Genomic DNA, 56867 nt, shown 5'->3' with positions numbered 1-56867 from the left:
GTCGCGCCTCGCCCCTTTGGCGAACCAAGTCCTCAAATGGCACTGGGCCTATTGTCTATTTTTTCTGCGGATCAACAATCCATCCGACGCCTCTCATCAGTGTGCCAGGGAGGCGATTGCAGAATGTTCCGGCAGCATCAATCTCAAGAGTGTTCTCATACTCACCAAAAAGGCTTGCGGTGAATGCGATCCCTGATCCGATGTCGGTGAGGCAGAATGCGTGAAGGTTCGGGCTTGGGAGGATTAGGTGCGATGTCTTGTATTTGTCTTGCGCCAGGATGCCAGCGCTACCGTGCAGCAGGGATTCGCTGCGCTTGTCGGGATCGTTCTCCCAGAGAAATGAGCGGAGCCTGTCTGCCTGTGGAGATTGTGCGTACTCTTCTTTAAGGACTAGACATGCGAGCCCGAGCCCCATTTTTACAATTGCGCGATCCCATGCGGTGATGTCAATGCTTGCCCTTATTCTACTCTCTTGGCCTAGTGTCTGGATGGCGAGGAACAATGCGCGTTCTTCATCGGACTCTGCTCGTTTGAGGCTGGTTCTTCTGTGGCCAGAGAATCGTTCCTTTAGAGACTTCTGAATGACTTCTTCTGCTTCTGGTGTTGCGACCTGACCGATGCTCCCAAACATGACGCATGATTCATTGGTCTGTGTTCTGAATCTGTACGCAATGATCCTGTGTTCGAGATAGTAGAGTTCTACGCGCTCTGGTCGAGTCCATTCGATGCGTCCAACCATGAAGACTGGGCGTCTTCCTCTGTTCGTGATGCCATGGAAGAATCGCTTTGATTCGATAAATCGATCTCGACAGAAAGGCAAATCCACTTCTTCGCCTGCTCTTGTGTTGCAGTCTTTGCAGATGTGAGGTGTTCCCGTCTTGCTTAGAGTCGCGCCCAGGCAGGCGGGTATGATATGCTCTTTCGAGCGGGCCGAGTTTGGTCGCATCTTCCCACAGTAGAAGCAACAGAAATTCCCGCTCACAGCTCTCCTCCGGAAGAGGTCGTATATCCTGACGAGACGGTGCATTCTAGCATAGACGCTTCCGGGGCAATGCTCTCCCCATTCGCACTTGCGAAGCACTGCTTTTGCGGTGTGTCCTCCACAGTGGAGGCTTGAGCCTAATTTTTTCGGTGAAGCAAGTTGTGACGCGGCTTCGCTCGATTCATAGGGTCAATGGCTCCTCCACGTTGAAGAACTCACTCGGCCCCAGGGCACTCCCGTCGCGGAGCGTGCTGAATCCACTGAAGAAGATCCCTGATCCATCGAAGGTGTTAAGCTGGCCTGCTGTGCGAAGCCCCGTACGCGCCATCTGAACGACCTGTCGAAAGATTGTTTCTTCTACGCCGAAGAATGTTGCCGCACCGGTGTCAAGCTGAAACGGCGGGGGCCACCTCGTCACTAACCCTTCCTGGGTCTCAATGATTCTTGGCCCACTTCCGGGGGAACTGAAGAAGCCGCCGATAAATCGCCGTCCCGCGAGTGGCCCCGCAACAACCCGCCATGGGAAGACTCGAATGGAGAGTTCGCTGGGCAGTGCCAGCCCGGTTGCGAGTGAGGCAGCCAACACCGGCTGTCGTAGCTTCGCGGCGATGCCACTGTAATGCGAGGCGATCACTGCTGCGCCCAGCTCACCAGCACTGTCTCCGTCGAGAGGCCGCTCTCCTGGTGAATCCGGATCCTCCGCAAAGATCGAGGAGTTGATTCGGGGGCCGTCCTCTTCTGTGGCGTAGCGAACTGCCACGATATGTCCTTTAATTCTCCGTGCCCATCCCTGCGCATCCTTGAAGGTTACTCGTGTGAACTGACTCCTCCATTCTGCGAACTTCTTCGACTTGAACGAAATCGACTCGTAACGGCCCTTTGCCTCAGCCAAGAACACGAGGTTGGCACTTTCTGCACAGAAGTAATCTGGCGTGTCACCGCTACGTGCCCGCTCGATTCGGCACCCGCCGAAGGCTCGGTGAAGCTGGCGGTCGAGGACGTGCTCCATATGCGCAAAATACGTAATATTGAAATGGTCGTGGAGAAATAAACGACAGAATGCTTGACCGAGTTCCGTGGATCTATGTCTCTTGAATCCAGATGCTGTTCCAATCCCGGAGCCCAGGATGCGGAAGTCCCGCGTGGGCATCAAAAAACGCACGTGCTCAAACTGTGTGGGATCAGGATTGGGCGGAGTCGTTCCATGGGAGTCGAGATAGTAATGGTGGAATAGATTGGCGAGATTGACAGGCAGCGAATCTATTGCTTGATTGTTTTTCGGGTTTGTCCGCAGCGTGTGTGGCACGGTTGGGTACTTGTTTAGGGCCAGCTTCAAAATTCTGTCCACGACATCTTCGCTCTGTGTTCCTCGGTTCTCTATATCTTATAGGACTGAGGACTGAGGGCCCAGAGGAGATGACGTGGCCAAGGCGGAGCGCCGTTCTGCGGTGCGTCAGAGATTGATTCGGTCCGGATTGCGTCGACGCTCCGGCTAGTCGTAATTCGCGAAGTTCAGCCTCTGTTGCGTGCCCTCCGTCTGTTCGATGAACCGGGCGAAGTCGCGGGCCTTCTGGAAGGCCCCGGCAAGCTCGTCGGTGTGCTGGTACAGTTCTGTCTCGACTGGCCGAAGCGCAGATAGCACCCGCACACCGAAGCCTGCAGGGGTTCCAAGTTGGGCTTTATGTAGATTCCAGGGCTCGTTAAGGGAGGTCGCAATCGATGGGTGAAACGAAATTCTGGCACGAGCGATTGGAAGAGATGCTTTCTTCAACGCGCTTCCGCAAGTTGCCGAAGGATTCGAAGTTTTTTCTTAGGTCTTTTGAGTCAGAGCTAAGGAGGAGGCTGGGCAACGATGCGAACTCTGGAGATCGCAGTGGGGTGGCAAGCCCATTTCAGACTGCTCTGATCGAGACGCTGAGAAGCAGGAATATAACTCCCGATACTCATGCGGCAACTGTCAAGACTCCGATAGGGAATAAGCATTCCGATGTCAGCTTTGTTTATCGGAAGAAGTTATGGATCATGGAGCTCAAAACGGGGCTTAGTTTTAATTCTCTCGGGGCGGCCGTTTGGGAGGCATTGTTGTTTCGGAGTAGATATCCAGACTCGAGGTTTACGATCTTGGCACTGTATGATCTGTTTCCGAAAATAGAAGATCCGTATGCAATCAAAAAAGACATCGCCAAGATCTTGAGGCGAGCTGGGACTCCCTTGACAGAAGACCTCCGGTTGTTCGTGCTCTCCCGGCCTCCTCGATTTGTGGGTCATGATATGGAGCAGTGGATTGATTTCTTTGCTGATGGAGTTGAGAGTTTTGTGGAAGGGTTGCCGAACCCCAAAAGCAGGAGTGTTTAGAGCGTGCTTTGGTAGGGGGTATTTCTGGAGTGTCCACGCTTGGTCCGGTTGAGATCGAGGGCTCGCCGGACAAGTTGGACCCTGTCGAAAACGGTGAGCAAGTGACGGTTGACCGTTTGGTGAAGGAACTGAAAGAGCGGCTTTGGGGCTAGAACGAGGCGGGCTGGGTTTGGGCCTTTAAGAGGCAGCGAAGTGATAGTCCGCGAAATTCAGTTTCTGCGGTGTGCCTTCCGTCTGTTCGATGAATCGGGCGAAGTCGCGGGCCTTCTGGAAGGCCCCGACTAGCTCGGCGGTGTGCTGGTACAGCTCGACCTCGACCTCGTCGGCGAGCTGTCCCTGACGGTGGCACCGGCCGATAGCCTGTTCCCACGCAGCGCCGTCGGCCGGTGGGTTCACGAACAGCATCCGCGAGAACATCGTCAGGTTCTTCCCGGTTCCGTGGGCACGAAGCGAAGCGACGATGGACCGCTTTCCACTCTCCCGGATGATGGTCGCCGACGCTTCTGGGCCGCCGCCGTAAAAGGGCGAACCTGTCGCCTTCGCGATGCGCTGGCCAAGCTCCGGGAACTCAACCCAGACGATTCCCGGCTGCCCCTTGCGCAGTGCCCAATTCGCCGCGTCACGCACAATGAAGTCGGAGAGCCACACGGCTTCCGTAACGTGGACGACGCGCTTGTGAATCTCCGCCCACGAGGGCCACGACATCGCGCGCCAGGTCGGCAGTTCCCCTTCGTAGGGCGGGGACTGGTGGGCGCGAATCGCGGCGCGCATCAGCAGCCCGGGTGAGTCGAGATGCTCGGCGGGGCGCTTGAGGCGCTCGCGCAGCTCCCGGTTGAACTCCTGCCGACGCGCGAACCACCGAACGATCAGCTCGGGGGCCTGCGGAACGCCCTGGACGTCGGGGTAGCGCCAGCGGTGGAAGAAGCCGCTCGCGAGCTGCCGCGCACAGACGACGCGTTGCAGCTCGTCGACGAACTCTTCGCCGTCGGGGCGCTGTCCGCCGAGTGCCGTCTGAATGTGGGCGAGCAACTCGTCGGGGACCTGCCCAGGGTCGCGCGTGCGGATGACGAGCGACATGCCGACGGCGCTTTCGTCCGTGGCCACGACACCCGGCGTTGCGTTGCGCCACCGACGATAGGCGTCACGCACGCGTCGGCGCTCACGGTCGGCTTCGTTCTCCCCTTCAAGTGGAGCAAGTGAGTGCGTCGGGTCAACGAGCTGAAGAAGTGCTCCCGGAGGGGCGACGGTAGTTCCGGGGTCCAGCGCCGACGCCCACTCTTCGACGACGTGCTGCTTCAACGGGAGCGGGCTGCCGTCACGCAGCGCGTACTCCGCGAGGTGGGCGTAGTCCTTGACCGTTCTCGTCGCCAGCGTGCCCGACTGGGCCACGAGACGCGTTTCGGGGTTCAGCTCCAGGTAGCGAAGGAACCGGCCAGTGCGGGCGCTCTTCCGGTCCTTCAGCTTGTGAGCTTCGTCGCAGATGATGAGGTCGGGCCGGATGCGCGTCAGGAGGTCGGTGCCTTCCTGAGTCGAAAACTTCTCGTAGGTGATGACGTGGAGGACGGGCAGGCCGGGGCGGAACCACCTGCCTCCCGCGAGGTTGGGCAAACGCCAGTGCCCGCCGTAGAAGTGCCAGTCGACCTCGATGAGCTGGGCGCGGAGGTTGGACGGCAGGAGTAGGACGGCGACCTTGCACCCGGGCACGACGAGCGGCAACAGGAGGTCGACCAGCGTCTTCCCGTGCCCCACGCCGATGGGGAAGAGCCCGCCACCCGTGCGCGCCGCTTCCAGCAGGGCGAGGCGCTGGATGGGGAGCAACGCGGACGGGCACCGTTTCCCGAGCGCCCCGCAAGAGCAACGCGTGTCGGCAGGGGCGCGCAGCGCGGCTTCCAGCGCGGCGAAGTCGGCAGCGCCGTATGTGCTCGCGAGGTCGCGGCGCGGAAGGCTGAGCACCCGTGCGAGGTCTGGCGACCAGCCCACGGGCTGCCCCTTCGCGATAGTCGAACGGTCGCCAGCGAGCTTCGCGAGAGCTGTGGGCGCAGAGAAGGGACGACACTCGGCAACACTTGTCCCACCTTGGGATAGACGGCTGAGGAGTTTCATTCTCGACAAGGGCTTGCTAGGCTTGCCTGATGCTTGGGAGGATGGAATGTCTTACCTGGAACTTGTGAAGGTGCGGCTCCAGATCGCTCTTGATGAGCAGGAACGAGAAGCATTCACGGCGATTGAGGAGATCCAAAAGAGCCTTGGAGGGAGTGGGGTGACAAGTGTTGAGCGTCAACTGGCGGCGGCAGTTGACATCTTTGCTTCGAGCCTTGAGGACACGGTCAGGACAGTCATTAATGGGCTCCGTAGTGATTCTCTACAGCTCGGGCAGGCAGATTTTGCGGACCTGTGGGGTGCCGCTAAATCGTGCTTTCCGGAGGAGCTTAATGTCCGTGCTCGACGGTTTTTGTCTGTATTTATTGCAAGGGAAGGGGGAGTGCGCGACAGCGAAAGGCTAGCTCATCAAATGAGTCATCGCCTCGGGCAACGCACGTCACGTCTTGTTGTTGATATTCATAATAGGGCCAAGGAGTGCGATTACTCACGTAAGCTGCTTGTGCCACCGAGTAGGCAGGTGACACGAGAAGTGATTATGTTTGTTGAGGAGGTTAGTGCGCTTGTGAGGTCGCAAGGTGATGTGGCTGGGTTCATTGAAAAAAGCACATCGCAGCTTGAGCGGATAGAGACAGAGGTCAGGCGGCAAGGGATGGATATCTCGTTTGCCGCAGATGCCCTCGCCGAGAGCATGGTTAAGAAGCTTACGACGCGAGACGGATTGTCCCAGTTTATCGGCGGTGTTTCGACGAATGCTGCATATGACGCCATCAAGAATGTTGCTGCCGCACTGATCGGCCTTGCGGGGTCTTAGCTCAACGCTCTGATGTCCATGCTTTGCAGAAATCCGCACGGCACTTGCTGGGGGCAACGGTCTATTTTTGTCACGATCGGACGCCGCGAACGACCACATCGAACGCCGGTTCGAGCGCCTCGACGATGACCTGCATCAGCTCCGACTGGGCGACCCCGAGCGCGACGTAGCTGCCGGGTGCGGGCAGCTCGGCGCGCGCCGCCATGGCCAGCGCCCCGCGCCACTTGCCGAACCCGAGCGCCGAATCGGAGTCCGCGAAGCGCACATCGTCGACGCCGCCCGCTTCGGCCACCTTGCGATGCATGGTGTCGACGTAGCTCGTAAGCGACTCGGGCGTCGGTCCGTCGAAGGCCGTCGGGATGCAGTCGACGAAGAGAACCCGAAGCGCGCTCACGGGCGACGGGGCCGCGTCGGTGGGCTGCTCGGGCTCGGCCGTCTTGCGAGGGCGACCGCGACGCTTCGGCGCGGGCTGCTCAGTGGCCTGGGCGACCTCTGGAGCCGTCTGTACGGGCGTAGGGGTGGGGGCGTCCGGGGGAAGAACGGCGGGCAACTCCGGGGCATCGCGCTCGACCGCGGCGACGGTAAGTGGGGCGGACTCGGAAGCCTTGTTGAGCAGCTTGTCACGCAGCGACATCGTCTTGTTCTCTCCTGTGAGGCACTTCGCCATGAACGGACATCCGCCGTACTTGCCGCAGGCGGGGCCGTAGTTCGCGGGCACGTCGGAAGCTCGGGCGGCTTGCGCGTGCTCCTTCATCGCTTCGACCTGGGGCTCGACCTTTGACTTCCACTCGTGCGCGACGTGCTCGGCGGGCACCGTGGCGACGACGGACGCGGCAAGGCGCTGTCCCCGGGTCTGGTAGTAGAGGTGTTCAAGCTCCAGCGTGCGCAGCCCCGGGAAGCGCTCAACCTGGCTGAGTGCCCACGCGCCATAGCCGACCATCTGCAAGCCGGGTTCGGTGTCGGCGTCGGCGAGCTGCTCAGCACTCGCGGCATTCGTCGCGACGTTGCTGGTGAACTTGTGGTCGGTGATGCGAAGGACGCCGTCAGAGGCGAGCCGCCGAGCGTCTACGAGGTCGATGAACCCTGTGAAAGGGACTCCGCCCGCCGTCAGTGGCGGTTCGCCGTTCAGGGGCTGTTCGACGAGCAAGTCAGCGCCGGGCGTGGGCAGTAGATGGGCGCCTGCCCTGGCGAATGTGCCCAGCACGTCTTCGCCCGTCGAGAGGAAGTGCTCAAGCTGGGCGTGTCCCTCGGTGCCGACCTGTTGCGCTCCCGTGCTGGGCTCGGGGACGCGCATGACCTTCTGAAAGAACCATGCGCGCGGGCACAGCTTGTGGCGCTTGAGCTGCGAGACGCTCAATCGCTGGATGACCCCGGAAATTACCGAGGGGCCATGCTTCGGGATATCGACGGGAGGCGTCACCTTCCCTAAATGCGTGCGGCTTTCGGGAGTGGCTCAGCACCTGACACGCTCAGCGGCTACTACATAATTGTCAGGAGCTTTCGGTATCGAACGCACTCTGAACTGTCTGATGTTGTAGGCGCTCTGGCCTACTTTCAGAAGCGTGCGGTTACAGATGCTTTTTCCGCAGCTGCCTACAGTGTGGTTATTGGCCCTGTGCGTCAATGGCTTTGTCTATTTTTTTTCGATGGCCGCTGTTGAGTCGGGATTGGAAATGCTTGATAGTGGGTTTTCCATGATTGGGTCAGGTGCTGGTCCTGCAATATCCAGCTGAGAGGGATGCATGAAGAAGAATTCTGTCATTGCGATGTTGTCGCTTGCCCTGTTCGCTTGCGGCCAACCCATGGAGGGGGCGGAGGACACTGACACGATCAAGAATGCGCCCACGCCAGAGCAAGCAATGCTGGAGTCTGAGGACCCTGCCACTATCCGAACTATGCCTACGCCGGAGCAGGTCGCGGAGGAGATGGTAGGCAACTACTTGCATAGCCAAGAGGACGCCTCTGGAGAAGTAGAGGCGCAGTGGTGTGCGCTGGAGCTTGTCGAAAAATGTCCAGCGGTTGGATACGGCATCTGCGCGGTGCGTTGCTGTGATGATCATCTCGCCAAGTCGTTCCAGGTATGTGGCAATTGCGGAGCCTGGGCGACCAGCGCCTGTGCCAACCACGGCACTCGCAAGCGCATCCGCTGGGAATAGTCCTCGGTCTTCAAATGTAGCGTTCTGAAGCTGCGCTGCACAGGCTGTGATAGACCCGTGCAGCGCCTTATGAACACCTGACTTCTCAGCGCTCGCCCCGCTTCTCCATGGGCGCGTTCCGCAGCTCGTCCGGGACGTAGTAGACGAGCGGCCGAGTCCCGTCCCCCATCCGGCGCTGGCCACGGGTGAAGTGCAGCGCCTTGAGGGCCGCCCCAATCTCTCGGGAGATGCGCGGGTCAACCTGGGCGGGGTGAAGGGCGAATGCTTCGACGCCGACATGGAGAATCGTCACGTCGTTGGGGCGCTTGTCGGCGGGCATCTCCAGAAGCCAACGCAGGATGACTTCCTTCCGGCTGTCCCCGTAGTTCTCTGCGCGAAGGGCGGCTTGCTGCTCGGCTCCCGCCGCTTCTTCAGACGTGAGCCACCACGACTCGCCTTGTTGGAAGCGCACGACGGCCTCGGCCCAGATTTGGTCCCTGTCCCTCGCGAGGGCTTCGGTGTCGATGTGGCTGCACTTCACCGGCCAGAAGCGCCGATGGCCCGTCGGGTCTCTCAGGTAATCATCCTCGTTCGTGGTGCCGACGAACACGCAGCGACGCGGGGACTTCACGTTGGTGCGTCCGTAGGGAGGCCGGTAGGTGTCCTCCGTCCTAGTGATGAATGCCTTGAGGGCCTGGTCTTCGGACTTCCGGAAGGTGGTCAGCTCGGCCAGCTCGATGAGCCAATACTGAGAGGCCAGCATCGCGCTGTCCTTGTTCGTCACGTCGATGTACGCGTCGGTGAAGTAGCGGCCTCCGAGGATGCGGAACGCGGTCGACTTCCGAAGTCCCTGGGGGCCTTCAAGAATCATGACGGTGTCGACCTTGCTACCGGGGCGCAGGGCACGCGCGACAGCGGAGATGGCGAACTTCGCGCCGACGGCCCGCAGGTATCTAGGCTCACCCCGCGCGCCGAAGTAGTTGGCGAGCATGCCGTCGAGTCGCGGCGTGCCGTCCCAGACGAGTCCGCCCAAGTACTCGGCGACGGGGTCATAGCTGTTGCGCCTCGCCACGGCGAGAATCTGCTGCGAGACGGTCAGCGCCTTGGGCCGCAAGCCGAGGTGGCCGTAGCTGCTCTGCTGAATCCAGTTGGCGACGAGCACGTCGAGCGTCTCCAGGTCCGGATTGATTCCGAGCGGCCCGCCCTCAATCTCAAGCTGCTTGGTACTCTCGTTGAAGCGAAGCACGCCGCGCCACTCGGGGGAGTTGAGCAACACCGCGAAGACGTTCGCCTCGCTGTTGCGAATCTTGTTCGTGCCGTCCTTGCCCGGGTCGAGCGCGAGCTTGCTCATCCAGTCGTCGGGGTTGGGGGCGTCTTCCTCCCTTCCGGGTTCGTCCGGTGAGGGGGCCTCCGGTGCCTTGCCGCCGAGCGACTTCCAAATGGCTTCGTTCTCCGCGAGGCGTCCCGCGTCACGGGCCTTCCGTCGCTCGCGGTGACGCCGCAGCTTCAAGAGGGCTTGTTCGCACAGGTGTTCCGTCCCTTCTCGCCAGTCCGTGGCGGCGAAGGACGCGCGGAACAGCTCGACGACGGCCGACTCGGGGGTGTTGAGCGGCAGGACGAAGGCCGCGCACGACATGAGGGCGTTCAGGGCCGTGTCTTGCCCGCCAACGGGGGCCAGGGGCTCACCAGCAAGGGCTCGGCGGATGATGGCGACGTGCTCGGGCTTCCGGATGCGCCGCAGGAGGGCCCTCAGCTCGTAGAGGTCGGCAGGCGCCCCAACGGGCGCGGACGGCTGGGCATGGGCGGGCAGCCCCGAACGGGCCACGTCGAGCAGCGCGTCGACGTCCAGGGGCGCTCCGTCTCCACTGGCCGCGTAGGGCTCAGCACCCATGGGCGCGTCGGGCAGGTAGTAGATGCGCGCCAGGTCCTTCGTGGCCGGGTCGGCGGGGAGTCCGAGCACGCGGATTGCGGCCTCCCGCACGGAGGGCCATTCCCGGGGCAGGACGGGCCGAGACAGCGGCATTACCAGCCGCAGGCAGTAGTCGTCGGGTGGGTGGTTGCTGTGCGTCGAGTGGACGGCGAAGGCGAGTCCATGGCGCTCGACGGCGTCGAGGCACGCGAGCTGCTCCGCCGTCAGGTGATCCAGGTCGAAGACGGCCACGGTGACGGCGCGCACATTCTCCGTTCGTCGTCGCTCGACGATGTCCACGGGGCTCCAGGCTGGGCCATTCTTGGCGGGGCAGCCACGGACGCACAGCGACGTGGGGCACTGACTCCGACGGTGAGTGACGAGTTTCGCTGACAGGTCGGGCCAGGAGAGGTCGACGCGCTTGGGGACGATGTCCTGGGCGTTCTCGTAGAGCGCGACGCGCACGGGGGCGCCGTGGCGGGCGAGGGGGGCGGCATCGGGGCTGCGCGGCGTGGAAAGTTGGTGTGTTGTAGTCACCCCCGGTAAATGCGTGCGGATTCTGGCGGTGGCTCACGCGGCGAATTTTTGTTCGCGCTGGCAAGCATCAAGTAGGCAGACCCCCTCTGTATAACTCCCTAAGCCAAAGAAGATGTAGGAGTAAGAATAAGGGGGATGTGTACGTATATGAGATGAGCATGTCCTAGGGATATATACGCGAGCCCCTTTTAGCCCCTGTTTCGGCTGACGCCCTGTCGGGTGCTCGCGATGAGCCGCTCGCGGAATCCACACGCATTTACGTGGGGAACGACTGCGTGCCGATGGGGCGTCGACGCGCAGCCCAACCGCGAGAGCGTAGAGGCGCCGTGGCTGAGACTGTCTGTGAATCGTTCGTAGTCGGCATGCGGCATGCTTCTGTTGGGGCGATGTCTCACGCAGCAATGTGTCGCAAGGGAAGTGCGAAAAAACATGTTTCACACAGTGAGTATGGCCTCCGGGCGGCCCGGCAACCCGAACTCGTGTCCCGCATCCTGTCGGCCCGCGCGAGCGGCAACGCGGTGCTGGAGCGACGGTTGTCCGCTGATCTGCTCGACTCCGTGAGGCCCCTCATCCGGTGCATCGTCGGGACCCTGCTGCCCATCGCGGGCTCGTTGTCGCCTGATGACCTCGCGCAAGTTGCCGCAATGGCGATGCTTCGCGCGGTGTCGAAGTACGACGCGGCGAGAGGGCGCCAGTCGTTCGGCCAAGTTGCCTACTTCCGGGCTCGGGCTGCTTGCGAGCAGTACGCGCGCTTGCACGGCACCGACGTTCACCTGAGCGACGGCGCGCACAAGCGTCGCACCGTGCGTTCACTCCACAGCAACGAAGGCAACGTCGTCCGCGTCCACCGCATGGACATGCCGTCTCACTTGTCGGACGGTGCTTCGGCCGATGACTCGTGGGTCGACGAGTTGGAATCCGCACTCCGCGAGATGTCGTGCCTGGAGTCGGACGGGGACACGCCCGAGGCGGAGCTGCTGGCGGCTGAGCGTCGAGCCCTCGTGTTCGAGGCCGTGCGGCAGTTGTCTCCCGAGCAGCGAGAACTCGTCTCGCGCGTGTTCGGCCTCAACCGCCCGGCGCAGTCGGTGCGCTCCGTGGCGGAAGCATGGGGCGCGCCGAAGAGTCGCGTCGACCGGATGCTCGCGCGTGCGCTGGCCGAGCTGCGCGAGTTTCTCGCCGATGAGGGACAGTAGCCTTGATGCCATCGTCGCTGGCGAGCACACGATTTGATCGCGCCCTTGAGCAATCTATGGCCTGCGGTGTCTGCCCGTCTGGAAGTCTGGTGCGAGGTGGGGGCAGGCTCCGCAAGAGCACGTTCTATGTGCTTGAGAAAATCCTATACTTCTACAATGTCGAAGGGCTCGTCCAAATGGCCGTCTTTCTTGAGAGCTTCTCTGAAGTCTTCCTTGAGACTGGAAAGGTTGAGGTAGTGCTTCCCCTGGTCGACGAGCTTGGTGTAGTCGGTGTCATTCTCGTCGACAATTGAGACAACTTGAAACCAGTCCCGCATGCCTGCGCGGCTAGACGTTTCGTAGTCGAGGTGGGCTCTAAAGCTGGTCATTGTTTCCCCTAATTAAGAGGTCGGTGTCCTGCGTTTCTGCACTGTTCGGAATTGCTTCAAGATTCTTTCAGTTGCGGCCTTGTCTGCTGCGGGATCCACTTGGGGAACCTTGTTGTTCCCGCATGCCGCGCAGGCACGAAGTACTTCTTCGCGTTCCCAGTGAGGTCCCCAGGTGGAGTCATTCTCGCTGAACTCAACCAAAAAATGCCCTCTACCGCAGGGACATCTTTTTTCCTCCTGTCGTCTGATCGTACCCATGATGGTGGTCGGATTGCAGGCGGCCAGTGCGTGTCACCAGAGCACTCGATTGCAGTTCAGGTGAGCGGCACGAGCTTTATCCTCAATAATCAGTTTGCGCTCCTTGGCAAGGCGGCGGCGGAGATTTGACTCACGCTCGACGAGATACAACTTGGGTGTCGGGCCGAGCAGGTCAGCGTTGTCTGCTGCGGAGCGTGGGGCCCTCTTTTCGATACACGCCGACTGGCCAAAGCGACGAAAGCCGTTGCCCTCAAGCCGGTAGATCCCTGGTGTGCAACCCCGGGCCTCCATCCGCTTTTGCGTACTGCGGAGCTTACGTTTAGCTCGGGAAGGGGTCGTGTTTCGGAGCTTCGCGTACGCGTAGGCCGCTCCCAGGAGGAGAGCGGCTCCCACTACAGGTGCAGGTATCTGGCTCATGTCGAGAGACTCTAATTCGTTGAAATCAAAGAGAATAGGTGGATTTTCACCTTCACAGGAAGTAGGTGTCGCCAAGCGGGCGCCGATGTGGGTCAGCGTGTGCTGATGGCTTTGAGTTTCACTGCGGCTGTAATGGCTTGGAGTAGCCCCCCCGGCTTAGATTTTCTGTCTGCGGTGGAATCCTGGCTTGCTCGGAGTGCCCCCACTTTCGAAAAATTCTGAGAAAAACCGTGGGGCCGATGCGTTTTGTTGAGCGCTCCCCCGAAAAACTTCGCGAAACCGCACGCATTTACCGGGTGTGGCGCGACCAACCAAACTCACTCCTGAGCTTCAACAGCAGATCTGCGAGCACTTGCGCTCGGGCCTCTTCCGTCGAGCGGCAGCGGGCCTCGTAGGCGTCGACGAGCAGACCGTTTCCCGCTGGTTCCACCGGGGTGCGAGCGAGGCGCGCGGGCTCTACCGCGAGTTCTTCGTCGCGGTGAACCGGGCCGAAGCCGAGTTCATGCAGGGGGCGACAGAGACGCTCCAGGCCGCCGCGACGACGAACCCGAAGCACGTCCAGTGGCTCTTGAGCCGCCGCTTCCCGGAGCTGTATGGCCGACGCGACAACGTCGAGGCGAAGAGCCCCGAGGACCAGGCCGCCGACACCGCCGCGCTGCGCGAGCTGCTGATTGACCGGCTGGGGAAGTTCCTCCCGGACGAACTGCCCGCGTCCGCTCCTGCCGAAGCTGCCACGTCCGAGCAGCTCGAGGACAAGGGGGCGAGCGATGCGTAGCCTTCTGTCGAAGGGCGCCTGGGGGAAGTTCGCCGAGGGGCTCGCGCCGCACGAGTCCCCCGCGTCCCGGATGGTGCAAACGGCCGGCTCCCGCGCTCAGCTCGCGAAGCTCTTCGGCGGGCTCGACGACAAGGAAGTCGAGCTGCTCGTTTACGACCTCGACTTCTGGGCGCGTCGCGAGCAGTCGCCCCCGGACAAGTTCTCGACGTGCTTCGTCATGGCCGGGCGCGGCTTCGGGAAGACGTGGTGCGGCGCGCGCTGGGTCATCAAAAAGGCGTGGCAGGCGAAGAGCGTCGGGGCCCTCGTCGGCCCGACGGCGGCGGACGTGCGCGACACCATGATTCGCGGCGCGTCCGGCATCCTCGCCCTGTCGCCCCCGTGGTTTACGCCCAAGTACGAGCCCAGCAAGCGCCGGGTGACGTGGCCCAACGGCGTCTATGCCATCTGCTACTCGGCGGATAAGCCCGACCGGCTGCGCGGCCCGAATGCCGGATGGGGCTGGGGGGACGAACCCGCTTCGTGGAAACACGACATGGCGGCTGTCGATCAGCTCCCGCTCGTGTTGCGCATCGGCTCGCGAGAGGACCCGCCGCAGCTCCTCCTCACCGGGACGCCGCGCCCGCTGAAGAAGATTGAAGAGCTGCTCTTCGCGAACGCGGAGACGCAGGAACTCAAGCCGGGCGTGGTGCTTCGCACGGGCTCTTCGCTGAGCAACTTCGCGAACCTGGCGCCTTCGGCCGTGGCGAACATGCGGGCCCTGGCGAACACACGCTGGGGACAGCAAGAGGTTCTCGGCCGCCTGCTCTTCGACGTGCCTGGGGCAATTTTTGGCTCGGCGAAGTGGGGCCGCGTGGAGGCCGACGCGCACGAGTACGCGCAGCAGCTCGACAGGCGCATCGTCAGCGTGGACCCGAGCCCGACGAGCGAAACCGGCTCGGACGAAACAGGCATCATCGTTCAGGGGTGCAAGTCGAGCGCGCTCTTCAGGGCCGACGGGGTGCCGCTCAAGCGAGTTTCGGTGCTGGCCGACCTGTCGCGCCGGGCGAGTCCCCGCGAGTGGGCGACGACGGCCATCCGCGCCTATCTCGAATGGGGGTGTGACGCGCTCGTCGTCGAGGTGAACACGGGCGGGGAGATGGTGGAAACGCTCATCAGCACCGTTGCCGGTGAGATGGGCGTGAGCGTCAACGTGAAGCCCGTGCGGGCGACGAGCGCGAAGAGCAAGCGCGCTGAGCCGGTGTCCGCCCTGGCCGAAGCGGGCCGCGTCGAGTTCGTCGGGACGTTCCCGAAGCTCGAAGCGCAGCTCAGCAAGTTCACCGGCATCAACGGGCGTCGCGACGACAGGGCCGACGCCTTCTGTTGGGGCGTTCACGACCTTGTCTTCGTCGAACAGTTCTTCGCGGTGTGAGGTTCTCCATGGGGATGCTGGACAGGATGCGTGCCGCGTTTCGCGGGGGCAGCAAGCGCAAGGGAACGGGGCTGGAGCTGAGCCGCTGGGCTTCGGCCCCGCCACGCCGGGAGGTGCCCGCGCTGCTCGCGGCCTACGCCGAGATGCCGTGGCTGGGGACCATCGTCGATACGGTGGGCGATGCCTTCGCGGACGTGACGTGGCGGGCCTTCACGCGGCAGGACCCCACGACGCGGAAGACACTCGTCGACGTGTCGCTGCGGCGGGCCTGTGGCGACGTGCGCCGGGAGCGGTTGAAGTCGCTCGTCGAGACGGGGGACGCGGTGGAGCTGCCCGACCATTCGCTGTTGCGGCTGCTGGCGGACCCGAACGACTACATGACGGGCCGCGACTTCGCGAAGCTCTTCTGCCTTCACTATGACTTGACGGGCGAGTTCTTCGCCGTCGTCGAAGAGCTGGCGGGCGTACCCGTGGGCTTGTGGCCTGTGCCGCCCGATTGCGTCCTCGCGCTGCCGGACTTGAGCAAGCCGAAGTCGGAACGGACGTACACGGTGGCCGCTGGCGGGCGGACATTCCTCCTGCCTGCGGCGAGCGTCATCTACGTGAAGCGCCTGAACCCGGCTGACCCGCTTGGCCGCGGTATCGGCATCGCCTACTCGCTGGGCGACGAAGTCGACACGGACGAGCACGCGGCGCGCTTCACGAAGAACGCCTTCTTCAACAACATGCTCCCGGGCGCCGTCATCGCGATTGAGGGCTTCAACGAGTCTCAGGCCGGGCCCGCGAGGGCCTTCAAAGAGTCGCTCGCGCGGGAGTACGGGGGGCCCGCCAACGCAGGGCGGGTGATGATTACGAGCGGCCGGACGACATTTGCCCGGCTCGATACCCCCTTCCGCGACATGCAGCTCGTCGACCTGCGCCGCTTCCTCATGGACTTCGTGCGGATGGTGTACCGGGTGCCGCCGGAGATTGTGGGCGACGTGACGAGCAGCAACAAGGCGACGAGCTACGCGGCGCGCGAGCACCTTGCCGAACAGGCGACGAAGCCGCGCGCCGAAGTCTTCCTTGCGTCGATGCAGAAGCACCTGGCACCCCGCTTCGAAGACGAAGTGCTTCTCTCCTACGACTCCCCTGTACCTGCCGACCGTGAGCACCGGCTGCGGGTGATGGGGACGCTCCCGAGCGCCTTCACCTTCGACGAGTGGCGGGTCGAAGCGGGCTTCAAGCCTCACCCGGAGCGGCAAGGCTTCGCGGAGCTGCTTCCGGGGCAGAAGCCCAACGAGCCCGGCGAGACGCCGACGCCCGTCGAAGGCAGCTCGGCGGAGGCGCATGCCGAGGCGACGAAGGACGGCTGAGCCACTCGCGGAAGTCGCACGCATTTACCGGGTGCATGACTGGACCCATTACACGCTCCCTGCGGCTGAGCGCCGTTCGAAAGGACGCGGCGACGTTGAGCGCCGTCGAGTCCATTGGCGGACGGCGCGTCTTCAAGTTCAAAGCGAGTGACGGCGACTTCGACCGCTACTCGGACCGGCTGAACGTCAAAGGCTGGCGGGTGGACGGCTACAACGCGAATGGCGTCGTCCTCTACAACCACGACGACGGGGCGAGCGCCGCGATGACGGGCGCTGAGCCTCAGTTGCCGATTGGCAAGGGGCGCGTCTACGTCGAGGGCGACGCCCTGATGGTGGACATCGAATTCGACGACGAAGACGAGTTCGCGAAGAAGGTCGAACGCAAAGTTTCAAAGGGCATCCTGAATGCCGTCTCTGTCCGTTACCTCATGCTCCCTGGCCAGTATCGGCAGAACGAGCGCGGCGGTTACGACTGCGACGCCCAGGAACTGCTCGAAGTCTCCGTCGTGACGATTCCGGGGAACTCGCGGGCCGTGCGCTCGAAGTCCTTGGACGAAGCGCCCGACGACCTCGTTGAACGCATTGCAACGCGCGTTGTCGATCTTCTCGACGCACGGGCCGAAGCGAAGTCGACGGACGAGGAAGACGTCGAGGACGAGCAGAAGAGCGAGCCCGACGAAGAAGACGTCGAGGACGAAGCGAAGTCGACGAACGAGGAAGACGTCGAGGACGAGCAGAAGAGCGAGCCCGACGAGGACGACGAGGACGACGACGAGACGAAGGGTTTCAACGCCGCCGACGCCGCAAAGAGCTTCGTCGAGGCATTCAAGGGCTACATCCGAGGAGTGAAAGAATGACTCGCAAGCAAATCGCACAGATGGTGAAGGCGCTCGGCCCCGAGGTCGCGCGAGAGTTGATGGACGCCGCCGCTCGAAGTGCCCCGGGCCGGGCTGAGCCGGGCAACGCGCCGCGCGGGACTGGCGTCTACGCAAGCGCGGAGAACTTCGGCGGCTTCGCGAAGAGCGTCATCGCGGCCGGACGCCGCACCGGAGCCGTCGAGCTGGTCGACGCCGCGAAGCGCTTCGGCAACGCCGACGTCCAGAAGGCCGTTCAGCTCAGCAAGTTCGATTCGGCCGGTGTGCTGGTGCCCATCCAGCAGAGCGGCGAAGTGATTGAGTTCCTGCGGCCCGACGCGGCGATGCTCAAGCTGGGCGTGCGAACCCAGACGTTCAAGGGCGAGCTGCACATGGGCAAGCAAACCGGAACGTCCGTCTTCAAGTGGGTCGGCGAAGGCGAGACGGTCCCGAAGAGCGCGCCGAAGTACGGGAAGATTGTCCTCAAGGCGCACAAGGGGATGGTGCTGACCGACATCAGCAACGACTTGCTGCGCACCCCGGGCGTGGGTGACGCGGGCGTCGGTGAGGACATCCGGGCGACGGTGGCCGATGGCCTGGACGACGCGGGCTTCAACGGGGACGGTACGGGCGCCGCGCCGAAGGGGCTCTTCGCTCAGCTCGACGCCGCGCACACCTTCGCGTCCACTGGTACGACGGCAGCGGCCTACCTGGCCGACATCGACAAGGCCGTCGAGCTGCCGCTGACGGCGCATGTGCGGATGGGCAACGCGGCGTGGGTGCTTCACCCGACGCGGGCGACAGCGCTGCTTCAGCTCCAGAATTCCGGCGTCTGGGTGTTCCGTCAGGAGATGCTCGATAGGGGCACGATTCGCGGCTTCCCCTTCGTGATGACGACCCGCGTCCCGGTGTCGCGCATCACCTTCTCGGCGGACTGGCGCCAGTTCATCTACGGCATCGACGAGGACTTGATTCTGTCCGAGCACGACGTTCGCGCCGAGTACGACGAGACGACCGTGCGCGCCATCGTGAAGGGCGACTTCAAGGTTCGCCAGCCGAAGGCGTTCAGCTCCATCACCTACACCTGAGAGGCCCCACCATGAACGCCAATTCCACCGACGCGGGCGTGCTCGTCGGCATTCGCCCTGGGACTGTTCCCGCCGCTGTGAGCGCGGGGACGCGCAACAGTGCCGCTGTCGACCGCTTCAGCTTCGACTCGTGCGTGCTGACGGCCTCGACGGGGGCAGCCACGGGCGCCCCGACGGCGCTTTCGCTGGCTGCGAAGCTCCAGGACAGCGTCGACGGCCAGAACGGGTGGACGGACCTGCCCGAAGCCGCCATCGCGCCGCTGACGACGGCTAACGCGGTGGCCCGGGTCAACGTCCGGCTGCCCACGGCGCAGCGTTACCTCCGAGTCGTGGAGACGGTGGCCCTCACGGGGGGCACGTCTCCCACCCTGGGCGCGTCCAGCCTGATTGTCCTGTGCGGGCCGGACGAGATTCCCGCCACCTAGCGCCGCGCCACGACGCATTTCTCGGGCCGGGGCTCCCTTTCCCCTGGGGGCCCCGGCTTCGTCGTTCCTACGCCCTCCTGAGCCCCTTGCATGGCCCGCCCGACTGACCTCTGCCTTGCCGCCACCGTGGCCGCCGACCTGGGCGTGCCCTCCGACTCGCACGTCGAGCGCTGCGTCACTGTCGCCAGCAGTGCAATCGCGAAGCTGTGTGGCCGGGCCTTCGAGCGGGCCACGGTGACGGAGTACCCGGATAGCTACGGTCGCCCCTACGTGCTGCTGAGCCGTCCGCCGGTCATCGAAGTCCTCCAGGTGATGGACGGGGGCGAGCTGCTCGACGCCACCGCCTACACCCTTGCCGGGGACCTTGCGGCGGGGGGGCTTCTCTACCGCCTCGCTGGCCTCTGGCCGGTGACGGCGCGTGTCGGCGGGCTCGTCACCCTGACCGTCGAGATGCGACAGGGGCGCCCCGATGCGCTGGCCGTGACGTACACGGGCGGCTACGTGACGCCGGGGCAAATGGCCCTCGACGCGTCCCAGGGGCCCGTTACCCTGCCCGCAGAAGTCGAAGAGGCCGCCATCCTCGAAGCCTGCGCGCTCTACCGGGGCCGGGGCCGGGATGCGGACGTGTCCAGCGAGAGTCTCGGGGATTGGTCAGTGAGCTACCGGGAGCGGAGCGCGGGCCAGCGCCTTGCGAGCCCCCGCGCCGAGCTGCTTGTCGCCCCTCACGTCCTGTGGAGGGCCAGTTGATGAGCGGGCCCGCGTCTCTCTTCCGCCAGCGAGTGAGCTACGCCGAAGTCACTGGCCGGGACGCCTGGGGGACTCCTCTGCTGGGGCCCATCCATGAAGCTCCCGCGCGCATCCAGCCGAGTCGAAAGCTGATTCGCGACTCCAACGGCGCCGAGTTCGTCGCTTCCTTCGTCGTCTACACCGAAGCACCTGTCACCCTTCGCCACCGGCTTTGGTTCAAGGGCGACGACATCACCGATTTCAACCATGCCCGACGCCCTGCCGCCGTTGACGAGCACGTCGACGGGGCGGGCGTCCTGCGCTACCGGAAGGTCTGGCTCTAATGGCCCGCGACACTGCTGCCGACCTCGCGACGATTCTCGCCGCTGGGAGCCTCGGACTGAGCGCCGGGGCCAACCTGTTTCTCGGCCCGACGCTCGAAGACGACGACGCCACGGTGCCGGACGTTGCGTGCTTCGTGTTGCAAACCGGAGGGGAGCCGCCGCAGAGCTACATCGGCGGGGGCCGTAAGACGTACCGAACTGTCACCTGTCAGGTCCGCGTGCGCTCGGCGCGTGAGAGCTTCCGGGAGGGACAGGCGCTCGCGCTCGCAGCCCTCGACGTGCTCCACCTCGCGAGCGCCGCGCCCTACGTGCTGATTGAGGTGGATGAAGGCAGCCCCAACTACATCGGCACCGACGGGAGCGACCGCCACTGGTGGACCTTCACCGTGGATGCCTCCTTCATCGACCTGGGCGCGTGAGCCACGGCGAGAAAGCGCACGCATTTACCGGGGGCAATGGCACTCAAAGTTGCTCTTGATTTCAGGCTGCTCGACAAGTTGCGGAAGGTGGAGCGGCCCGTACTCGCCGACCTGGCGCCTTTGACTCGCGAACACGCGTCGACGGTGCTTCAGGCGAGCCGCGCCCTGGTGCCTGTGGGTGCTCGGGACACGGACGGCAAGCCGCCGCTGAGCACGTCCGGGTTTGTCGACGGCCCGGAGCTGAACGACGCGAAGGCGAGCGTCAGCGCAACGGCTGGGTATGCCCACGACGCTGCGGGCGCCATTCACGAAGGGTTTCACTGGGGCGAGCAACGCTTCGCCACGCCGGTCCACTTCCTGCGCAAGCCCGCCCGTCGGGGGCGCGCGAAGTTCCGCAAGACGGTTGCCGCCCAGATTCTTGCCACGCTTTCGCGACTCTTTCCGAGTCGGTAGGGAAACTACCAATGGCGACCCCTGTTGCTGCTCACCTCGACAGTGTTTCGGTGCGCTCAGACGCGAATGCCACGCAGGCGGCTGACCGCGTCGACGGCCTGACGGATGCGTCGCTTAGCGAGACGGGCGACTTCGTCGAGACGAATTACCTCGGCGGCTCGGGCTACAAGTCCCGCGTCCAGACGCTGAAGGACACGAGCGCTGACCTGTCGGGACACTTCATGGAAGGCGACGCGCCGCAGTCCGTGCTGCGTGACGCGCGCGATGACGGGAGCACCGCCTACGTGACGTTCATCTTCGACCCCAGCGCATCGGGCGGCTCCAAGGGCAAGCGCATCCCGATGGTCGTCAACAGCTACGACGAGAAGCTGACCCCGGGTGGTGTCGTGGAGTTCACCTGCAAGCTCTTGGGCAACGGCGCCCCGGTGGCCGTCTGATGTCCGCCATCGCTGCGCATGTCGGCTCGCTGTCTATCGCGGGAGAGCCTGCCGAGTTCCTCGAAGCCGAAGCCGTGCCCATGCCCGCGCCCGACTTCACGGGGACCGAGTTTCGAATCGCGGACCCCGAGCTTCGCCGACTCAATCCGGGGGCGCCTGTGTTCGTCGAGGTTTCCCCCAGCGGGGACGCCGACGCCTGGACACCTGTCGACGCCTTTGTCGACCCGCTCTTCGGCGACGTCCACCTCGCCAGCGCTCCCGGCCCGTCGGCCCTCGTGCGCGTCTCGGGCTACGCGTTGCCCGTCCATCCGCTCGCCCTGGTGCGCTCCATCTCCCTCACGGTGACGAACGACGTCGTCGAGCTGCAAGTCATGGGGGACGCCTACAAGCGGCGTTCGGTGTCGCTCCGGGACTTCTCGGGGGAGCTGACGGGGCTGGCCCTCACTGAGCTCGAGGTTGAAGCGCTGGCTGAAGGGACTCCGCTGCTTATCGAAGTTGGCAAGGCATCCGGGGCTCAAGTCTTCCGCGCGTGGGTGAAGGTGCCTGAGCTGTCTCACAAGCTGACGCCCGGGGCCCTGTACGAGCACACCATGAAGTTCCTCGGCTTCGCCTTCCAGTCCGAGGACGGCGCCGCTTTCGCCTGGGGCTACGGCACGCCCTGAGTCACCCACGTTTCACACCCAAAGGAGAGTCCATGTCGAACAAGCACAAGCTGCTTGCGAAGAATCGTCGCGTCCTGAAGTCGGTGGAGGTGGACGGCGTCAAGGTGAACATCATCAAGCCGACGATGGGGGACAGGCTGCGGCTGATTGAGCAGGCCCGCGAAGCTGGAGAGATGACGGAGAAGAACGAGCCGACGGGAGACAGGGCCGGGGCGCGGATGCTGGGGCGCATCGCCGTCTGCGTGCTTCACGACGCGGAGACGGGCCGCCCGATGTTCTCCGTCAACGACATCGACGAGCTGCTCGACGAGTCGTGGCTTGAAGACCTCGCGACGGACCTGACGGACGTCTTCAACGTCAGCGAAGAGAAGATGCGGGGAAAATAGACAGCGACCCCGAAGCGAGCCTGCTCTACGGGGTTGCCTCTCTCCTGAAACTGCCGCCCGACGCTGTCCGTGCAATGCCTTACGAGGATGTCGTCGGGCTCGTCGCCTATGCGCGAAGAGAGGCTGACGAACTCAAAAGGCGCTCTTCCAACCAACCGGCTCCAGGCGCGTCGCAGCCGGGCCAGCAATCCATTCGGCGTTTGCGCAAGAGGTGATTCGTCATGGCTGGCGGCGGTTTGAAAGTCGGTGACGTGTATGTCGTCGTCACGGCCGCCGTCGGCGAGTTCTCCAAGTCCATGCGGCGCGTCGTCGCGGACGTTGCTCAGACGGCCGACAAAGTCGAGAAGCTCGGGAAGAAGATTGGCGCAATCGGCGGGCTCTTCAGCGTGGGCCTATATGGCGCGCTTGCCGCCGTGGCTGAGTTCGATAGCGGCGTCACCGAGCGGCTCGACAGAATCAAGCTCATCTTCACCAACGTCTTCGCTGAAGTCGGCGAAGCCATTCTTCCGCACATTGAGAGACTCTCCGAAGTCCTTGAACACGCGCTCGGGTGGTTCCAACGGCTTGAGCCGTCAGTGAAGCAGTCCGTCGGAACAATGCTGGTGTGGGGGACGGCGGCGGCGCTCGCAGGTGGCGCGCTGGGGACGGCCGCTGGCGTCGTCAAGAGCACTGCCGAAATTGTGAGTACGGTTGTCGTCCCTGCGCTGGACGGTGCGGGAAAGGCCGTCGTGCGCTTCTCCGCTTTCGTCAGTGGGGAGACGCCCGCTGTTGAAGGCAACCTGAAGAAAGTGGCGAAGGGCGCTGAGCAGGTCGACGCGGGCTTTGCGACGGCTTTCCGAAATGCCGCCGCGCGCATCCTCGTGGTGGCGGCGCCTCTGGCGGCTGTCGCGCTCGCCGTTGCAGGCGTCGTGATGCTGGCGGGCACCCTCTATCGGGCCTGGAACGACGCGAGCACCGGAATGCGCGATGCGTTCGTGTCGGCTTGGCGGGGCGTCACCGACGTTGCTGGTCGCGCGGTGGCCTTCTTCCGGGAACTCTTCACGGGGCTCGGGGCCATTGTCGGGACGTGGGCACGCGGGCAGCTCGAAACGTTCGCCTTCGTGGTGCGCAACCTGGCACGCATGGCGGCGCCTCTGGCCCGCGCGCTCAACCTCGACGGTGTCGCGGCCTCGCTCGAAGGGTTGAAAGACCTGAACGGCGACGCGCTGCTCGGCGGGCTGAAGGGCTTCGCCGACGGCGCCCTCGGCAAGTTGAAGGACGGCTTCGATTCCGTTTGGGCGGGCGTCTCCTATGGGGCGGGCTACGCCTTCGATGGCGTGAAGCTGCTCGGCGGTGACGCTGCGGCATTCCTCCGTGAGAAGTTCGGCGGCGTCTTCGACGACATGCTCGGCGGGCCGAAGGGCAAGCTGCGCAAGCCGTCCTCTGGTCCGGAAATCGAAGCGGGCCGCGTCCAAATTGGGAACTTCAACGCGAAGGAGTTCCTGACGAGCGTCGGCAACGTTGCGGCCGTCATCGAGCAGGTCGCCCGGAAGAAGGCGAAGGAACTCGCAGACGCACTGGCCAGGGCCGTCGACGAAGCGAAGCGCATCCTCACGAGCCGCTTCACGCAGGCCCTGGGCGGGCTCTACGAACTGTTCGAGCGCTTCGAGCAAGGGATGCTCGTGGGTGGCGTGTGGGGCGGCGTCATCGCCGTTGTAGCCGAGTTGCTCGCGCAAAGCTCGACGTTCGCCTCGCTGATTCAGATGACTGCGGGCTTCATCCAGTTCGTTGCCGATGCCATCGGCCGCGTGCTGGCCCCGGTGCTGCCTCTCCTCGCGTCCGCCTTCAACATGGTGGCGCCGCTGCTCGACGCCATCGTGCCGGTGCTCGAAATGCTGCTCGTTCCGCTCCAGGCGATTGCCCCGGTGCTGGAGGTGCTCGGCACGCTCTTCCAGGGGCTCGCCCCGCTCATCACTGTGTTGGGACAGATTCTCGTCGCGCTGACTCAGCCGTTGGCGCTGCTCGCGGGCCCCATCATGAAGGCGTTCTTCACCGTCGTGCGAATCGTGGCGATGGGGATTCTCTACGTCGTCAAAGGCGTCGGCACCGTGTGGAACGCCATCATCGGTTTCATTGCCGGTGTCTTCCGTGCGCTCAGCAAGATTCCGGTTGTCGGTGGCGCCTTCGAGAAGATGGCGCGGGGCCTCGACAGCATGAAAGTCCCGATGGACCAGGTCGACGGGGCGTTGAACACGTTGCGCGATACGACTTACGAGTCGGCCGCCGCGAACTCAGCCGCCGCTGTCGCTCAGTGGGAGAACGCCAACGCCACGAAGAAGGCAACCGAGGCGCTCAGCAACGTTCCCTCCGGATTCAAGGTGGCGCTCGCGAGGTTCAACGCACAGGACCCCATCTCGGGGCAGCCGCAGAGGCCGCATGGTGCATCGCCCGTCACGTCGAGCCCTGCTGTCCCGGTGAGTGGCGGCAACGTCAGCGTTGGGCAGATTGTGATTCAGGCCGCGCATGACCCCGCCGAGACAGCACGACAAGTTTATATCGAAATGAAGCGCGAAGCGGGCCGACGTCGCGGCAATGGCGAGTGGCTGAATGGGAGGTATTGAAATGCCCTTCCTGAGCTTGAATGGCATCACCGTGCCCATTGTCGAGGGGCGGCGCAGGCAGGTGAGCATCGGCGTCGACTCGCGCTCATTCAGCGGCGTCTACCGGCTTGGGCGCCGCGCGACGCGCCAAGAATGGGAGTTCAAGACGGGGCCCCTATCATCCGTTGAGGCGTTGGCCTTCCGTGGGCTGATTGCCGGGGACGGCCATGCACTCGCATTCGATGGAGACACCTTCACGAGTCGGGGCCTTGCCCCTTCGACTGCGTTTGGGAGCCTCTTTCAAGGCGCGCGCTTCGGTGGCGGCTTCGAACTGCCCCTGGGTGTGTCTTGCTCCTGGGCGATGCAGCTCGGGCCCCGCTGGACGACGTTGCACCACCTCTTCGACGCCACGGGGGGCGGCTGGCTCCAGGTCATCAACCGGAGCGATGGGGCGCGCTGGATCCAGGGGGCGGCTGCGGCGAGTGCGGGCGGGCTGAGCGTCTCCAGTGGCTCACTGTCTTTGACCGGGGCGCTCAACCTGCGGCGCTTCGACGACGTTGTCGGCCTGCCGTTCATGGCTCCGGACTCGTGGGTTCCAGAGGTGGCCGCGTGGCACTCGGCTCGCGCCTGGAGCGCGTTGCCGTACCTGTCGGCAGGCGGGGCCTATTCCGTCGGCGAGACGAAGGTGCTTGGCGAAGTGCGGGACGGCGAGTTCGTCGAATTCATCCACCAAGGGGCGCGCGTCATCGGCGAGCGACTCGAATTCACGTTGCGAGAGGTTTAGGAATCCATGCGCAGCATGTCGTCTCAGGGGTTGGCGGCGCTCACGAGTGCAGCCGGACACGCTTCCCATGTTCGCATGAAGGTGCTCGATGACGCGGGGACGTGGCGGAATCTGAGCCAGCTTGAAGGTCGCGATTTTCTCGACGCCGTCGAGGTGGACGAGGACGTTGACCAGCCCGTTTCGGCCGCGACGGTGACGCTCAAGCGGCAGATTGAACTCTTCAGCGTGGCCCCGCTCCGGGCCGACTCGAAGCTGAATGCCGGAAGCGGGCAGCTCATCCGGCCGGGGAGAGAGTTCATTGTCGAGGCTGCGGTTTCGCCCATCGGCATGTCGCCCAGCGGGAGCGAGTGGCACACGCTGTTTCATGGAGACATCGACGAAGTCGACTTCGCAGGTGAACAGCTCGTCTTCCGTGGGCGTGACTTGGGGGGACGGCTCCAAGGCGCTTTCATCGAGGTTGAGCGGGCCTATGGCGACGACGTCCAGGGCGTTGCCGTCGAGGAGGTGATGCAGGCCATCCTGACGGACAACGGGACGGGCGTGGTGCTCCATACCCCGGCGTCTCCAGGGTGGAGGCTCCGAGAGTACGCGCAGAAGAAGGCGAGTGTCCTCGACGCCGTTCGGGACCTGGCTCAACAGATTGGCTGGGAGGCGCGCTATCGCTGGCGCGAGTCGAGCGGGACATTCGCCCTGACGTTCACCGAGCCCAACCGGACGAATCCGCCCCTCGCGTGGACCTTCGGCCCGGACGACTACCGCGACGTTGCGAAGCTCGTGGTGAGCAGAACGGACGTCCGGAACAAGGTGGAGGTTGTCTTCTCGGACGCGAATGACTTGGACGTCACGGGGCAGCCCAAGCGGAAGAGTGTCGTCGTTGAGGACGCCGCGAGTCAGGCCGCCTATGGCGTGCGCTACATCCAAATTGCCGAGGGGGCTTCGAGCAACATCGACAGCGAGGTTGAAGCGCGGAGGATGGCGGAAGCCGCACTGTCCGACTTGAGCGAGGCACGCGCGGACCAGGAAATCGACCTCGACTTCTTCCTGCCGGTGGAACTGGGCGACCTCTACCGGTTCCTCCCCAATGGCGTTCACTACTCGGACGCGCAGAACTTGGCAGTCACCGGGTTTCGACACGTCTTCACCTCGGAGGGAGACGCACGCACCACGCTTACAACGCGCGGGAAGCCCTCCTTCGGCGTCTCCATGTGGCTGGAGATGGACACGCGCCCCGGCCTGGGCGAGCCCGCGCACTCAGCCCCGCCGCTTGTCCCGCTCGACATCAACGTGACTGCGGTGGTGAACGGCTTCTCGCTGTCCCTCACTCCTGCTTCGAGCGGCCCGGCTGCGGCTGGGTATGAGCTACACGTTTCGACGTCCAGCGGCTTCACGCCGAGCAGCTCCACGCTGCGCGGGACTTTCGACACGACGGCATTCGGCGTGAATGACTTGATGCCGGGGGCGACCTACTTCGTGCGCGTGGTTCCTCGGGACCGCTTCGGCAATCGAGGGAACGCGTCGCCGCAGCTCGCCGTCACGCCGAAGCAGCTCGAGGGCGCGTCGCTGAGCGATGCCGCGGTCGGCTTCCAGCACCTGCTGTACCCGCCCACCGACAACCTCATTCCGAACGGCTACAACGAAGCGGGCATTCGCGCCGTGGGGAAGTCGCCCGATGGTGACAGGCTTGTCGAGGACCCTGTGAATGCCCGGGTTGGCCGCTGGGTGCGCCGGGTGGAGCTGATGAACACGGGGGCGTGGCCGGGGCTGAGCTGGACGGGCGGGTATGGCTCGGAGGTTCCAGGCGGTCGGCTCAAGTGCTCCCCGGGGGACGAGTTCTTCGCCGAGGTCTACGTCAAGGCGTCGTCCGCCACCGTAGGGGGCATGGGAACCCTTCATTTGCTGTGGGAGGACGGGAGCGGCGTCTACGCAGGCCAGAATACGGGCGTCTTTCTGGGGCAGGTTGGGACGACGTACCGGCGTGTCACTGTGAACGGTACGTGCCCGGCCGGTTGCACGGGGGTTCAGCTCTTCTGGGAAACCCAGGTGGCGGCGGCGGACGTGGGCAAGCGGCTCTATTTCGATGCCGTCTCCATGCGGAAGATGGTCACCTTCGACTTGCTCGCGGCGAACACCCTCAAGACGTCCAACTACGCCGAAGACGGCAGCGGCATCCCCACGGCCGGGGCGAAGCTCGACAACGTCGGAACGACGCTCAAGGTGGCCTCGAACAACGTTCAGGTGGGGCGCTACTACCTGAGCGATGGCTTCTTCCGTTCCGTGCAAGCCCTCGCCGACACGGGAAGCCGCATCTACTACCGAGGCAACAACGAGGGCGTTCCGAACATCGACCGGCTGAACATCCAGGTGCTTGAGGGCTACGCGATTGCCGGGGCTGCTGGTGGAGCGGTGAACTTCACCTGGGCGCACTATCACGCAGTCCTTCAGCCCCAGGCAGTGAGCGACAACCTCGACGCGCTGCGCTTCATGGAGGTTGGGTTCTATTGGGCGTATAGCGACAGCAACGCGCCCCAGTGGCTCTATGGGACGTCGGTGCCGCTTGCTGATCGCAAGTATCAGAATGGCGCGGTCGACGGAGATTCCAGCAACGCGACGAGCGCGGGCTTCACCTTCGTGTATGGCGACAAGTTCAACCGGCTGCGGGACTCGCTTTCGAACAAGATGCTTTACTTGAAGGTGCGGCTGCACAACGCGAGTGGCTACAGCGCTGAGCGTTGGTTCTTCCCGCCGAGCAGCTACAACGTCAACATGGTGCGGAGTGCGACGGGGCCCGCATCAACGCCGACTGGCGGCGGTGGAGGTGGCGGGGGCACGCACGGAACCTGTGTCGCGCCCTGGGAGCCGGTGCTGCTCAGCGATGGTTCGGAAGTGCCCGCCGAAATGCTTCGGCCCGGAATGCGGCTGCTCACCATGCACGAGCACGAGAAAGACGGCGGCATCTTCGAGGTGACGCACGTCAGCAGGCACCAGGCGGCGCGCTGCACGCTCACCATGACGGATGGGCGTGTGCTCGTCGTAACGCCGGACCATCGCTGGCGGACCTTTGAGCGTGGATGGACGCGCACCGACGAGCTTCATCCCGGAGAGACGATTGATGGTGTCGCTCCGGGTCGAGTGGCGCGCGTGGAACCTTCGGACTCTGGCGACGTAATGAAGATCACGGTGCGGTTTGCAAAGACCTACGTTGTGCAGGGGCTGCTTGCCCATAATCTTAAACCCCGAGACTAGATAGTGCTTCACTTATTCGAGGGTGCTAGTTACTCGTTTCGGTGGCCCCATTTGCCTTCGAGTGCATTCCGTTTGTCGCGCTCGAAGTTTGCTACTTCTTGTTCGGTTAGCTCTGCGACATATTTTACAAGCGCAGGGGAGTCGCCGACAGCAAAGAATCGAAGTGGAGGTGAAAGAGAGACTTTGTCGGTGATGACCACTGGGGATGCGTTGCTGTCGACAAGGAACACCACACCTCCAAGTCGCATTATGGGGCGGTGCTTCGATTCTGGGTGCGGAGTCACGTCGACGATGCGAGTGTCATGAGGAGGGCGCCAGACTGCGTGCGGTGTGGCCAGGAAGTAGTGCCCAACTCCCGGACGCGCGCGTAAGTGGAACATCCATCCACAAAATCGGTCGCCACCCTCTCGACTAATCATCTCCATTACGTTGTCATAGCAGCCATGCAATTTAGCCCACGGCTGCGGCCTATAAAACGCTACGCCCAGGGGGCCACTGCTGATGGTGTGAGCAATTCGACGGAGATCTGTATCCGAAACGTCGCCCAAATCGTTCGTAAGCGACTGTTCACGCTGCGCCCGTTTTTGCTCCTGTGCGAGACGCCGCCGCTTCTTGTTCTCTCGATTCATTCGGTTGTTCTTGCTCATTTTTGTTTTCCTGACTCTAGGGTGAACTGTGGCTAGGCTGATGGGGGCGAAAGCGATTCGTCGCCATTGAGTCACCAGGCAACCAACGCGAACAGAGTAAACAGTATCCGCGAGGTGGAGCTATCCTGAACCATGCCGGGAGTTCTCAATGGTTGGGGTGCTGATCGGGAGGAAGATGGCGCGTCGCGGGCGTACTCGGGGCTCCATTTTGCCAGCCACTGAATGGGAAATTACCAGAAGTCGCACGCATTTACCGGGGCCCCTTTCGTCCCGGTGGCGTTGTGACCGCAGAAGAGACTCTGTCCGTGCAGTTCGTAGTCAGTCCCCGCGGTCTCGCTAATTCGTGCGCGGAGCCATCGGCCGCTGGCGAGGTGATGAAGATCACCGTTCGCTTCTCAAGGACCTACGTTGTCTAGGGGTTGCTCGCGCACAACCTCAAGCCGCGGGACTAGCTGGCCAGTTTTTCAATAGCCTTGGCTTGGACTGGGCTGACTGTAAGTCCGGATAACTCTTGCTGCTTTTCGTTTAGCCGGGTTCGAAAATATGCTGCGAGTGTTTCGGGGATTATTTCTGGAGGATCCAACACAGCCTTCCCGGAGATGGCCGACTCATACATTGTCACGATATTGGCATAGTCATCTGTCGTCTTGGCTTCGGTGTCGATTCGGTCGGCATTTCTCATGAAGTCGATTGTTGTAGATCGGTCGTTCTCGTCCAGCCAGCCCCAGTTTGACTTGAGCAGCAAGAGGGCTGCATTGGTGTTCTCGATTGTAAGGGCAAAATATTTCGCAATGGTGCCATGAATCTTGGCCTCTCTTTCCTTGGTTGGGCGGCTTGAGGATTGGTCGTCAAAGGCTGATTTCAGACGAGTGACGGCATTGATCATGTCTGTGGCGCAACGGTGTCGAATTGCTGTTGACTCAAGAAGAAATGCGAGTGGGCCATAGAGGCTTGTGATTTGGGTTCTGAGATACTCGGCTCTGCGGGCCCGGCTTGCCAGGGTGTCTTGTATGTCTCGCTTGATATGCTCTAGCAACTCGGCTCGCTCGGAGCGATCTGTTTCTAACTTTTCCTGAAGGCTCTTGTTGAGATTGGAGCCGATGTTGAGGAGTTCTTCGGCATGCGTTCGCTTTTGTCGTTCCAGGATCCTGTTGAAGAACCAGGAAAAGAGCCCAACCAGAAGCGCAGTGGTAAGCCCGGGGCCAAAGCTTGAAATCAGAAGCTTTTGCCACTCGAATGTCGTTGGGTTTTCTGACGTAGTTACCATAGCGGCAAGGACAAGGGTCCAAGTGTTCGTCAAGAGCATGGGATGAGCGTACCATCGTTCATTCTGGGGAACTCGTGAGCTGAGCCACTCCCAGAAGTCACACGCATTTACCAGGGGCAACCCTAGTCCCCGGTGATGCCGTGACCGCAGAAGAGGCGCAGTCTGTTCAGCTCGTAGTCGGCTCCCTGCTCGGAACGGCGGGAGTCGGTGTCCTCACCTGGGCTGCGAAGTCTCTTGTCCATGAGGTCCGCTCGCTCGTCGAGAAGGTCGCCCGTCAGGACGAGCGCATCAATGCCCTCGCGGTGGAGCTGGGAGCCCTGCGGCGCTGGCGCGACGAGTTCGCCGTTGGCCTTCCTGTCCAGGTCCGGCAGACCGTCGAGTTGGAGCTTCTCCGCAGGACCCAGGCCGGGGCTGGGGATTCCCGATGACCCGGGCCAACTTCAAGCGGGTCGACCTTGACCGCGTCTACCTGCCGCTCGTGTCGGTCGCCCTTCATCTCGTGGCGCGGTGCGAGGCACGGGGTGTGGGCTACGTCGCAACCTACGGCTTCCGGAGCTTGGATGAACAGGCCGAGCTTCGTCGGCTGTACTTGGCGGGGAAGGGCGGCAAGGCGTCACCCGCAGGTTTGTCCGCGCACAACTACGGCCTCGCCTTCGACTTCGTCTGTGACGCGAGCCCGCGACCAGGCGTTCAGCCGGATTGGCGCGAGTCGGCTTACCGCGTGCTGGGCGAGGAAGCCACGAAGGCGGGACTCGTCTGGGGCGGCAGGTTCGGTGACTCCCCTCATGTGCAGTGGCCGGGCTACGTGAGCGCGCTTCAGCTCACGCCGCTTCGCACCCTGGTCCAACAGAGTTCCCTCGCCGACGTGTGGGCTCGCCTCGATGCCGAGCGCCTGTCGCCGAAGTGGCGTGCAGCAAACCCGAAGCTCGCGGCCGAACTGGAGCGGCTGGGCTTCTAACCCGGAGGCAACATGGTTGACGCTGGTGTAGTCGGGCCGAGCCCCGAGCAGTTCGAGGAGTTCGCGCGCCTTCTTCTCGATGCCGTGACGAGCCGGAACTACGCGCTGCTCGCCGCCCTGGTGGTGGTGGTGCTCGTCTACCTGCTGCGGAAGTTCGGCGGCAGGCTCGTCCCGTTCTTCAATACCGACAGGGGCGGCGCGGTCCTCGTGCTTGGCGTCTCCCTCGCGGGGGCGGTAGCGAACGCGCTTGCTGCTGGGGCGCCGTTCTCGCTGGCGCTGATGCTGGCGGCGCTGCAAGTTGCCCTGACGGCTGCTGGTGGCTTCACCATCATCAAGCGGATTCTGTTCGGGAGCGCTGCCATTGCCCGCGCCGAGCTTGCGGGCGCGCTTGCCGCTGGACAGGTCGCGGAGAAGGCCGCGGCGATTGCCGTGCTGGAGCAGCTCGACTCCCGGGGCGATACGTGAAGCTCGGCGCGCTCGTGCTGGCCCTGCTGGTTGCGCTTCCAGCGTCGGGCTCGGAGGCCATCAGCGTCGAGCGCGCTCAGCTCTTCCCGGATGGAGGTTCGGCAGCCGTCGAGGTTGAGGGCGGCTGCTGGCTGTCGGAGAGCCGCTGCATTCGAACCGCGTCGGAGATTGAGCGGCTGCGCGCCGAGAACGAATCGTTACGCCAGCAGGCTGGGGACGTGTCCTTCACGGTCGCCGTCGTGGCCCTGCTTGCCGGGCTTGGGGCCGGGTTCGCCGTTGCGAGGCTCGCGAACCGATAGTGGGCGGCTGCGGAATCGGCGCGGTCGGTCAGGGACCTCGCGACGCCGTGAACTGCGCACTCACCACAGCCGCCCGGCCGCCTTCATACATAGGCGGGACCAACAAGCCAAGAGTGGGGCAGGGGGTGACCGCTCTCCACACGGGGCGTGTTGGCCTGTAGGAAATAGGCCCACTGCGCGAGTAGCCGCGATGGTAGCCTTCCGATTTGGGAGGTCATGCGCCATTGCTCCAACCGTCTAGATTGGCCCTTGCGCTCGCGCTCGTATGGGGCGCTGCCGTGGAGGCCCAATCTTCAGCCGCAGCCCGCATGCGGAGAGAGCGTGTTGTCACGGTTCCCGGCGCTGCGGCAGAGCCCCTTCCTGTCGTTCATGTCGCGCATGACACGCCGACGCTCTTCCTGTTCCCGGCCCCCATCAACCGGAAGACTCTGACCTTCGACGAGTCGCGGATTCGCATCCTGGATGCCGGTGAGCGGTCGGTCATCGTTCAGCCCGTGGCGGATCTTCCCGAAGGTGAGCGCTACGAAGTCGGGGTTTTCTTCGCGGATGGCCGGGCTCCTGCGCGAGCCGCCTTCTCACTGGCCACTGACCCAGCCGAAGTGGACACTCGGATTGACGTGCAACGTCCCGCGTTGACGGAAATAGCCTGCCCGGTAGATGTGCCGCGAACACCCCGCCCTGAAGACTTCGTACTTCTGGAACTCGTCGATAAGGATGGTGTCTCAGCAACGCCTGTCAAGAGCCACGAGGACGCCCAGCGGGGATTTCTAGTGCAGTCGGCGATGGCATATCGGGGGAACGGATGGGTACTGATAGATGCGACAGTTATCAACATCGCTGAGCAGTCGCCATGGCTGCCAAGGGAGGCGATACTAACAGGCCGAGTTGGGCTGCCGCTTCGCGCCCGAATCGTAATGGCAGAGGCGACAGCGATTCAACCGGGAGAAAATCGGCGTGTACTCGTGGTGGCTGACGTCCCTCAATTGACTGCAAGTCCGGTTTTTGCCCTGGAACTGGTTGGCGATGGCAGGACACTCCTTCTCCCAAATGTTCGACTGCCGAAGGGTGGTTCCGGTGGGACACCATGAACGTAATTTCTATGTTCCCGGGGGCTGGGGCGTCGATTGATGGTTGGAGTGTCGTTAGGGAGCTTGGAAACGGTGGTTTTGCAGTCGTGTACCTCGTCGAGAAGCACGGTCGCAGATGCGCGCTCAAGTTGGCGCGGCACCGAGATTCGAGCGGGGACGACAAGCAAACACATGCGAGGACGCTTCGGGAGCTTTCGGCGCTCCTCCTCCTGGAGCATCCGAACATCGTCAAGCCCCGTGGGTATGGCTACTCCGAGCAGGGGAACGTCTATCTCGCGCTTGAGTATGTAGAGGGGTGGACCCTTGCTGAATGGGCGGAACGTAAACACCCCACTGTTCAGGAAGTCTTGCAGGTCTTCGACAAGATTTCCGCCGCGCTTTCGTACATGCACGGCCGTGGCGTCCTGCATCGGGATTTGAAGCTGTCCAATGTTCTGATTCGGAAGAGCGATGGAGAGCCGGTCATTATCGACTTTAGCTGCGCAAGCTACTCGTTGGCCGAAGAGCTGACGGATTGGGGCTTACCTCCGGGAACGGACCGCTTTCGTGCGCCGGAGCAATTCACATGGCTTCGGGAGCACAAGGCCGAACAGCGCGCGAAGTACGCCTTTCAAGTCGCGGACGAGATTTTCGCGGTTGGGGCGATGCTCTATGAGTTGCTGACCGACCCCCGACCGACGGAGGTTCAAGCGCGAGTTACGCTCAACAGCACCGTCATGAAGCCGCCTCCTGCGCGTGCGTTGAACGTGCGTGTTCCGGAGGCGCTGAACGACCTCGTTGATTGCATCCTGTCGCGTGAACCGGCAAGGCGCCCTGTCGACACTGAGGCGTTGCGCCGGGAGCTGGGCGAACTCCTGGCCTATTCGAGCGCGGAGTACCTATCCCCGGTGCATCTTCCGTCCGAACAGCGGCCATTGGAGCCGCCGGATCATGTGATGCCCGAAGTTGCCAACCCGCGCCTTCCTGTGTCGCCAAAGCGTTCTGGTCGGGGAGGGTGGGGACTCGCGGCGGGCTTGGCTGCCCTCATCGCGCTTACCGTGGCCGGGGGCTTCTTGCTCAGCCGAGGGGAACCCATGGAGGCCGGGGCGCAGACCGTCGTTGGTGTGTCGCGCCCGCAGAGCCCTCCACATTCCGCGCCGCTCACGTCGACTGCCCCTGCTATGTCACCACCAAGCCCCCCGCCCATGACGCTGACGGGCCTTGCGACTGCCGTTCCGAAGGAAGGTTCCACCGTGAAGACGCCTCCGTCACCTGAGTCCCCACTCCAAGGACGCCCGTCACGCGGGAGAACGAAGGCCGCCGTTGCTGCCGACTGCGCGACGATGACTCTCGTTGCGGCACTCGCGGCAGGTTGCCCCAGTGCCCAGATTCGACCTGAAGCGTTCACTTGCCCGGCTGGTGCGGAGGAGGTGATGCGGGAGGATCTCCGCTGGAAGATCAACGAGTCGTTCCGCCTCACCCTCGATAATCGTAGTGGCCCGTTCGACGACGTGTGGTTCACCGCAGGGGCGGATGTGATGGGGATCGTTCCCAAAGGCGTGGATTCGCGGCAACGCGCAGTCGCGCCGCCCGGGACACGCTTCTATGGCAAGGCGTATTTTCTTTCTGACCGAATGGGCCGCTCGGAGGGGCCTGCACTCGTCATCCGCTATGACCGTGTGCGGCTGCCGGGACAGGACGAGCGCCCCGTCTGCTTCGTGGTCGAGTCGCCCGCCAAGAGCTACGAAGATGGCCGAGTGAGAGCAATCAACACGGGGGGCGGTTACGTCGTGGACCGTTGGCCCTGAGCGCCCCAAGAGGACGTAATAGGTAGGCGGTCACTTTAGGGCCGAACACGCCGTTTTGACGCCATGACCCGTGAGGGCGTTCCCTCAACCGGATGCCGCAGGTAGCGTTTTCCTCGTCGCGTTGGTTGCGAGTTCGCACACGAGGGGCAACGGCATGTCGAAGGCAATCGAGTTCAAGATCCCACGGGGGGCGATCCTCTTCTCGGCGGGCGGGATCGGCTACGAGTACCGCGAGGACTTGGGGCCGACTCACCATGGGATGTCCTTGTTCGTAGCGCGGCTGCGGGCCACGTCCGGCGCGCCGCGTGGGAAGGTGCTGCTCAAGGCGGTTCCGGCTCCATCGGAAACGGAAGGGGCTCGGGTCATGCGTGCTCGGGCGAAGCTCGACGAACAGGTTCGCCTTGCGACCTTCCTCAAGCATCCCGGCATCCTCAAGGTTCATGGGCTGCACAAGGTCGAGGGCTACTGGTACGTCAGCACAGAGCACCCGGAGGGCCACTCCCTGAATTAGCTGCTGACGCTCGTCGGTGAGAGTCAGCGATGGTTTTCCCCCCTCTTCGTGCTCTACGTCGGGGCGCAGGTCGCGGCGGCCCTTGAGCACGCGCACGCCGCGAAGGATGAGCAGGGGCGACCGCTCAACATCGTTCATCGGGCGGTCGACGTTGAGCACATCTTCGTCAACTGGGACGGGACGGTTCAGCTCGCCGACTTCGGCCTCGCGCTGTCCGACTTGCCGGGCCGAGTGGCCTCATCGGCGCGGGGCCCCTACGGGGATCACTTCTACTCGTCACCGGAGATGCTCCTCGGGGGGAGCGTCGATGCACGCTCCGACCTCTTCACGCTGGGCGTCGTGCTGCTTGAGTTGGCGACAGGAAAGAATCTGCTCTTCTGCCCCGACGACATCACGCTCGAAGTCATGGGCTCGTTGTCCACGAAGAAGCGTCGGAGGGTCTCTCGGGCAATCAAGCGGGCCACGCTCGCAGGGGCGCCGCCGTTGGTGGCCGACGCAATTTGGCGCGCGGCGACGCTGACGGTTGCGGACGTAGACGCGATGACCGAGGGTCTTCCCCAGGGGCTACGGGTGACGCTGAACCGGCTTCTTCGGGTCTCCCCCCGCGAGCGCTACCAGTCAGCGGGGGAGCTGGCGGCCGACCTGACGGCCTGGCTTGGCGGAACCTTCACGAAGGCCGATGCCGCAGCCGAGTTGAAGGCGCGGGCTGCTCAGGCAGAAGAGGCGCTGGACTCGATGGTGCTCACGCAGTCTCGTGGTCGCGGCAAGCGCAAGCCGGATGACGTGACGACGCTCTGAGCGGCGACTGTTTCGGCGCGTATCGCGACCCCAATGGGTCTGGTGGATCAGGTTGTAGAGAAGAGGGGAGAGCTGGACGGCTGAAAGTGCGGGGCGCGCTGCCCGATGTTAGAGGGGCGCGCTAACAGCGCACTAACAGCACTGAACGGCCAAAAACGAACGGGGTTGGACAGTTCGCACTGTCCAACCCCGCGTTTTTCCATGTCCCCGACGGGATTCGAACCCGTGTTACCGGCTTGAAAGGCCAGCGTCCTGGGCCTCTAGACGACGGGGACAGCACACCTTCACTTCTACTGCATGAGTCGCGGGGGGCTCGAACCCCCGACCCTCGGCTTAAAAGGCCGGTGCTCTACCAGCTGAGCTAGCGACTCGCACTATTCTTTTTTAAATTTTTCGCCACCACCCCGGAAGCCCCCGGGGCAGGCGCTTCCTACCAGCACTCGGCGACGCTTTCCACTGGCGAGCGCATGGAGCTGTTTCTGACAGCGCCCCGACCGCTTTCCGGTGAACGTCAGGGCCAGCGCCCTTCGCCGCGTGTCACCCCGGGGCGATATACAGGAACCATGTCCCAGGACGTACATCCGGATGAACAGGAGACCGAGGACGATGCCGAGCGGGCCCCGTTCCGCCGCTACCTCACCCGGGCGGGCGCCGAGCGCCTGCACCGCGAGCTCGTCCACCTTCTCAACGAGGAGCGCCCCAAGGTGACGGCCGAGGTCTCCGCTGCCGCCGCTCAGGGCGACCGCTCCGAGAACGCCGAGTACATCTACGGGAAGAAGCGCCTGCGCGAAATCGACCGCCGCCTCCGTTTCCTCCAGAAGCGCCTGGACACCGCCACCATCGTCACGCCCGCCGAGCAGACCGACCGCTCCCGCGTCTTCTTCGGGGCAACGGTGAGCCTGGAGGACGAGGACGGCGGCCGCAGCACCTACCAGATTGTCGGTTCCGACGAGATTGACGCCTCGGGCGGGCGCATCAGCGTCGAATCCCCCATGGGGCGGGCGCTCCTTCGCAAGGCCGTGGGGGACTCGGTCGAGGTGCGGCGGCCGCGCGGGGACATCGAACTCACGGTGGTGGACATCCGCTACGAATAGGTGGAAGCCATGCCTCGGATTCAGCCCATCAACCCCCGCTACCGTCGCATCTATCAGGCGCTGAGCGGGCCGGACCTGGCCGTTTCCGAGAGCGCGGGGATGACCCTGGAAGACCTGGGGCTGGGCAGCGCCGAAGCCTCCCGCGGGGACCTCGTCTTCGGCACCTACAGCCCCCAGGGACTGGAGCGGGCCCTGCGTGCCTATGGGCTGTTCCAGCGCGTCGAGGAGCGGGTGGGGCCGCTGGAGCTTCGCGTCGTATGCACGGACCCGTACCGGCCACGCATCATCCTGTGGAGCAGGCGGTTCTACGTCCCCGTGGCGGACCTGGACCTGCGGCGGACGACCGGGGCGGAGGTGGGGCTCGGCGACGCGCTCGCCGCCACGCCGCTGCTGTACCTGGACTCGCTGTTGCTCCAGAACCCGGGGCGCGCCTTCGACTGGAACCGGCCGCCGCTGCCCGGGCAGAACCACCCCGGGCTCAAGCTCGCCGGCCACATCCTGGACGTGCTCCTGCTGATGGCCCGCCGTATCGGCACCGAGGCCTTGGCCCTCACGCCGTCCACCTTCGCCGCCGCCTGCGTCTATGACCGCCGCTTCCTCTTCGTAGATGGCGCCGCGCAGGGCCGCTTCCTCGCGCTTCGTCAGGCGGGGCGGCACCTGCCGCGCTGGCTCCATGCGTGGGCGGTGGAGCTGCACTGCATGCGCGACGAGCACGGAGAGGCCGTGGCCTTCAAGCCTTCGCCCATGGTGTCTCCGCTGAGCTCGCGGCTGGGGCTGCACTTCGATGCGAACACGTGGGATGACGCGCTCCAACTGGACGCCCGGCGGCAGCTCACGCTCGATGAGGAGACGCTCCAGCGGCGCTTTCCCTGGGAGCGGATGCCCCCGGGGCCGCCGCCCGAGCGGGTGGCGGAGCTGCTCGGATATGATCCACTCGCGCCTGTCGTGGCGCACTGAACGGACGGCCGCTCGTGCTACAGGGTTGATCCATGGTGTCTCGCCGAAAGGCGCCATGCGAACCGCCGTCATCCCCGGCGTCTGGGGCGTGGGGTTTCGGACAGCCGCACGTCCTGGCGACAAGCAGGCTGTTTCCCCTGACGCCGGTGCCTATAGTGGTCAGGAGACTCACCGTCGCACGGTCCCTCGCGGTCGCAGCCGAACCTTCAGGTCGCGCAACCCACGATGCGTAAGAACTTCATTCTCGACACCAACGTCCTTCTTCACGATCCCCGCAGCATCTACGGCTTCAAAGACAACAACGTCATCATCCCCATCTACGTCATTGAGGAGATCGACCAGTTCAAGCGCGATCTCTCCGAGCTGGGCCGCAACGCGCGCCTGGTGGCGCGCTACCTGGATTCGTTCCGCGCCGAGGGCTCCCTGAAGGAAGGGGTGCCTCTGCCGCACGGTGGCTTGTTGCGGGTGAGCTTCACCGAACGTGCGCTGCCTCCGTCCATGGCGGACAGCAACCTGATGGACAACCGCATCCTCGGGGTGGCGCTCGACCTGATGGAGGCGGAGCCGGACACGCAGGCCGTCTTCATCACCAAGGACACCAACCTCCGCATCCGCGCCGACGCCCTGGGCCTCATCGCCCAGGACTACGACACCGAGCGGGTGGAAATCACGGAGCTGTACACCGGCTTCGCCGAGCGGCTGGTCCCCAAGGACTTGGTGGACCAGATGTACCGCCAGGGCGCCGAGGTGGAGCTGCCGGACGCCGAGTCCCTGTTCGCCAACCAGGTGGTGCTCCTCAAGGACGAGACGAACCCGTCCCACACCGCGATGGGCCGCTTCAATGGGTCCAAGGGCCGCCTGGTCCCCCTGGTGCGGCAGATCAAGGACGGGACGTGGGGCGTCCGCCCGCGCAACATGGAGCAGGCCTTCTGCCTGGACCTGCTGCTCAACGACGACGTCAAGCTGGTCACCATCGTCGGCAAGGCGGGCACGGGCAAGACGCTGCTCGCCATCGCCGCGGGCCTGCAGAAGGTGACGGAGGAGGGGCTCTACCAGAAGCTGCTGGTCAGCCGTCCCATCTTCCCGTTGGGTCGGGACATCGGGTATCTGCCCGGCAGCGTCGAGGAGAAGCTGAATCCCTGGATGCAGCCCATCTTCGACAACGTGGAGTTCCTGATGAACCTCAGCCGCGCGGACAAGAAGGCCGGCCGCGGCTACCACGAACTGCTGGACCTGGGGCTGATGGAGATCGAGCCGCTCACGTACATCCGAGGCCGCAGCCTGCCCAACCAGTTCATCATCGTGGACGAGGCTCAGAACCTCACGCCGCACGAGGTGAAGACCATCATCACCCGCGTGGGCGACAACACGAAGATCATCCTCACGGGAGACCCGTTCCAGATCGACAACCCGTACGTGGACGCGACGAACAATGGCCTGGTCCACGTGGTCAACCGCTTCAAGAGCGAGAAGATCGCGGCGCACATCACCATGTCCAAGGGTGAGCGCAGCGCCCTGGCCGAGCTCGCCGCCAACCTGCTGTAGCCTCTGGTACGAGACATGACGAAGGAAGACGCAGGAAGCCCACCCACCGGCGAAGGGGAGAAGAAGCCCCTCATCGAGTACCCCTCCGTCTACACCTTCAAGGTGATGGGCGCGCAGGGGGCCGGCTTCGTGGAGCATGTCCGTGAGCTGTTCAAGCGGTTCCTGGGCACGGAACTCTCACCGGACTCCATTCACGAGCAACCCAGCAGCAAGGGCAAGTACGTCTCCCTGAGCGTGTCCGTGTACCTGCTGTCCGAGGAGCAGCGGCGCGCCATCTACGATGGGCTCCACAAGGACGAGCGGGTCATCTACTACTTGTAGGGGGCCGTGGCTGGAAGTCTCTGGAGGAGGCGGGTATATGGGATTCATGAGCCCGCCTGAGCCCTTCCCGCTGTATCACCCCGCGGATGTCCGGCGCGCCTTCAGCTCGGATGACGCAACGCGGCGCTTCGCGAAGGTGGCCCAGCTGGAGCCCGGCTCGCGCGTGCTGGTGCTCGGCTGTGGCCCCGATGGAAGCGCCGCGCTGCTGTTGGCCCGGGAGATGGGCTGTACCGTCGTCGCGGCCGACACCGACGATGCCCTCCTCAACCCGGTGCGTGAGCGCGTGCGGGCGCAGGGCCTAGCGGAGCAGATTGAAGTCCGCCGCGTGTCGCTGGACGCGCTGGGCCTGGCCGATGGGGAGTTCAACGGCATCCTCATCCAGGGCCGCGTGCTCTACCCGTTGAAGGCCACGCTGGCGAACATGCGCGGTCTGCTGTCGAAGCGCGGGCGGCTGGGCTTCACGTTCCCCGCGCGGGTGGGGCGCTTTGCTCCCAAGGCGGCGATCGACTTCTGGGAGCGCCGCGTCGCCGGGCCGCTGCTGCTGCCGCGCGAGCTGCTGCAGGTGGTGGAGGGCGCCGGCTACGAGCCCGAGTCCGCCGAATCGCTCCATGACGCGGAGCTGGACGCGCACTACCGGGACATCGAGACGTTCCTGTCGTCCGTCCCTGGCTCGCAGCCCGCCTCGCTCCGCGAGGAGCTGGCGCTGCACCGCGAGAGCAACGGCAAGGCCAGCGTCAGCTACGCCTTCGTGGTGGGCCGCCGCAAGGAGCAAGGCGAGAAGCCCCCAGCGTCCCGCGACCGCGGGTAGCCAGGAGCGGCACCCGGCGGGCGCTCAGTTCAGCGCGCCAGTGAAGTCCACCAGCTCGACGGACTCCGGAGCCACGGACATGGTGACCTGCTCGCGGTAGCCGGCCGCGTCGCCACCCACTTGGAAGGGCATGGGGTTGGCGAAGCGGATGGTGACCTCGCGGGCGTGGAAGTCCATCAGGCCTTCGGGGAACCAGCGGCCGTTCCATAGCTTGGGCAGGTGGGTGAGCACCTGCGTGGGCGTCACCTGCCCCAGGCGCAGCTGCATGAAGCCCGGGCGGTGACCCGCGAAGGGGAACATCCGGAAGCCGTAGCCGTAGAAGGGCATGGTGCCCGCCGCCGCCATCATCAGCCGGCCGCGGAAGAGGGTGGCACCCGGGGCCAGCGGCTCGCCCATCGCGCCGCCATCCGGCCCCAGCCGGTAGGCCTCGGAGGCGCCATTGATGACCTCACACTCCACCCAGTGGGAGTGGGTGAGATAGTGCGGCACCGTCTTGCAGGCCACTGCGGAGAAGTACCCGCCGCTGCCGCTGAGGACGCTCTTGAAGAAGCCCTTGCCCAGGTTCTCCTTCACCCAGATGTAGTCGTTGAGCACCTTGCCATCCACGCCCAGCCCGGCGAAGGGCGCGCGCTGCCCGTCCACCATCAGCAGGTCCATGGGCCGGTAGCCCGGAACCTCGCCCGTGCGGGCGCGCAGCACGTCATTGAGGATGCCGTCGCTCCGGGTGCCGGAGGCGTTGACGTAGGCGGCCAGGCCATTGCCGGTGCCCAGCTTGAGGATACCGAAGCGAGGCGCCGTCTTCCCCGCGAAACGGCCGCGCGGACCCACCTGATGGAGGACCTCGTTCACGAAGCCCATGAAGGTGCCGTCACCGCCGCCCGTGAACAACATGGGGTAGCCACGCTCCAGCACCGTCTGGATGATGCGGCGGGCGTCCAGCGGCGAGCGGGAGAGGAACAGGTCCTGCTCCGGCACCACGTGGGACAGGGACTTCACCACCCGAGCGTCGACCTTCCGGGCGTTGGCGTTCAGCAGGACCGCGACCTTGGGCTCGGCGGTGACGTCCGATGTGGGCGCACGGCGGAGATCGGGAGAGCGGAGGGGCTGGACCAGCATGAGGGCGGCTCCGAAGGTTGCGCCGGTGGGGGACCGGGCGGCGACACCCGTACCCAGTGCACAATCCTCGCCAAGCCATGACGCAAGGCGTCAGCAGGCAGGCGGGCTTGAGATTCCAAGGGGTTGAATCGTTCCCTGCTGCCCAGAAGCCCGCCCGGTTGCTACCTCGGGGTGACGGCGGTGTAGAGCGCGTTACGCACCCGTGGCGTGCGGGTGGCGCGACTGTGACGCGGTGCGTGTGGGCCTGCGCACTGCGCTACGCAGCCGGGAGTGCCACCTTCAGGTGTGCGGCCCGGTGGCCCCTCTCGTTTGACAGCGAGGGGTGGGTGGTTACGTTGGGCGTACATCAGAAGTTTTCAGAAAAAACGCAGTCTTTTCCGGAGGATAGGAACCGTGGGCAAGATTATCGGGATCGACCTGGGCACCACGAACAGTGTGGTCGCGATCATGGAGGGTCGCGAGCCCAAGGTGATCGTCAACGAGGAAGGCAGCCGCATCACGCCCTCGGTGGTCGCGTTCACGAAGGACGGGGAGCGTCTGGTCGGCCAGGTGGCGAAGCGCCAGGCCATCACCAACCCGGAGCGGACCATCTACTCCAGCAAGCGCTTCATGGGCCGGCGGCACGACGAGGTGTCCGAGGAGGCCACGCTGGTCCCCTACAAGGTCGCCCGGGGGCCCAACGGCGATGCGCGCGTGGACATCGACGGCAAGCAGTACAGCGCGCCGGAGATCAGCGCGCAGGTGTTGCTGAAGCTGAAGCGCGCGGCGGAGAACTACCTGGGTGAGAAGGTGACGGAGGCGGTCATCACCGTCCCCGCGTACTTCAACGACGCCCAGCGCCAGGCCACCAAGGATGCGGGTGAAATCGCGGGCCTCACCGTGCGCCGCATCGTGAACGAGCCGACCGCCGCGGCGCTCGCGTACGGCCTGGACAAGAAGAAGGACGAGAAGATCGCCGTCTACGACTTCGGCGGTGGCACGTTCGACGTGTCCATCCTCGAGGTGGGCGAGAACGTGGTCGACGTGCTCGCGACCAACGGTGACACGCACCTGGGCGGTGACAACATCGACCTGCGGATCATGGACTGGCTGATCACCGAGTTCAAGAAGGACACGGGGCTCGACGTCAGCAAGGACAAGATGGTCCTCCAGCGCCTGAAGGAGGCCGCGGAGAAGGCGAAGATCGAGTTGTCCGCCGCGATGGAGACGGACGTCAACCTGCCGTTCCTCACCGCGGACGCGACGGGGCCGAAGCACCTCAACGTCAAGCTCACGCGCGCCAAGTTCGAGGCGATGATCGATGACCTCATCGAGCGCTCGCTGGAGCCCTGCCGCAAGTGTCTCAAGGACGCGGGCGTGGAGCCGAAGGACCTCAACGAGATCGTCCTCGTCGGCGGCACCACGCGCATCCCGAAGGTGCAGGAGGCCGTGAAGCGTCTGTTCGGCAAGGAGCCGAACCGCTCGGTGAACCCGGACGAAGTCGTCGCGGTGGGCGCCGCGGTGCAGGCCGGCGTGCTCTCCGGCGAGGTGAAGGACATCCTCCTGCTGGACGTGACGCCGCTGAGCCTGGGCGTGGAGACGCTGGGCGGGGTGATGACGAAGCTCATCGAGCGCAACACCACCATCCCCACGCGCAAGTCGGAGACCTTCTCCACGGCCGCGGATGGCCAGACGCAGGTGGAGATCCACGTGCTCCAGGGCGAGCGTGAGATGGCGGGCGACAACCGCAGCCTCGGCCGCTTCCACCTGACGGGCATGCCGCCGGCGCCGCGTGGCGTGCCGCAGATCGAGGTGACGTTCGACATCGACGCGAACGGCATCCTCAACGTCAGCGCCAAGGACAAGGCCACGGGCAAGGAGCAGAAGGTCACCATCACCCACTCGTCCGGTCTGGCGAAGGACGAGGTGGAGAAGATGGTCGCCGACGCCCGCTCCAACGAGGCGGCCGACAAGACCCGCCGCGAGCTGGTGGAGATGAAGAACCAGGCGGAGAGCCAGTCCTACGCGGCCGAGAAGCTGCTGAAGGAGAACAAGGACAAGCTGTCCGCGGACACGGCGAAGGCGCTCGAGGACGCGGTGGCGGAGATCAACAAGGTCCGCGACGGCCAGGACAAGGACGCCATCAAGACGGCGCTCGATGCGCTCCAGGCCGCCAGCTACAAGGCCGCCGAGGAGATGTACCGCGCCACGGGCGGCGCGCCGGGCGCCGAGGGCGCTCCGGGTGCTGGTCCTTCCGCGGCCCCGGGCTCGCAGGCCAGCCCCAAGAAGGACGACGTGGTGGACGCCGAGTTCCGCCAGTCGTAGTTCGGACGCGGTGAGCCGCTGAAGTAACGCAGAGGGCCGGTACTCCCACGCGAGTGTGGGGCCGGCCCTTCTGCTTTGCGGGGTGGAGGGGTGTTCCGAAAGGGAGGATGGGCGTACGGGAAGCGGGACGTCGGGCCGTGCCAAGGGGTTGATGGGACTGGGGCGAGGACTGGCGGCAGGGATGCAGGGGCTGGTGTTCCATGTCCCGTATCCAGTCGTCACCGTCCTTCCTTCCGCCCGGTACCGCTCCCTCCGAGGGCGCCGCTGCGCCGGCGGCCGTTCCTCCTCCCACTCGCACGGCGCAGTGCCGGCCGGCGTCCTCGGCGGTGGAGCCCTACCGGGGGCCTTCCTCGGGGCCTCCACCGGCGCTGTCTGTGCCCGGGCCGCGCTCGGGGCCTCGCACGGGCGCCGACAACCAGTTCGACTTCGGCGTGGGCGGCGCGTTTCCGCCCAAGCCCACGGGCAACCTGATGGAGCAGGTGCGGCAGGGGGCGCTCACGGCCGCTCAATCCGAAGCCGCGGCTGCCAGCCGGTTGATGGGGGAGAGTGCCGCGGTGGATGGCTATGCGCGCATCCACCTGGACCACCTGAAGCCCAGTCCGCCCATCCCCGGCGCGCCCACGTCCTTGACGGACTACACCAGCACCATTCCGGAAGTGGCGCCCGCCCAGGCCTACGCCTACTTCGTCCGTCACCCATCGGCGGTGTTCGAGGCCGCAGGCATCCGCGTCCGCCCGGCGACGGCGGTGCTGGTGGATGGCGCGAAGTTGTTCCTGGAGGAAAAGGGTTTTCCGCCCGTGTGGGCGCCCATCACCGTGCGCCTGGAGCCGGACGCGAACACGCTGCACATCACCACGCTGGATGGGCACCCGCTGCGCGGCACGAATCGCTTCGTCTTCGCCGAGGACGGCGCGGGGGGCACGCAGGTGCGTCAGTACTCGGCCTTCCAGGGCAGCTCGCCCGCGACATCGGTGGGCATGACGGTGATGGACCCCATCGAGCGGCAGCACGACATCTGGCGTGCGGTGCATGCGCACCTGCATGACACGCTGAGGCCTCGCTGATGGCGCCCGTGCTGCGGACGACACCTCCCGGGCATGACGTGATTCTCTATGACGGGCACTGCCGCCTGTGCGGTGGGGCGGCCCGGCGGCTCCAGCGGCTGCTGGGCGGGACGGGGACGCGCCTGCGCTCGTTTCGGGAGGACGGGGGGCTGGCAGCCTTCCCGGGTGTCACGGCGGACCGCTGTGAGCGGGCCCTGCAACTGGTCCTGCCGGATGGGGTCGTGGTGGAGGGGCTGGAGGCCATTGTCCTGGCGCTGGGCCGACGGCCGCTGGGACGGCTGCTCCGCGTGTACTACGTGCCGGGCCTGCGGCAGCTCCTGGATGCGCTCTACCGCGTCGTGGCCCGCCATCGCTTCCGCATCGCGGGACGTCAATGCCCAGACGGAGCGTGCGTGGTCCACTTCAAATAGGACGCGCGTGGCGGATAGCATGGCGGTTCCCCGCCACCTCGGGTTCGTCCGTGCAATCTCCACCGTCCACATACCTCCAGGCCGCGCGCGCCTTCCGGCACTTCTTCACCGAGCTCCGGGATGCCTACCTGGAGCGAGAGACGCTCTTCACGCAGCTGGAGCTGGCGCTCCTGGGGCGCGAGCACGTGTTGGTGGTGGGCCCTCCCGGAACGGCCAAGAGCGCCATCGCCAGCGCCGTCCTGGGGCGCATCATCGACGAGCGCACGGGCTTACCGTCGCTCTTCTCCAAGCAGCTGGCCGAGTCCACCGTGCAGACGGACCTCATCGGCCCGGTGGACTTCAAGGTGCTCACGGAGACGGGACGCACCGAGTACCTCACCGACGAAGGCATGCTGGGCTCCGAGCACGCCTTCCTGGACGAAATCTTCGACGGCCGGGACATGCTGCTGCGCTCCATCCTCAACGTGCTGCATGAGCGGGAGCTCAAGCACGGCCGCCGGGTGACGACGGGGCGCATCGAGTGCGTCGTCATGACGAGCAACCGGTATCTCTCCGAGGTGCTGGCGCGCTCGCCGGAGCTGCTCCTGGCCTTCGCGGACCGGCTGAGCTTCATCTGCTTCGTGCCCAAGTCGTTCGCGCGCCGGGAGAGCCGGGCGGCCATGCTGCAACGCTTCTCCCATTTCGCCCGGCCGGACCTGCGCGCGCAGCTGTCGTTGCAGCAGGTGGACCTGCTGCAGGACGCCGTGACGAAGGTGGTGGTGCCCAGCCACATCATGGAAGGCGTGGAGTTGCTGGCGGATGCGCTGGAGCGCGCGCTCGCGGCCCAGGTGGCGAAGCTGCCGGACTACGTGCCGACGAAGTACTTCTCCCAGCGCTCAGTGGTGAAGGCGCTGTGGGCGCTGAAGGCCGCGGTGGTGCGGGATCAAATCTACCGGCGCCCCGAGCGGGCGTTGGAGGCCACCGTCGAGGACCTGGATTCGCTGCGCTGGTTCTTCCTCCTGGGAGGTCCGCCAGCGGGGGAGACGGAGGCGCTGCTCAAGTCCGTGGTGGACCCTCGGGAGCGGGCGCAGCTCGAAATCGTCCGCCTGGAGCAGCGCGCCTTCGACGAAGCGCTGGCCAAGATTCAGCGGGAGCTGGGGGGAGGCGTGGAGCGCGAGGCGCAAGCGCTCGGGTCCTCCGAAGAGGTGAGTTCCGTCGAGTCCGTGAGCCGCAACTGGCAGCCCGGCGTTGTCTCCACCACGGCGCGGGCCTTGTTGACCAAGCTGGTGCCCGGGCCGCGCCATGCGCAGAACCGGATACCGCTGGTGGCGGCGGCGCGGGCCCTGGTGGCGGCGCAGGAGCAGCGGCTGGCGCGTGGCATGGCAGGGCACGGTGAGGGGCGGGGCGGCATCGCACTGCTGGTGTCGTTCGGCGACGTGCTGACGCTCTGTCGCGACGTCCCCGAGCTGCGGCCGGGCTACGGGGCGTTGTGCGAGGCAACGGCCCGCTTTCTGGAAGGTGCCCAGGAGATGATCGCCCTGTCCGCGGAGAGCGTGGACTTCGAGGACGGGCTCAAGCTGGAGGGCCTGGTCGGGCTGGCGGACAACCTGGAGGAGGAGCTTTCCCAGACGGGGGAGCTGGCGGGACAGCTGTCGGACGGCGCACCCGCCGCATCGGAGCGCCTGCTCACGGCCGAGGCTGAGGTCCGGAGCCGGGTCGTGTCCGCGCTGCGCCGGCGCGCTGTGTTCTCGTTCCAGGGCAACCTGGCCCGGGGACGTCGGGAGCCGCTCGAAGCGCTGGCGGGAGATTCGCGCCGCCTGACGCAGTTGGAGAACGCCCTGGCTGTCCTGGACCCCACGCAACAGGGCCTCAAGCAGGAGCTGCTGCTCCCACTGGGCATCGCCTACGCCCGAGAGGTGCTGTCCTCCACGCCCTTCGAACGCATCGAGCAGTACGGGCGCGCGGTGCAGTCGGTGGCGGAGAACCTCCGGCGCGAGGGGGTGCCCATCGACGCGGTGTTCGCCGAGTGCCGGGAGATTATCGAGTCCCGGCTGCGCGAGCATGCCCATCTCCTCACGCGCGATGTGCCCAGCCCGCCGCCCGCGTCCACGTCGGTGCTCAACGGGGACGCCTACGTCTTCTACCGGGGCGACTTCGCGGCGAAGGCGCCTGATGGAGAGCTGGCCGCGCTGCTGGGGTTGGACGGGCAACTGGCCGCGAACCACGGCGCTGCCGCGCCCGGCTTCCTGTCGGAGGCCGTGCGTTCGGCGGTGGCCCAGGCGGAGCTCGGGTTCGTCCAGACGCGTGTCAAATACCTGCGGAGCTGGCTGACCCAGCTGCTCACGTCGCTTCCACCGCCCGAATCCATGACGGAGCGCGCGGATGCCGAACGCACCGTGGACCGGCTGGTGCGCAGCCGCTTCCCGATGCTCGCGTTGAAGGAAGGCGAGCTGGTTCGGCTGCGGGGTGTCCTCGCGCTGCTGGGGACCATGCCCGGTGACCTGGGCGAGGGGGCTCGACGGTTGGAGGGGCAGCTGCGCGGCATCGACGAGGACTTCGGGCGCTTCAGCCGGCAGGTGCTGGAGCGGCGGTCCGCGCCATGACCCGGCGCTCCCGCGGGGGACAGGTTGAAGCGGAGAGGGGACGCTGAGCGTGTTGGCCCGGCGCCTCGCGGATCTCCGGCAGCGGCTGGATGCGCTCCACCAGCCCGCGCCCGCTCGCGGCGGTTGGCGGGCGTGGACGCTGCTGGGGCGACGTGCTCGCGGGCCCGAGGATGTCGCGCTGCCAATGCTGGCCTCGCTGGACCGGGACCTGGACCGGGTGGGCGTGCACACGTCGGCGGACGCACGGCTCCTCAGGGAGCTGGGCCTGCGGAAGGGCAGGGCGGGGGCACTGGCGCAGGGGCTGCTCGACAGGGCCCATCAAGCACTCGAGGAGGTGGAGGCGTGCCTGGTGCTCGTGGAGCGGGCCTGGCGCAAGGGAGAGCCGCTTCCCGGCGCGGTCGCGGTGCTGGAGAAGGGCTTCATCCAGCTGGCGCGCGCGGTGAAGGTGGCGGACCTCTTCGCCCGTCCTCCCTCGGAGCCGGAGGAGGACGACGCGGAGCTGGAAATCTACGGGCGCATCGATGGGAGCACTCCGCGTCTTGCTCCCACCAGTGCGCGTCTGGCCGTGGCGGAGTTCTTCGCGGAGCGGGCCCGGGCCAATCCCACGGACGTCATGCAGAAGCGCCGGGACCTGGACCTGGCGCACGAGCTGCTCATCCGCCTGGGCGCGGACCACGACCGCGAGCGAGGCATGGTGCTGCGGCGCCAGGTGGCCGAGGCCCGCGAGCGGGTGCGGGCCGTTCCGGCCGTGCGCTCCATGGAGGAGTTGCTGCGGCACGTGCGTCACACGGCCCGGCGCGAGCCCCAGGTGGCCTACCGCTCGTTGAAGGGGCTCTACGAGCGGGCCTTGGAGGCAGGGGACGCGGCGCTGGCGGACGCGGCCCGGGCAGCGCTGACACCGATGTTGCCGGCACCTCCTCAACTGTCGTCGCTGATGGAGCGCGCGGAGCTCGATGGCCTGTCGCACTGGTTCGGCGAAGCGCCCACGGCGCCTGACGAAGTCCCGGGCCCTCCGAAGGCCGATGAGCTGCTGACGGACCTGGCCTTCTCACTGGAACCCGAGCAGCTCTCCACGTTCGAGCTGGCGGCGGGCTGTGCCCGCTACTTCGACGTGGAGGACGCGCTGTCGGAGGAAATCGTCCTGGCGGATACGCGCACCGCGCGGGCGGTGTCCCGGCGTGTCCCGTACCCGACGCAGACGATGACCTACGAGACGACGGGCAGCCTCCATGAGTTGAACAACTTCGTCCTGACGGACCCGCGGATGCTGCTGCGCGACCTGGCCGCCAGTCACCAGTTGGTGCGCGCGTACCTGGACGACGAGCCGCCCCCGCGCCCCCGGAAGGTGAAGCGTACCGCGGTGCGGGTCTACGTCTGCGACGCGTCGGGCTCCATGCACGGCGCGCGAGCCCGCTTCCGGGATGCCATTGTCATCGCGGAGCTCAACAACCTGCGCGTCAAGGCCCGCCGGGGCGAGCACTTCGACCCGCTGTACTTCAGCTTCTTCAATGACGTGCCCACCGAGCTGGCGCGCGTGGACTCCGCGCTGGAGGCCACCCGGCAACTGGAGAAGCTCTTCCGCGATTCACCCGCGGAGGGGCAGACGGACATCACGCTCGCGCTGATGTCCGCGTTCGACTCCATCCGCGCTGCGCAGGGGAGGGACCCGTACCTCGCTCGGGCCACCGTGGTGCTCGTCACGGACGGCGAGGACCGCGTGGACCTGGAGCTCATCCGCCGCACCCGCGCGCCCATGGACGCGCTGGACATCGCGTTGAGCTTCGTGTCCCTGGGCGAGGAGAACCCGGACCTCCGCCTCCTCGTCCGGGAGCAGCGGGCCGCCGGAGGCCGCGCCTTCTACCACCACCTCTCCGACGAGGAGATTCTGTGGGCGCGCACGGAGTTCGACACGCCCTGGCGCACGTTGCTGCCGCGTGACGTGCCGGCGTCCGGTGATGCGCTGGAGCAGCTCACGCCGCACCTGGAGGCGCTGGAGGCGGTCGCCGCCGGGCGGGACGCTCCGCGGACCGTGGCGGTGGACGCTTCGTTCGACGCGCTCTTCCCGGAGAATCCCACGCCGCCCCCCGGGGCCGAGCCGACTGGCAAGGACGTCACGCACCGTGTGGCGGACATCCTGGGCGCGCTGGTGGAGGCGGCGTCGCTGGCCCCCGCGGACCGGCGCGCGGCGGAGAGCTTGCTGCTGCTTCAACACCTGCTGGGTGTGTACGGATTGACCCCGGCGCGCTACCTGTCCGCGTTGTCCGCGGGTGGGCAGGCCACGCAGGAGGCATTGCAGCGCGTGCGGCTGTTGTGCCGGCCCTTCGGGTAGGCTGCGCCCACGCCCATGTTCTTCGGCCTGCTGAGGAGACGAAAGAAGGAGCCGTCGCGCCCAGCGGACCCGCTGGCTGCTTTCGACCAGCTCATCGAGAACCTGGAGCGACAGGCCGCCGAGGTCCGCAAGTCCGCGGCCACGCTGCTGGCGCTCAAGGCGGACCTGGTGCGCGCGGAGGAGCGCTACGCGCGCCGGTTGCTGGAGCTCACCTCGCGGCGTGCCACCGCGAAGGAGCGCGGTGACGCTCGGGCGGTGCGCGTGCTGGAGAAGGACCAGGCGCAGGCGGAGGACCTCCTGGCCAGCACGCGTGATTCGCTGGAGCGAGCCGAGGCGGACGGGCGGTTGTTGCTGGAGGCCGCGAGCGAGCTGGGCGATCGTGTGGTGGAGCTGCGCCACGAACGGGAGAGCGCGTCCGCGCAGCTCACCCTGGGCGGGCTCGTCACCGAGTCCCTGCGCGAGCGCGTGGCCCGTTTCGACCAGGCGCTGGTGGTGGACGCGGCTCGGGATGAAATCGAGCGCGCGCACGCACTGGCGGACATCTACCGCGAGGAGAAGTCGCAGGAAGACTGAGCCGCGGCTTTCAGGTCCGGCGCGCCGTCTGGTGCAGCTCCAGGACGATGTTGCCGCCCTTGAAGAGGCGCACCGCGCCGGACGTCTGGCTCACGACCAGGGCGATGCAGCCCGTGGTGGACGTCATGCCGGCGGCGGCAGCGTGCCGCGCGCCCAGACCGAGCGGAATCTTCACGGCCTCGTCCGCCGCGGACAGGTAGCGCCCCGCGGCCAGGACAACACCGTCCTCGCGGATGACGAAGGCGCCGTCGAGCACGGAGAAGTTCTTGATGGCCTCGCGAATCTTCGGGTCGAGCACGTTCCGTTCCGCCTCGGAGAGGCCCTGGAACGGGTTGATGGTCATCTGCCGGCTCTTCTCCATCACGGTGTTGTGGGCGCCAATGGTGATGATGGTGCCAATGGGGTGGCCCTCGAAGCCTTCCTGGCCAATCTGCAGCGCCAGCTGGATGAGGGCGTCCACCACCTGGGAGTTGAACTCGTCGCCCAGCTTCACGCCTTCGATGGCGACGCGGTCATCGAGCGAGCCGCCGATGCGCGTCTGCATCAGCGTGTCCGGCGCGCGGCCCACCTTGCCCGTCATGCACAGGACCAGGTCGCCTTCCTTGAACGCTCCCTGGGACAGCGCGGACACGAGCGCCACTTTTACGCGCTCGGTGCGGGAGTAGTCGTACGCGGGGATGACGAGCGCGCGGACCTTCTTGGCGAGGTGCTCCTCCGCCAGCTTGGGCATCGTCACGGCGTAGACGAGCTTCTTGCGAGCAGGCCGGCCGCGAAACTCTTCGGCGGGAATGGGCGTGTCGCAGATATATAGGAAGTGATCGACTTCGTTCTTGCCGGCCAACGAGAGAGCCGAGCGCAGGAACTCTCGATCAAACTTCGTGTTCTCGGTCAAACGCCCCTCCCTTCACCCTTGGTCATACCCACGTCAGCTTGACACTGAAGACCTCATGAATGAAGCTTTCGGGCCCTTTTTTTGGGGTGCAGGGCCCCAAAACCTCGCTGAACTGGAGCGAAGGCTGTGAACCAGAAAGATCTCAAGCGTTACAAGAAGATGCTCGAGGACAGCAAGGCGAGCCTGCTCGAGAGCGCCAAGAAGACCCTGGTGGAGGAGTCCAGTTTCGATACGGACGACCTTCCCGATGAGATCGACCTGGCGTCTTCCGAGTATGCGCAGTCAATGGTCTTCCGTCTGCGGGACCGGGAGAAGTTCCTGTTGCAGAAGATCGAAAAGGCGCTGGTCCGCATCGAGGACGGCACCTTCGGCGTCTGCGAGCGGTGTGAAGAGGACATCTCGCCCAAGCGACTGGATGCGCGCCCGGTGACGACGCTTTGCATCCGCTGCAAGGAGGAGCAGGAGAAGAAGGAGAAATCCTACGGCTGAGCACCGAGGCCGTGAGGGCCGCGCGGGGGATACCCCCGTGCGGCCCTTGGCATTTCAGGACGTGGGCGCTTGGATTTCCACGCGCAGCAACTGACGGCCAATGAGGAAGTGGTCCCCGTTGTCCACGAAGGTCGGGCCCGACAGGCGGATGAAGGTGCCGTTGGACGAGCCCACGTCCCGGACCTGCAGCCGGTCCTGCCGCACCGTCAGCACGGCGTGCCGCCCGGACACGAAGCCGTCCGTGGGGAAGGTGAGGTCACCTTGCTCGCGGCCCAGGAGATTGTCGCCTTCGCGCAGGGGGAAGGCGCCGCCTCGCAGGCCTCCCTCCAGCAATTGCACCAGCCGCAGCCGGTAGCCGGGATCCTGTGAACCCCAGACCTGGGTTCCGCCTGGTCCCATGGCTGCGGTGGGAATGGGCTCCAGCACCAACCGCTGGCGTCCCAGGCGCAGCTCGCCGCCGGGGGGCAGCTCTCGCTCCTGGCGCAGGCGGACGAAGACGCCGTTGGCGCCGCCCACGTCTTCCACGGCCAGCCGGATGCCGGAGAAGAAGAAGCGGACCTGGAGCGGCATGATGAAGGGGTCGTCCGTGAGCGAGATGTCCGCCTGCTGACCGCAGGTGAGGGTGTCGCGCTGCATGCGGACGACGGACTCGGGGCCGCCATCGGCGCGCACCACGCGGATGGAGACCTGCGGGCGCGAAGCGACGCTGGCGACGGCCATCACCATCGTTCCGGAGCGCAGCGGCGAGCCGCAAGCCCGGCAGACGGAGGCGTCCCGAGGATTTTCGGTGTCACAGCGGGGGCAGTATTCCATCGCGTCCATGGAGGGCTAGGGGTTGTACCAGGGCCGGGGCTCGGTTGCTCGACTTGCGTTGCTCGCGGCTTGCCCCCCACCCGAGCGGCGTGATGAAGTCGGTGTCCCACCCCTTTGGGGATCGTTTCCTTGCACTGCCCCTCCTGCGGCGCTGACGCCCAAGAATCTTCCCGTTTCTGTCCCGCCTGTGGCGCGACCCTCGTGCGTACGCCCGATACGGACGAGTACGTCGGCAAGACGATTGCCTACAAGTACCGGGTCGAAGCCCTCATTGGCGAGGGCGGCATGGGCAAGGTGTTCCGTGCCCGGCAGCTCTCCCTGGACAAGGTGGTGGTGCTGAAGGTGCTGCGGCACACGCTCCTGTCGGACGAGCGCACCGTGGCGCGCTTCCAGCGCGAGGCCAAGGCCGCCAGCCGCCTCAACCACCCCAACTCCATCAGCGTGCTCGACTTCGGCCAGGCCGAGGACGGGGCCTTGTTCATCGCCATGGAGTACGTGGCGGGGCAGGACCTGCACCAGATTCTCAGCCGCGAGTGGCCCCTGAACGAGGGGCGCGTGGTGCGCATCGTCAGCCAGGTGCTCAGCGCGTTGTCGGACGCGCACGGCGCCGGCGTCATCCACCGCGACCTCAAGCCAGAGAACATCATGGTGGAGCCGCGGCGCAACGAGCCCGACTTCGTCAAGGTGTTGGACTTCGGCATCGCGAAGATCACCGACTCCACGGACGACGGTCCGGCGCTCACCCGCGCGGGCTTCGTGTGCGGCACCCCCGAATACATGTCGCCCGAGCAGGCGCGGGGCTCGCAGCTCGACCACCGCTCGGACCTGTATGCGGTGGGCGTCATCCTTTACCAGTTGATGACGGGCCTGCTGCCCTTCGAGTCGGACTCGGCGGTGGGCTTCGCCACCAAGCACCTGACCGAGGAGCCGCCGCCGCCCACGCGCCGCCGGCCGGATGCGCGAATCTCTCCGGCCATGGAGCGGCTCATCCTCCGGGCGCTGTCCAAGAACCCGGCGGACCGGCCCGCCAGCGCCGAGGCCTTCAAGGCCGAGCTGCAGGCCGTGGACAAGGAGCGCCGCCGGATGGACTCGGCGCCGCGGCGCTCGGCCAACTCGTCGGCGGTGCTGGCGCCGTTGCCGCGCAAGTCCGCCGCCAGTCCGCAGAGTGATGTCCGGGATGCCACGCTGCCCGGGTGGGGCAACGAAGTGACCATGGAGGCCACGGTGCGCGCCCTGCCGGGTGTGCTCGAACCGTTGCCCGCGAACGCTGACGCGATGGCCGCCACGCGTGAGCACACGGACTCGCTGGTCCACACGCAGCCGGGGGCCGGCGGCAGCAGCGGGGTGGCGTTCTTCTTCAAGTCGCTGACCATCCTGCTGGTGGTCGCCGCGCTGGGCTTCTTCGCCTACTACTTCTTCATGGGCGCGGGCAGCGGGGGCGCGCAGGACCTGCCCTACGCGCTGCCCACGAATGCGCCGGTGCCTGCGGGGGCCAACAACTCCGCCGTGGGCGCGAGCCCCGACGTGCCGCTCTACGACCGGGCCATTGTCTCGGGCGCGCGCAACGTCGAGCGCGCGCTGGAGCTGGCACGAGAGGGTGACAAGGCACTGCAGCGCGCGGACGTGGGGCTGGCGGCGACGAAGTACCGCGAGGCCTTCAGCCGCAGTGGTGACCCGGAGCTGGCCCTGAAGCTGGGCGAGGTCTACTGGCACCGTCAGAACCCGGACAAGGAAGAGGCCCGGGGCTGGTGGAATCGCCACCTGCGCGAGCAGCCCGCCTCCAAGGCGCGTGCCCTCATCGAGCAGCGCCTGAACGGCACCGTGGCGCAGCCCACGTCGCCCTGACGGGTGTGTCACGAGGGGCGGTGTCGGCTTGCCGCCCCGGGACACGAAGCTTCGGGGCGCCTGCCCCGCGTCAGCCCAGCGTCTCCACCTGAAGCACGTGCTGTCCCAGGCGGACGCGGTCTCCCGGACGCAGCGGGCGCTCGACGCCGCTCGCGAGGCGCACATAGGTGCCCAGGCCCCCGGACAAGTCCCTCAGCAGGGCACCGGTGGGCGTTGGGGACAGCTCGCAGTGGCGGCCGGCGAGGCCCTCGTCGCCGGGGAAGCTCAAGTCACAGTGGGCCAGGCCGATGGTGAGCAGCGGCGCCGCCGTCACCACCGCGCGTCCCGCCCGGCCACCGACGAGCATTTCCTCCACACCGTAGACGGCCTGCCCCAGTGGCACCGGGGCGCCGTAGATGGCGGGGCGTCCCGTCACGGGGGGCTGGGGCTCCAGTCGGCCCGTGAAACGGAACAGGCGCTGGCCCGCGCTGAAGTGGGTGCGCGGGGTGAGGGCTTCCGTGCCCCCAATAGTGACGAAGACGCCCGAGGCGCTGGACTCGTCCCGCACGTACAGCGCGCCATCCTTCACCAGGAAGGTGGCATGTAGGGGCGACACGAAGGCGTCGTCCGCGAACAGGATGGCGCCGCGCTGGCGGCCCACGACGCAACCGGTGACAGGCAGCTTGTAGCGCTGCCCCCGGGTGGAGCCCGCGATGACCGCGAGCCCGAACCTGGAGGCGGCCGGAGGGGCAGGGCGCGGCGCCGTGGGCGCCACACCGGCCCGGCTGGGCATCGCGCTGTCCGGAACCGGCGGGGGCGGACGGGTGGTGGCCGGGCCTGACGCGCCGCCCGTGCGGGCCATGATGCCCGGGGGCGTCGTAGGGGTGCGCTGCTGCGGCGGCCGTTCCACGGTCAGGCCC

At 65.4% G+C, this 56867-nt stretch carries 52 protein-coding genes, 2 tRNA genes and 1 pseudogene; 41 read left to right on the top strand and 14 right to left on the bottom strand.

Translation table 11 applies throughout. From position 1 onward, the window contains the following. Window positions 1–55 precede the first annotated feature (55 nt). From FMP39_RS22075 to FMP39_RS22065, 3 genes are all read right to left on the bottom strand, one after another. On the bottom strand, window positions 56–1027 hold the full coding sequence (locus FMP39_RS22075) for an HNH endonuclease (protein WP_141592260.1): 972 nt from the start codon (window positions 1025–1027) through the stop codon (window positions 56–58). Window positions 1028–1163: 136 nt separating this feature from the next. Further along, window positions 1164–2330 (bottom strand): hypothetical protein, encoded by a 1167-nt coding sequence (locus FMP39_RS22070; protein ID WP_194858512.1) that lies wholly within the window; start codon window positions 2328–2330, stop codon window positions 1164–1166. Window positions 2331–2474: 144 nt separating this feature from the next. After that, window positions 2475–2630, bottom strand: a complete 156-nt coding sequence (locus FMP39_RS22065; RefSeq protein ID WP_153904241.1) for a hypothetical protein — start codon at window positions 2628–2630, stop codon at window positions 2475–2477. Between the two features lie 71 nt (window positions 2631–2701). Between FMP39_RS22065 and FMP39_RS22060 the strand changes: the two genes are divergently transcribed. Beyond that, window positions 2702–3337, top strand: coding sequence for a hypothetical protein (locus tag FMP39_RS22060; protein ID WP_141592258.1), 636 nt, complete (start codon window positions 2702–2704; stop codon window positions 3335–3337). Window positions 3338–3514: 177 nt separating this feature from the next. Here the strand turns inward: FMP39_RS22060 and FMP39_RS22055 are convergent, their stop codons facing one another. Then, window positions 3515–5440, bottom strand: coding sequence for a DEAD/DEAH box helicase (locus tag FMP39_RS22055; RefSeq protein WP_141592257.1), 1926 nt, complete (start codon window positions 5438–5440; stop codon window positions 3515–3517). Window positions 5441–5486: 46 nt separating this feature from the next. On the opposite strand from FMP39_RS22055, the gene FMP39_RS22050 reads away from it, so the two are divergent. Further along, a complete protein-coding gene (locus FMP39_RS22050; RefSeq protein ID WP_141592256.1) occupies window positions 5487–6251 on the top strand; it encodes a hypothetical protein in 765 nt (254 codons plus the stop codon). Window positions 6252–6321: 70 nt separating this feature from the next. Here FMP39_RS22050 and FMP39_RS22045 read toward each other — a convergent pair whose 3' ends face one another. Next, window positions 6322–7671 carry a PD-(D/E)XK nuclease family protein gene (locus FMP39_RS22045; RefSeq protein ID WP_141592255.1) on the bottom strand — a complete coding sequence of 450 codons (1350 nt, stop codon included), beginning with the start codon at window positions 7669–7671 and terminating at the stop codon, window positions 6322–6324. 322 nt (window positions 7672–7993) lie between these two features. Here FMP39_RS22045 and FMP39_RS22040 point away from each other — a divergent pair, with 322 nt between their 5' ends. Continuing rightward, on the top strand, window positions 7994–8407 hold the full coding sequence (locus FMP39_RS22040) for a hypothetical protein (RefSeq protein WP_141592254.1): 414 nt from the start codon (window positions 7994–7996) through the stop codon (window positions 8405–8407). An 85-nt stretch (window positions 8408–8492) separates the two neighbouring features. Here FMP39_RS22040 and FMP39_RS22035 read toward each other — a convergent pair whose 3' ends face one another. Then, entirely contained in the window at window positions 8493–10760 is a 2268-nt protein-coding gene (locus tag FMP39_RS22035) for a virulence-associated E family protein (RefSeq protein WP_141592253.1), read from the bottom strand. Window positions 10761–11311: 551 nt separating this feature from the next. Here FMP39_RS22035 and FMP39_RS22030 point away from each other — a divergent pair. The 18 genes from FMP39_RS22030 to FMP39_RS21945 all read left to right on the top strand — a co-directional run bounded on the left by FMP39_RS22030 (window position 11312) and on the right by FMP39_RS21945 (window position 29006). Further along, window positions 11312–12025, top strand: a complete 714-nt coding sequence (locus tag FMP39_RS22030; protein ID WP_141592252.1) for a sigma-70 family RNA polymerase sigma factor — start codon at window positions 11312–11314, stop codon at window positions 12023–12025. A 5-nt stretch (window positions 12026–12030) separates the two neighbouring features. Next, window positions 12031–12318 carry a hypothetical protein gene (locus FMP39_RS22025; protein ID WP_141592251.1) on the top strand — a complete coding sequence of 96 codons (288 nt, stop codon included), beginning with the start codon at window positions 12031–12033 and terminating at the stop codon, window positions 12316–12318. Window positions 12319–13366: 1048 nt separating this feature from the next. Continuing rightward, window positions 13367–13843, top strand: a complete 477-nt coding sequence (locus FMP39_RS22020; RefSeq protein WP_141592250.1) for a transposase family protein — start codon at window positions 13367–13369, stop codon at window positions 13841–13843. Beyond that, window positions 13836–15251 carry a terminase family protein gene (locus tag FMP39_RS22015; RefSeq protein WP_141592249.1) on the top strand — a complete coding sequence of 472 codons (1416 nt, stop codon included), beginning with the start codon at window positions 13836–13838 and terminating at the stop codon, window positions 15249–15251. Before FMP39_RS22020 ends, FMP39_RS22015 begins: the two co-directional genes overlap by 8 nt. A gap of 26 nt (window positions 15252–15277) precedes the next feature. Beyond that, complete coding sequence (locus FMP39_RS22010; RefSeq protein WP_141592248.1) at window positions 15278–16606, top strand: phage portal protein; 1329 nt, start codon at window positions 15278–15280, stop codon at window positions 16604–16606. Window positions 16607–16701: 95 nt separating this feature from the next. After that, window positions 16702–17463, top strand: a complete 762-nt coding sequence (locus FMP39_RS22005; RefSeq protein ID WP_228558212.1) for an HK97 family phage prohead protease — start codon at window positions 16702–16704, stop codon at window positions 17461–17463. After that, a complete protein-coding gene (locus FMP39_RS22000) occupies window positions 17460–18548 on the top strand; it encodes a phage major capsid protein (RefSeq protein ID WP_141592246.1) in 1089 nt (362 codons plus the stop codon). The genes FMP39_RS22005 and FMP39_RS22000 overlap by 4 nt, the downstream gene beginning before the upstream one ends. 11 nt (window positions 18549–18559) lie before the next feature. After that, on the top strand, window positions 18560–18973 hold the full coding sequence (locus FMP39_RS21995; RefSeq protein ID WP_141592245.1) for a hypothetical protein: 414 nt from the start codon (window positions 18560–18562) through the stop codon (window positions 18971–18973). Between the two features lie 90 nt (window positions 18974–19063). Next, window positions 19064–19720 carry a hypothetical protein gene (locus FMP39_RS21990; protein ID WP_141592244.1) on the top strand — a complete coding sequence of 219 codons (657 nt, stop codon included), beginning with the start codon at window positions 19064–19066 and terminating at the stop codon, window positions 19718–19720. Continuing rightward, window positions 19720–20043, top strand: coding sequence for a hypothetical protein (locus FMP39_RS21985; protein WP_141592243.1), 324 nt, complete (start codon window positions 19720–19722; stop codon window positions 20041–20043). Before FMP39_RS21990 ends, FMP39_RS21985 begins: the two co-directional genes overlap by 1 nt. Further along, window positions 20043–20462 carry a minor capsid protein gene (locus tag FMP39_RS21980; protein ID WP_141592242.1) on the top strand — a complete coding sequence of 140 codons (420 nt, stop codon included), beginning with the start codon at window positions 20043–20045 and terminating at the stop codon, window positions 20460–20462. Before FMP39_RS21985 ends, FMP39_RS21980 begins: the two co-directional genes overlap by 1 nt. A gap of 36 nt (window positions 20463–20498) precedes the next feature. Then, window positions 20499–20915 (top strand): hypothetical protein, encoded by a 417-nt coding sequence (locus tag FMP39_RS21975; RefSeq protein ID WP_141592241.1) that lies wholly within the window; start codon window positions 20499–20501, stop codon window positions 20913–20915. 50 nt (window positions 20916–20965) lie between these two features. Then, a complete protein-coding gene (locus tag FMP39_RS21970; protein WP_228558211.1) occupies window positions 20966–21352 on the top strand; it encodes a phage tail tube protein in 387 nt (128 codons plus the stop codon). Further along, complete coding sequence (locus FMP39_RS21965) at window positions 21352–22014, top strand: hypothetical protein (protein WP_141592239.1); 663 nt, start codon at window positions 21352–21354, stop codon at window positions 22012–22014. Before FMP39_RS21970 ends, FMP39_RS21965 begins: the two co-directional genes overlap by 1 nt. 32 nt (window positions 22015–22046) lie before the next feature. Further along, window positions 22047–22400, top strand: coding sequence for a phage tail protein (locus tag FMP39_RS21960; protein WP_140793746.1), 354 nt, complete (start codon window positions 22047–22049; stop codon window positions 22398–22400). Between the two features lie 221 nt (window positions 22401–22621). After that, window positions 22622–25000, top strand: coding sequence for a phage tail protein (locus FMP39_RS21955; RefSeq protein ID WP_194858511.1), 2379 nt, complete (start codon window positions 22622–22624; stop codon window positions 24998–25000). 1 nt (window position 25001) lies between these two features. Then, window positions 25002–25763, top strand: a complete 762-nt coding sequence (locus FMP39_RS21950; RefSeq protein WP_141592238.1) for a hypothetical protein — start codon at window positions 25002–25004, stop codon at window positions 25761–25763. A 75-nt stretch (window positions 25764–25838) separates the two neighbouring features. Beyond that, complete coding sequence (locus FMP39_RS21945; RefSeq protein ID WP_228558210.1) at window positions 25839–29006, top strand: hypothetical protein; 3168 nt, start codon at window positions 25839–25841, stop codon at window positions 29004–29006. A gap of 29 nt (window positions 29007–29035) precedes the next feature. On the opposite strand, the gene FMP39_RS21940 is transcribed toward FMP39_RS21945, so the two are convergent. Beyond that, complete coding sequence (locus tag FMP39_RS21940; RefSeq protein WP_141592236.1) at window positions 29036–29653, bottom strand: hypothetical protein; 618 nt, start codon at window positions 29651–29653, stop codon at window positions 29036–29038. Window positions 29654–30101: 448 nt separating this feature from the next. Further along, window positions 30102–30959: a hypothetical protein gene (locus FMP39_RS21935; RefSeq protein WP_141592235.1), complete on the bottom strand. Its 858-nt coding sequence runs from the start codon at window positions 30957–30959 to the stop codon at window positions 30102–30104. A gap of 101 nt (window positions 30960–31060) precedes the next feature. Here FMP39_RS21935 and FMP39_RS21930 point away from each other — a divergent pair, with 101 nt between their 5' ends. The 7 genes and pseudogenes from FMP39_RS21930 (at window position 31061) to FMP39_RS21900 (ending at window position 36826) form a co-directional block, all read left to right on the top strand. Then, entirely contained in the window at window positions 31061–31348 is a 288-nt protein-coding gene (locus FMP39_RS21930; RefSeq protein WP_141592234.1) for a hypothetical protein, read from the top strand. Next, a complete protein-coding gene (locus tag FMP39_RS21925) occupies window positions 31345–31878 on the top strand; it encodes a M15 family metallopeptidase (protein ID WP_141592233.1) in 534 nt (177 codons plus the stop codon). Before FMP39_RS21930 ends, FMP39_RS21925 begins: the two co-directional genes overlap by 4 nt. Window positions 31879–31890: 12 nt before the next feature. After that, window positions 31891–32343 carry a hypothetical protein gene (locus tag FMP39_RS21920; protein WP_141592232.1) on the top strand — a complete coding sequence of 151 codons (453 nt, stop codon included), beginning with the start codon at window positions 31891–31893 and terminating at the stop codon, window positions 32341–32343. Next, complete coding sequence (locus FMP39_RS21915) at window positions 32340–32642, top strand: hypothetical protein (protein WP_141592231.1); 303 nt, start codon at window positions 32340–32342, stop codon at window positions 32640–32642. Before FMP39_RS21920 ends, FMP39_RS21915 begins: the two co-directional genes overlap by 4 nt. 224 nt (window positions 32643–32866) lie before the next feature. Continuing rightward, a complete protein-coding gene (locus FMP39_RS21910) occupies window positions 32867–33730 on the top strand; it encodes a DUF2381 family protein (protein ID WP_141592230.1) in 864 nt (287 codons plus the stop codon). Continuing rightward, entirely contained in the window at window positions 33727–35517 is a 1791-nt protein-coding gene (locus tag FMP39_RS21905) for a serine/threonine-protein kinase (RefSeq protein WP_141592229.1), read from the top strand. Before FMP39_RS21910 ends, FMP39_RS21905 begins: the two co-directional genes overlap by 4 nt. Window positions 35518–35671: 154 nt before the next feature. Then, a pseudogene (locus FMP39_RS21900) lies at window positions 35672–36826 on the top strand (serine/threonine protein kinase). A gap of 202 nt (window positions 36827–37028) precedes the next feature. On the opposite strand, the gene FMP39_RS21895 reads toward FMP39_RS21900, so the two are convergent. Both FMP39_RS21895 and FMP39_RS21890 read right to left on the bottom strand, forming a co-directional pair. Then, a tRNA-Glu gene (locus FMP39_RS21895) sits at window positions 37029–37101 on the bottom strand. Window positions 37102–37124: 23 nt separating this feature from the next. Then, window positions 37125–37197, bottom strand: a tRNA-Lys gene (locus FMP39_RS21890). A gap of 192 nt (window positions 37198–37389) precedes the next feature. Between FMP39_RS21890 and greB the strand changes: the two genes are divergently transcribed. From greB to FMP39_RS21865, 5 genes are all read left to right on the top strand, one after another. Continuing rightward, on the top strand, window positions 37390–37920 hold the full coding sequence (gene greB, locus FMP39_RS21885) for a transcription elongation factor GreB (protein WP_011553233.1): 531 nt from the start codon (window positions 37390–37392) through the stop codon (window positions 37918–37920). 9 nt (window positions 37921–37929) lie between these two features. Next, complete coding sequence (locus tag FMP39_RS21880; protein WP_026114160.1) at window positions 37930–38877, top strand: hypothetical protein; 948 nt, start codon at window positions 37930–37932, stop codon at window positions 38875–38877. A gap of 225 nt (window positions 38878–39102) precedes the next feature. Further along, window positions 39103–40422 carry a PhoH family protein gene (locus FMP39_RS21875; RefSeq protein ID WP_141592228.1) on the top strand — a complete coding sequence of 440 codons (1320 nt, stop codon included), beginning with the start codon at window positions 39103–39105 and terminating at the stop codon, window positions 40420–40422. A gap of 15 nt (window positions 40423–40437) precedes the next feature. Beyond that, window positions 40438–40743 carry a YbeD family protein gene (locus FMP39_RS21870; protein ID WP_141592227.1) on the top strand — a complete coding sequence of 102 codons (306 nt, stop codon included), beginning with the start codon at window positions 40438–40440 and terminating at the stop codon, window positions 40741–40743. A gap of 46 nt (window positions 40744–40789) precedes the next feature. After that, window positions 40790–41551 carry a cyclopropane-fatty-acyl-phospholipid synthase family protein gene (locus tag FMP39_RS21865; protein ID WP_194858515.1) on the top strand — a complete coding sequence of 254 codons (762 nt, stop codon included), beginning with the start codon at window positions 40790–40792 and terminating at the stop codon, window positions 41549–41551. 24 nt (window positions 41552–41575) lie between these two features. On the opposite strand, the gene FMP39_RS21860 is transcribed toward FMP39_RS21865, so the two are convergent. Beyond that, the gene (locus FMP39_RS21860) at window positions 41576–42667 is read right to left on the bottom strand and encodes a diacylglycerol kinase family protein (protein ID WP_141592225.1); all 1092 of its coding nucleotides are present in this window, start codon (window positions 42665–42667) and stop codon (window positions 41576–41578) included. Between the two features lie 393 nt (window positions 42668–43060). On the opposite strand from FMP39_RS21860, the gene dnaK reads away from it, so the two are divergent. The 6 genes from dnaK (at window position 43061) to FMP39_RS21830 (ending at window position 51929) form a co-directional block, all read left to right on the top strand. Beyond that, complete coding sequence (dnaK, locus tag FMP39_RS21855) at window positions 43061–44971, top strand: molecular chaperone DnaK (protein WP_090495211.1); 1911 nt, start codon at window positions 43061–43063, stop codon at window positions 44969–44971. Between the two features lie 200 nt (window positions 44972–45171). Next, a complete protein-coding gene (locus tag FMP39_RS21850) occupies window positions 45172–46035 on the top strand; it encodes a hypothetical protein (protein WP_141592224.1) in 864 nt (287 codons plus the stop codon). Further along, complete coding sequence (locus FMP39_RS21845; protein WP_141592223.1) at window positions 46035–46445, top strand: thiol-disulfide oxidoreductase DCC family protein; 411 nt, start codon at window positions 46035–46037, stop codon at window positions 46443–46445. Before FMP39_RS21850 ends, FMP39_RS21845 begins: the two co-directional genes overlap by 1 nt. Before the next feature lie 50 nt (window positions 46446–46495). Beyond that, window positions 46496–49027 carry an AAA family ATPase gene (locus FMP39_RS21840; RefSeq protein WP_141592222.1) on the top strand — a complete coding sequence of 844 codons (2532 nt, stop codon included), beginning with the start codon at window positions 46496–46498 and terminating at the stop codon, window positions 49025–49027. Window positions 49028–49076: 49 nt separating this feature from the next. Beyond that, entirely contained in the window at window positions 49077–51356 is a 2280-nt protein-coding gene (locus FMP39_RS21835; protein WP_141592221.1) for a vWA domain-containing protein, read from the top strand. Window positions 51357–51371: 15 nt separating this feature from the next. Next, a complete protein-coding gene (locus FMP39_RS21830; RefSeq protein WP_141592220.1) occupies window positions 51372–51929 on the top strand; it encodes a PspA/IM30 family protein in 558 nt (185 codons plus the stop codon). A 10-nt stretch (window positions 51930–51939) separates the two neighbouring features. Here the strand turns inward: FMP39_RS21830 and FMP39_RS21825 are convergent, their stop codons facing one another. Further along, entirely contained in the window at window positions 51940–52821 is an 882-nt protein-coding gene (locus FMP39_RS21825) for a diadenylate cyclase (protein ID WP_020478587.1), read from the bottom strand. 126 nt (window positions 52822–52947) lie between these two features. Between FMP39_RS21825 and FMP39_RS21820 the strand changes: the two genes are divergently transcribed. Beyond that, on the top strand, window positions 52948–53310 hold the full coding sequence (locus tag FMP39_RS21820) for a TraR/DksA C4-type zinc finger protein (RefSeq protein WP_011553247.1): 363 nt from the start codon (window positions 52948–52950) through the stop codon (window positions 53308–53310). 54 nt (window positions 53311–53364) lie between these two features. Here the strand turns inward: FMP39_RS21820 and FMP39_RS21815 are convergent, their stop codons facing one another. After that, entirely contained in the window at window positions 53365–54132 is a 768-nt protein-coding gene (locus FMP39_RS21815) for an FHA domain-containing protein (protein ID WP_141592219.1), read from the bottom strand. A 120-nt stretch (window positions 54133–54252) separates the two neighbouring features. Here FMP39_RS21815 and FMP39_RS21810 point away from each other — a divergent pair, with 120 nt between their 5' ends. Then, entirely contained in the window at window positions 54253–55968 is a 1716-nt protein-coding gene (locus FMP39_RS21810) for a serine/threonine-protein kinase (protein ID WP_141592218.1), read from the top strand. Between the two features lie 70 nt (window positions 55969–56038). Here the strand turns inward: FMP39_RS21810 and FMP39_RS21805 are convergent. Then, window positions 56039–56867, bottom strand: an 829-nt coding sequence (locus FMP39_RS21805; RefSeq protein WP_141592217.1) for an FHA domain-containing protein, incomplete at its 5' end; no start/stop codon positions are given.

The sequence above is a fragment of the Myxococcus sp. AB056 genome (assembly GCF_006547365.1).
Taxonomy (GTDB): Bacteria; Myxococcota; Myxococcia; order Myxococcales; family Myxococcaceae; genus Myxococcus; species Myxococcus virescens.
This window is presented reverse-complemented; position numbering and strand designations above follow the sequence as displayed.

What these genes read in the sequence shown, in the direction of transcription:
- FMP39_RS21965 (WP_141592239.1), top strand. Translation starts at nt 21,352, where the DNA reads ATGTCCGCCATCGCTGCGCATGTCGGCTCGCTGTCTATCGCGGGAGAG.
- FMP39_RS21865 (WP_194858515.1), top strand. Translation starts at nt 40,790, where the DNA reads ATGAGCCCGCCTGAGCCCTTCCCGCTGTATCACCCCGCGGATGTCCGG.
- FMP39_RS21945 (WP_228558210.1), top strand. Translation starts at nt 25,839, where the DNA reads ATGAAGGTGCTCGATGACGCGGGGACGTGGCGGAATCTGAGCCAGCTT.
- FMP39_RS21995 (WP_141592245.1), top strand. Translation starts at nt 18,560, where the DNA reads ATGAACGCCAATTCCACCGACGCGGGCGTGCTCGTCGGCATTCGCCCT.
- FMP39_RS22050 (WP_141592256.1), top strand. Translation starts at nt 5,487, where the DNA reads ATGTCTTACCTGGAACTTGTGAAGGTGCGGCTCCAGATCGCTCTTGAT.
- FMP39_RS21815 (WP_141592219.1), bottom strand. Translation starts at nt 54,132, where the DNA reads ATGGACGCGATGGAATACTGCCCCCGCTGTGACACCGAAAATCCTCGG.
- FMP39_RS22055 (WP_141592257.1), bottom strand. Translation starts at nt 5,440, where the DNA reads ATGAAACTCCTCAGCCGTCTATCCCAAGGTGGGACAAGTGTTGCCGAG.
- FMP39_RS21955 (WP_194858511.1), top strand. Translation starts at nt 22,622, where the DNA reads ATGGCTGGCGGCGGTTTGAAAGTCGGTGACGTGTATGTCGTCGTCACG.
- FMP39_RS22040 (WP_141592254.1), top strand. Translation starts at nt 7,994, where the DNA reads ATGAAGAAGAATTCTGTCATTGCGATGTTGTCGCTTGCCCTGTTCGCT.
- FMP39_RS21990 (WP_141592244.1), top strand. Translation starts at nt 19,064, where the DNA reads ATGGCCCGCCCGACTGACCTCTGCCTTGCCGCCACCGTGGCCGCCGAC.
- FMP39_RS21830 (WP_141592220.1), top strand. Translation starts at nt 51,372, where the DNA reads ATGTTCTTCGGCCTGCTGAGGAGACGAAAGAAGGAGCCGTCGCGCCCA.
- FMP39_RS21860 (WP_141592225.1), bottom strand. Translation starts at nt 42,667, where the DNA reads ATGCTGGTCCAGCCCCTCCGCTCTCCCGATCTCCGCCGTGCGCCCACA.
- FMP39_RS21985 (WP_141592243.1), top strand. Translation starts at nt 19,720, where the DNA reads ATGAGCGGGCCCGCGTCTCTCTTCCGCCAGCGAGTGAGCTACGCCGAA.
- FMP39_RS21880 (WP_026114160.1), top strand. Translation starts at nt 37,930, where the DNA reads ATGCCTCGGATTCAGCCCATCAACCCCCGCTACCGTCGCATCTATCAG.
- FMP39_RS21850 (WP_141592224.1), top strand. Translation starts at nt 45,172, where the DNA reads ATGTCCCGTATCCAGTCGTCACCGTCCTTCCTTCCGCCCGGTACCGCT.
- FMP39_RS22000 (WP_141592246.1), top strand. Translation starts at nt 17,460, where the DNA reads ATGACTCGCAAGCAAATCGCACAGATGGTGAAGGCGCTCGGCCCCGAG.
- greB (WP_011553233.1), top strand. Translation starts at nt 37,390, where the DNA reads ATGTCCCAGGACGTACATCCGGATGAACAGGAGACCGAGGACGATGCC.
- FMP39_RS21980 (WP_141592242.1), top strand. Translation starts at nt 20,043, where the DNA reads ATGGCCCGCGACACTGCTGCCGACCTCGCGACGATTCTCGCCGCTGGG.
- FMP39_RS21940 (WP_141592236.1), bottom strand. Translation starts at nt 29,653, where the DNA reads ATGAGCAAGAACAACCGAATGAATCGAGAGAACAAGAAGCGGCGGCGT.
- FMP39_RS21870 (WP_141592227.1), top strand. Translation starts at nt 40,438, where the DNA reads ATGACGAAGGAAGACGCAGGAAGCCCACCCACCGGCGAAGGGGAGAAG.
- FMP39_RS22010 (WP_141592248.1), top strand. Translation starts at nt 15,278, where the DNA reads ATGCGTGCCGCGTTTCGCGGGGGCAGCAAGCGCAAGGGAACGGGGCTG.
- FMP39_RS22015 (WP_141592249.1), top strand. Translation starts at nt 13,836, where the DNA reads ATGCGTAGCCTTCTGTCGAAGGGCGCCTGGGGGAAGTTCGCCGAGGGG.
- FMP39_RS21905 (WP_141592229.1), top strand. Translation starts at nt 33,727, where the DNA reads ATGAACGTAATTTCTATGTTCCCGGGGGCTGGGGCGTCGATTGATGGT.
- FMP39_RS21975 (WP_141592241.1), top strand. Translation starts at nt 20,499, where the DNA reads ATGGCACTCAAAGTTGCTCTTGATTTCAGGCTGCTCGACAAGTTGCGG.
- FMP39_RS22060 (WP_141592258.1), top strand. Translation starts at nt 2,702, where the DNA reads ATGGGTGAAACGAAATTCTGGCACGAGCGATTGGAAGAGATGCTTTCT.
- FMP39_RS22075 (WP_141592260.1), bottom strand. Translation starts at nt 1,027, where the DNA reads ATGCACCGTCTCGTCAGGATATACGACCTCTTCCGGAGGAGAGCTGTG.
- FMP39_RS21960 (WP_140793746.1), top strand. Translation starts at nt 22,047, where the DNA reads ATGTCGAACAAGCACAAGCTGCTTGCGAAGAATCGTCGCGTCCTGAAG.
- FMP39_RS21875 (WP_141592228.1), top strand. Translation starts at nt 39,103, where the DNA reads ATGCGTAAGAACTTCATTCTCGACACCAACGTCCTTCTTCACGATCCC.
- FMP39_RS21845 (WP_141592223.1), top strand. Translation starts at nt 46,035, where the DNA reads ATGGCGCCCGTGCTGCGGACGACACCTCCCGGGCATGACGTGATTCTC.
- FMP39_RS21950 (WP_141592238.1), top strand. Translation starts at nt 25,002, where the DNA reads ATGCCCTTCCTGAGCTTGAATGGCATCACCGTGCCCATTGTCGAGGGG.
- FMP39_RS21925 (WP_141592233.1), top strand. Translation starts at nt 31,345, where the DNA reads ATGACCCGGGCCAACTTCAAGCGGGTCGACCTTGACCGCGTCTACCTG.
- FMP39_RS22025 (WP_141592251.1), top strand. Translation starts at nt 12,031, where the DNA reads ATGCCATCGTCGCTGGCGAGCACACGATTTGATCGCGCCCTTGAGCAA.
- FMP39_RS21920 (WP_141592232.1), top strand. Translation starts at nt 31,891, where the DNA reads ATGGTTGACGCTGGTGTAGTCGGGCCGAGCCCCGAGCAGTTCGAGGAG.
- FMP39_RS21935 (WP_141592235.1), bottom strand. Translation starts at nt 30,959, where the DNA reads ATGCTCTTGACGAACACTTGGACCCTTGTCCTTGCCGCTATGGTAACT.